The 57,473-nt window shown below is 70.6% G+C and carries 51 protein-coding genes (1 of these 51 running past the window's edge); 24 read left to right on the top strand and 27 right to left on the bottom strand.

The annotated features are described in order from the left end of the window. The 4 genes in view from OO71_RS09035 to OO71_RS09020 are tightly spaced (at most 2 nt apart) and all read right to left on the bottom strand, a layout consistent with a single transcriptional unit that may run on beyond the window. On the bottom strand, positions 1–593 hold the 5' end (the start) of the coding sequence (locus tag OO71_RS09035) for a Clp protease N-terminal domain-containing protein (protein ID WP_033289243.1). 1,354 nt of this gene lie to the left of the window's left edge; only the first 593 of its 1,947 coding nucleotides appear in the window; the start codon lies at positions 591–593; its stop codon lies off the left edge, out of view. Between the two features lie 2 nt (positions 594–595). After that, positions 596–3,535 (bottom strand): CHAT domain-containing protein, encoded by a 2,940-nt coding sequence (locus OO71_RS50865; protein ID WP_033289242.1) that lies wholly within the window; start codon positions 3,533–3,535, stop codon positions 596–598. After that, the gene (locus OO71_RS09025; RefSeq protein WP_033289241.1) at positions 3,519–4,451 is read right to left on the bottom strand and encodes a hypothetical protein; all 933 of its coding nucleotides are present in this window, start codon (positions 4,449–4,451) and stop codon (positions 3,519–3,521) included. Before OO71_RS09025 ends, OO71_RS50865 begins: the two co-directional genes overlap by 17 nt. After that, a complete protein-coding gene (locus OO71_RS09020) occupies positions 4,441–5,142 on the bottom strand; it encodes a DUF6338 family protein (protein WP_033289240.1) in 702 nt (233 codons plus the stop codon). Before OO71_RS09020 ends, OO71_RS09025 begins: the two co-directional genes overlap by 11 nt. 126 nt (positions 5,143–5,268) lie before the next feature. On the opposite strand from OO71_RS09020, the gene OO71_RS49985 reads away from it, so the two are divergent. Next, the gene (locus OO71_RS49985; RefSeq protein WP_156096231.1) at positions 5,269–5,409 is read left to right on the top strand and encodes a hypothetical protein; all 141 of its coding nucleotides are present in this window, start codon (positions 5,269–5,271) and stop codon (positions 5,407–5,409) included. A gap of 109 nt (positions 5,410–5,518) precedes the next feature. Here the strand turns inward: OO71_RS49985 and OO71_RS09015 are convergent, their stop codons facing one another. From OO71_RS09015 to OO71_RS08975, 9 genes are all read right to left on the bottom strand, one after another. Further along, entirely contained in the window at positions 5,519–6,178 is a 660-nt protein-coding gene (locus OO71_RS09015) for a TetR/AcrR family transcriptional regulator (RefSeq protein WP_033289239.1), read from the bottom strand. Between the two features lie 20 nt (positions 6,179–6,198). Further along, positions 6,199–8,187, bottom strand: coding sequence for a S9 family peptidase (locus OO71_RS09010; RefSeq protein ID WP_245633607.1), 1,989 nt, complete (start codon positions 8,185–8,187; stop codon positions 6,199–6,201). A 97-nt stretch (positions 8,188–8,284) separates the two neighbouring features. Then, positions 8,285–9,058: a nitrilase-related carbon-nitrogen hydrolase gene (locus tag OO71_RS09005; RefSeq protein WP_033289238.1), complete on the bottom strand. Its 774-nt coding sequence runs from the start codon at positions 9,056–9,058 to the stop codon at positions 8,285–8,287. After that, on the bottom strand, positions 9,055–9,975 hold the full coding sequence (locus OO71_RS09000; RefSeq protein WP_033289237.1) for a beta-keto acid cleavage family enzyme: 921 nt from the start codon (positions 9,973–9,975) through the stop codon (positions 9,055–9,057). Before OO71_RS09000 ends, OO71_RS09005 begins: the two co-directional genes overlap by 4 nt. 29 nt (positions 9,976–10,004) lie before the next feature. Next, positions 10,005–12,386 carry a CoA transferase gene (locus tag OO71_RS08995; RefSeq protein WP_033289236.1) on the bottom strand — a complete coding sequence of 794 codons (2,382 nt, stop codon included), beginning with the start codon at positions 12,384–12,386 and terminating at the stop codon, positions 10,005–10,007. Continuing rightward, positions 12,379–13,776, bottom strand: coding sequence for an amidase (locus OO71_RS08990; RefSeq protein WP_033289235.1), 1,398 nt, complete (start codon positions 13,774–13,776; stop codon positions 12,379–12,381). Before OO71_RS08990 ends, OO71_RS08995 begins: the two co-directional genes overlap by 8 nt. Continuing rightward, positions 13,773–14,192 carry a thioesterase family protein gene (locus tag OO71_RS08985; protein WP_156096230.1) on the bottom strand — a complete coding sequence of 140 codons (420 nt, stop codon included), beginning with the start codon at positions 14,190–14,192 and terminating at the stop codon, positions 13,773–13,775. Before OO71_RS08985 ends, OO71_RS08990 begins: the two co-directional genes overlap by 4 nt. Beyond that, positions 14,189–15,121 (bottom strand): 3-hydroxyacyl-CoA dehydrogenase NAD-binding domain-containing protein, encoded by a 933-nt coding sequence (locus tag OO71_RS08980; protein WP_033289383.1) that lies wholly within the window; start codon positions 15,119–15,121, stop codon positions 14,189–14,191. The genes OO71_RS08985 and OO71_RS08980 overlap by 4 nt, the downstream gene beginning before the upstream one ends. Continuing rightward, positions 15,121–16,545 (bottom strand): APC family permease, encoded by a 1,425-nt coding sequence (locus tag OO71_RS08975; protein ID WP_033289234.1) that lies wholly within the window; start codon positions 16,543–16,545, stop codon positions 15,121–15,123. Before OO71_RS08975 ends, OO71_RS08980 begins: the two co-directional genes overlap by 1 nt. 117 nt (positions 16,546–16,662) lie before the next feature. On the opposite strand from OO71_RS08975, the gene OO71_RS08970 reads away from it, so the two are divergent. Further along, on the top strand, positions 16,663–17,544 hold the full coding sequence (locus OO71_RS08970) for a LysR family transcriptional regulator (RefSeq protein WP_033289233.1): 882 nt from the start codon (positions 16,663–16,665) through the stop codon (positions 17,542–17,544). Between the two features lie 3 nt (positions 17,545–17,547). On the opposite strand, the gene OO71_RS08965 is transcribed toward OO71_RS08970, so the two are convergent. The 3 genes from OO71_RS08965 to OO71_RS08955 form a co-directional block, all read right to left on the bottom strand. Continuing rightward, on the bottom strand, positions 17,548–18,144 hold the full coding sequence (locus OO71_RS08965; RefSeq protein ID WP_033289232.1) for a class I SAM-dependent methyltransferase: 597 nt from the start codon (positions 18,142–18,144) through the stop codon (positions 17,548–17,550). 83 nt (positions 18,145–18,227) lie between these two features. Next, a complete protein-coding gene (locus OO71_RS08960) occupies positions 18,228–19,844 on the bottom strand; it encodes a helix-turn-helix transcriptional regulator (protein ID WP_033289231.1) in 1,617 nt (538 codons plus the stop codon). Between the two features lie 401 nt (positions 19,845–20,245). Then, entirely contained in the window at positions 20,246–21,154 is a 909-nt protein-coding gene (locus tag OO71_RS08955) for an SDR family oxidoreductase (protein WP_033289230.1), read from the bottom strand. A gap of 77 nt (positions 21,155–21,231) precedes the next feature. On the opposite strand from OO71_RS08955, the gene OO71_RS08950 reads away from it, so the two are divergent. Both OO71_RS08950 and OO71_RS08945 read left to right on the top strand, forming a co-directional pair. Beyond that, positions 21,232–21,978, top strand: coding sequence for an enoyl-CoA hydratase family protein (locus tag OO71_RS08950; protein WP_033289229.1), 747 nt, complete (start codon positions 21,232–21,234; stop codon positions 21,976–21,978). A gap of 13 nt (positions 21,979–21,991) precedes the next feature. After that, on the top strand, positions 21,992–23,044 hold the full coding sequence (locus OO71_RS08945; protein WP_033289228.1) for an NAD(P)H-dependent flavin oxidoreductase: 1,053 nt from the start codon (positions 21,992–21,994) through the stop codon (positions 23,042–23,044). Here the strand turns inward: OO71_RS08945 and OO71_RS08940 are convergent. From OO71_RS08940 to OO71_RS08930, 3 genes are read right to left on the bottom strand one after another with little or no spacing between them, the layout of a single operon-like run. Beyond that, positions 23,022–24,167, bottom strand: coding sequence for an acetyl-CoA C-acetyltransferase (locus tag OO71_RS08940; RefSeq protein ID WP_033289227.1), 1,146 nt, complete (start codon positions 24,165–24,167; stop codon positions 23,022–23,024). The two genes, OO71_RS08945 and OO71_RS08940, sit on opposite strands and share 23 nt — an antisense overlap. 16 nt (positions 24,168–24,183) lie before the next feature. Beyond that, positions 24,184–24,963 carry an SDR family oxidoreductase gene (locus OO71_RS08935; protein ID WP_033289226.1) on the bottom strand — a complete coding sequence of 260 codons (780 nt, stop codon included), beginning with the start codon at positions 24,961–24,963 and terminating at the stop codon, positions 24,184–24,186. Then, on the bottom strand, positions 24,960–26,120 hold the full coding sequence (locus tag OO71_RS08930; RefSeq protein WP_033289225.1) for an acyl-CoA dehydrogenase family protein: 1,161 nt from the start codon (positions 26,118–26,120) through the stop codon (positions 24,960–24,962). Before OO71_RS08930 ends, OO71_RS08935 begins: the two co-directional genes overlap by 4 nt. 47 nt (positions 26,121–26,167) lie before the next feature. Here OO71_RS08930 and OO71_RS08925 point away from each other — a divergent pair, with 47 nt between their 5' ends. From OO71_RS08925 to OO71_RS08900, 6 genes are read left to right on the top strand one after another with little or no spacing between them, the layout of a single operon-like run. After that, the gene (locus tag OO71_RS08925; RefSeq protein WP_425388660.1) at positions 26,168–27,022 is read left to right on the top strand and encodes an enoyl-CoA hydratase; all 855 of its coding nucleotides are present in this window, start codon (positions 26,168–26,170) and stop codon (positions 27,020–27,022) included. Next, positions 27,019–28,152, top strand: a complete 1,134-nt coding sequence (locus OO71_RS08920) for an acyl-CoA dehydrogenase family protein (RefSeq protein WP_033289223.1) — start codon at positions 27,019–27,021, stop codon at positions 28,150–28,152. The genes OO71_RS08925 and OO71_RS08920 overlap by 4 nt, the downstream gene beginning before the upstream one ends. Continuing rightward, a complete protein-coding gene (locus tag OO71_RS08915) occupies positions 28,149–29,042 on the top strand; it encodes an acyl-CoA dehydrogenase family protein (RefSeq protein WP_033289222.1) in 894 nt (297 codons plus the stop codon). Before OO71_RS08920 ends, OO71_RS08915 begins: the two co-directional genes overlap by 4 nt. Beyond that, the gene (locus OO71_RS08910; protein ID WP_084144816.1) at positions 29,042–30,097 is read left to right on the top strand and encodes an acyl-CoA dehydrogenase family protein; all 1,056 of its coding nucleotides are present in this window, start codon (positions 29,042–29,044) and stop codon (positions 30,095–30,097) included. The genes OO71_RS08915 and OO71_RS08910 overlap by 1 nt, the downstream gene beginning before the upstream one ends. Beyond that, on the top strand, positions 30,087–30,947 hold the full coding sequence (locus OO71_RS08905) for a CoA transferase subunit A (protein WP_033289221.1): 861 nt from the start codon (positions 30,087–30,089) through the stop codon (positions 30,945–30,947). Before OO71_RS08910 ends, OO71_RS08905 begins: the two co-directional genes overlap by 11 nt. Then, positions 30,944–31,687, top strand: coding sequence for a CoA-transferase (locus OO71_RS08900; RefSeq protein WP_033289220.1), 744 nt, complete (start codon positions 30,944–30,946; stop codon positions 31,685–31,687). The genes OO71_RS08905 and OO71_RS08900 overlap by 4 nt, the downstream gene beginning before the upstream one ends. A 5-nt stretch (positions 31,688–31,692) precedes the next feature. Here the strand turns inward: OO71_RS08900 and OO71_RS08895 are convergent, their stop codons facing one another. Continuing rightward, entirely contained in the window at positions 31,693–32,316 is a 624-nt protein-coding gene (locus tag OO71_RS08895; protein ID WP_051791396.1) for a TetR/AcrR family transcriptional regulator, read from the bottom strand. 88 nt (positions 32,317–32,404) lie between these two features. On the opposite strand from OO71_RS08895, the gene OO71_RS08890 reads away from it, so the two are divergent. Next, positions 32,405–33,913 carry an AMP-binding protein gene (locus tag OO71_RS08890; protein WP_342669919.1) on the top strand — a complete coding sequence of 503 codons (1,509 nt, stop codon included), beginning with the start codon at positions 32,405–32,407 and terminating at the stop codon, positions 33,911–33,913. Here the strand turns inward: OO71_RS08890 and OO71_RS08885 are convergent. The 3 genes from OO71_RS08885 to OO71_RS47205 form a co-directional block, all read right to left on the bottom strand. Continuing rightward, entirely contained in the window at positions 33,898–34,656 is a 759-nt protein-coding gene (locus OO71_RS08885) for an SDR family oxidoreductase (RefSeq protein ID WP_033289218.1), read from the bottom strand. The genes OO71_RS08890 and OO71_RS08885 overlap by 16 nt on opposite strands. 44 nt (positions 34,657–34,700) lie before the next feature. Beyond that, entirely contained in the window at positions 34,701–37,253 is a 2,553-nt protein-coding gene (rph, locus tag OO71_RS08880) for a rifamycin-inactivating phosphotransferase (protein ID WP_245633606.1), read from the bottom strand. A gap of 69 nt (positions 37,254–37,322) precedes the next feature. Beyond that, positions 37,323–38,129, bottom strand: a complete 807-nt coding sequence (locus OO71_RS47205) for a FadR/GntR family transcriptional regulator (RefSeq protein ID WP_051791353.1) — start codon at positions 38,127–38,129, stop codon at positions 37,323–37,325. A 57-nt stretch (positions 38,130–38,186) separates the two neighbouring features. Between OO71_RS47205 and OO71_RS08870 the strand changes: the two genes are divergently transcribed. Genes OO71_RS08870 through OO71_RS08855 form a run of 4 tightly spaced genes read left to right on the top strand, consistent with a single transcriptional unit; the run spans position 38,187 to position 42,779 of the window. Further along, positions 38,187–39,224: an LLM class flavin-dependent oxidoreductase gene (locus tag OO71_RS08870; RefSeq protein ID WP_033289216.1), complete on the top strand. Its 1,038-nt coding sequence runs from the start codon at positions 38,187–38,189 to the stop codon at positions 39,222–39,224. Beyond that, complete coding sequence (locus tag OO71_RS08865; protein WP_033289215.1) at positions 39,221–40,429, top strand: peptidase dimerization domain-containing protein; 1,209 nt, start codon at positions 39,221–39,223, stop codon at positions 40,427–40,429. Before OO71_RS08870 ends, OO71_RS08865 begins: the two co-directional genes overlap by 4 nt. Then, positions 40,426–41,742 carry an MFS transporter gene (locus OO71_RS08860; protein WP_033289214.1) on the top strand — a complete coding sequence of 439 codons (1,317 nt, stop codon included), beginning with the start codon at positions 40,426–40,428 and terminating at the stop codon, positions 41,740–41,742. Before OO71_RS08865 ends, OO71_RS08860 begins: the two co-directional genes overlap by 4 nt. Then, complete coding sequence (locus tag OO71_RS08855; protein ID WP_033289213.1) at positions 41,739–42,779, top strand: LLM class flavin-dependent oxidoreductase; 1,041 nt, start codon at positions 41,739–41,741, stop codon at positions 42,777–42,779. The genes OO71_RS08860 and OO71_RS08855 overlap by 4 nt, the downstream gene beginning before the upstream one ends. 3 nt (positions 42,780–42,782) lie before the next feature. Here the strand turns inward: OO71_RS08855 and OO71_RS08850 are convergent, their stop codons facing one another. Beyond that, the gene (locus tag OO71_RS08850) at positions 42,783–43,688 is read right to left on the bottom strand and encodes a LysR family transcriptional regulator (protein WP_033289212.1); all 906 of its coding nucleotides are present in this window, start codon (positions 43,686–43,688) and stop codon (positions 42,783–42,785) included. 1,202 nt (positions 43,689–44,890) lie between these two features. Here OO71_RS08850 and OO71_RS08840 point away from each other — a divergent pair. Together OO71_RS08840 and OO71_RS08835 are read left to right on the top strand one after the other, a co-directional pair. Continuing rightward, positions 44,891–45,274, top strand: coding sequence for a hypothetical protein (locus OO71_RS08840; RefSeq protein ID WP_033289210.1), 384 nt, complete (start codon positions 44,891–44,893; stop codon positions 45,272–45,274). A 134-nt stretch (positions 45,275–45,408) separates the two neighbouring features. Further along, complete coding sequence (locus tag OO71_RS08835) at positions 45,409–46,488, top strand: substrate-binding domain-containing protein (RefSeq protein ID WP_033289379.1); 1,080 nt, start codon at positions 45,409–45,411, stop codon at positions 46,486–46,488. A 236-nt stretch (positions 46,489–46,724) separates the two neighbouring features. Here the strand turns inward: OO71_RS08835 and OO71_RS08830 are convergent, their stop codons facing one another. Both OO71_RS08830 and OO71_RS08825 read right to left on the bottom strand, forming a co-directional pair. Beyond that, positions 46,725–47,588: a sortase gene (locus OO71_RS08830; RefSeq protein WP_033289378.1), complete on the bottom strand. Its 864-nt coding sequence runs from the start codon at positions 47,586–47,588 to the stop codon at positions 46,725–46,727. Then, a complete protein-coding gene (locus OO71_RS08825; RefSeq protein WP_033289209.1) occupies positions 47,585–49,843 on the bottom strand; it encodes a hypothetical protein in 2,259 nt (752 codons plus the stop codon). Before OO71_RS08825 ends, OO71_RS08830 begins: the two co-directional genes overlap by 4 nt. Before the next feature lie 134 nt (positions 49,844–49,977). On the opposite strand from OO71_RS08825, the gene pstC reads away from it, so the two are divergent. Genes pstC through OO71_RS08800 form a run of 5 tightly spaced genes read left to right on the top strand, consistent with a single transcriptional unit; the run spans position 49,978 to position 54,960 of the window. Further along, on the top strand, positions 49,978–50,937 hold the full coding sequence (gene pstC / locus OO71_RS08820) for a phosphate ABC transporter permease subunit PstC (protein ID WP_033289208.1): 960 nt from the start codon (positions 49,978–49,980) through the stop codon (positions 50,935–50,937). Further along, positions 50,934–52,043 (top strand): phosphate ABC transporter permease PstA, encoded by a 1,110-nt coding sequence (gene pstA / locus OO71_RS08815; RefSeq protein ID WP_033289207.1) that lies wholly within the window; start codon positions 50,934–50,936, stop codon positions 52,041–52,043. Before pstC ends, pstA begins: the two co-directional genes overlap by 4 nt. Then, entirely contained in the window at positions 52,040–52,867 is an 828-nt protein-coding gene (locus OO71_RS08810) for a phosphate ABC transporter ATP-binding protein (RefSeq protein ID WP_033289206.1), read from the top strand. Before pstA ends, OO71_RS08810 begins: the two co-directional genes overlap by 4 nt. A gap of 16 nt (positions 52,868–52,883) precedes the next feature. Continuing rightward, positions 52,884–54,425, top strand: a complete 1,542-nt coding sequence (locus OO71_RS08805) for a substrate-binding domain-containing protein (protein WP_033289205.1) — start codon at positions 52,884–52,886, stop codon at positions 54,423–54,425. A gap of 31 nt (positions 54,426–54,456) precedes the next feature. Then, positions 54,457–54,960, top strand: coding sequence for a VanZ family protein (locus OO71_RS08800; RefSeq protein ID WP_033289204.1), 504 nt, complete (start codon positions 54,457–54,459; stop codon positions 54,958–54,960). Here OO71_RS08800 and OO71_RS08795 read toward each other — a convergent pair. After that, positions 54,957–55,319 (bottom strand): DUF488 domain-containing protein, encoded by a 363-nt coding sequence (locus OO71_RS08795; RefSeq protein WP_033289203.1) that lies wholly within the window; start codon positions 55,317–55,319, stop codon positions 54,957–54,959. The two genes, OO71_RS08800 and OO71_RS08795, sit on opposite strands and share 4 nt — an antisense overlap. 62 nt (positions 55,320–55,381) lie before the next feature. Between OO71_RS08795 and OO71_RS52905 the strand changes: the two genes are divergently transcribed. Both OO71_RS52905 and OO71_RS08785 read left to right on the top strand, forming a co-directional pair. Next, positions 55,382–56,242, top strand: a complete 861-nt coding sequence (locus tag OO71_RS52905; protein ID WP_033289202.1) for a LysR family transcriptional regulator — start codon at positions 55,382–55,384, stop codon at positions 56,240–56,242. Positions 56,243–56,307: 65 nt separating this feature from the next. Then, positions 56,308–57,102, top strand: coding sequence for a DUF5829 family protein (locus OO71_RS08785; protein ID WP_245633605.1), 795 nt, complete (start codon positions 56,308–56,310; stop codon positions 57,100–57,102). Positions 57,103–57,473: the final 371 nt, after the last annotated feature.

Raw genomic sequence — 57,473 nt, 5'->3', positions numbered from 1 at the left:
TTCGGTACGCCGCGGCCCTGCAGCACCCGGCCCCAGTGGGTGAGCAGGTACGCCATCTCGTACGAGGTCAGCCGTTTCAGTTGCTGCGCAACGGTTTCACTGCTGATGACGTCCATCGCCATCTCCGAGTCCAGCGCGTCACGGGCCGGGGCGAAGACGAGCACCGCACTGATCCGCACGTACCGCTCGGTCGGCTGGTTCCGGTGCGGAATGCGTTGTGCCGCCCGCAGAAACCGGGCCGCGTCGTCGAGGAGGCCGAGCTCCGCCGCGGCCCGCGCACGCACCGCTCCGGCGCGCGCGGCGAGCGTGGCCCACCGGAGGATCGGACGTTCGTCGATCCCCTCGACGGCTTCGGCCGCGAGGTCGAGCGCCAACCGCGGCGCGTGCGCATCGAGGGCCGCTTCCGCAGTCCTGGCCAGCAAAACCCGGCCGCACAGCCCGTCAGCCGGATGGTCACGCAGCGCCTCGAGGTACGCCGTGAGCGCCTCTGCCGCGCGGCCCTCGCGCAGCAGCCGGTCGGCACCCTGGTAGGCGCCCTCATGCCGGCACCGGACCGGTGGCGCAAGCACGTGCTGGATCGATCCGCGCGCCACCGTCACTCCTGTCCGATGTAGACAAACGACTGCCACAACACCGGCAACCCGCGGCCAGTACGCCGCCACCGCTCCAGCAGCAACCGCTGCACACCCGCCACCGCCACCCCGGCATCCGGAGCCGTGACGAGCGCGTCCGCCAGTGTTTTGGTGATGGCCAGCAACGCTTTGCCCTCGAAGACGGTGTACGCCGTGCAGCACAAGCCGTCCGCACCGGCGAGCAGCAGCGCCGCGCCGAAGCCGAGCCATTCGTTCACCGGAGCGCCATCGCGCCGCGCCGAGGAGGAAACACCCATCGTGTCGCAGCCGACGCTCAGTACCCGCGCCGGAACGGGATACCGCGACGAGCCGTCGGCGTCGGTCGCCACGACGTCCCGCACAGTCAGCAGCCCGTCGAGCCGATCGCCGTCGAGTTCCAGGCCGTGCAGGCTCGCGTTCTCCGGATCACTCACCACGTGCCCGGCGAGATAAAGCAGCCACTCCCCGTCGGCGGACAGGGCGTCCAGCGCCAGCCGGACGTCCGGTTTCGCCATCGGCCGGGTCACCGCGACCTGCGCGACCGGCGGAGGTTCCCGCATCACCACGATGTCCTCGCTGGCGCCGGGGTTGATCAGGCCCAGCCGCATCGGCCAGTCCGCGCGCAGTGCCCGCGTGCCGCGCGGACGGGTCTTCGTCACGATCGCCCACGACGGAAGGTGCACCACCACGGCGGTTTCGAGGACCCGCAGGTCGTCGCCGGAGGACAGTGGCAGCCAGCCGACCGGCAGATGAGCGAGCGCAGCAGGCAACGACACGACCAGCTTCCGGCTGGGATCGCCACCCGCGCGCAACCCCTCGCGCAGCACGTCCGGCAGTACGGCCTCGCTCACCGCCAGCAGGAGTTCGTACTCCCGCGCGGGCCGTTCGGATCGACCCAGCGGTCCCGCGAGAACACGTTCCTGCGCCGCTTCGGCCGATTCCCCAGGGCGTGCGATCGGCAGCGCCGCAGCCAGGTCGGACAGGGCCGTCGCACCGGCGGTCCCGGGACTGAGGTCGGTCGCCCCGTGCGACCAGCGGCCAGCGGGATCCCGTACGGCCCAGTGATACCGCGCCGCGACGATCACCGCAGTCCAGTACCAGCACCGGCCCGCGGTGGCGACGAGTTCCCGTTCCAGGTCGAAGGTTCCCGCGCCGCCCTCCTCGATCCCGAGCGAATGCCGCGCCGACCGGATCCGCGCCACCGGCGGCCGGGCGACCGGGCTGAACCCGGCAAGCGCGAACGCGGCATCGGCGTCCTCCTGCGGCGCTTCCGCCAGGTCGGACGGCACCGGCTGCCGGGCGGACACATCGAGCAGCGACAGCAGACCCGAGTCACCGGCCGCGGCGGTGGGCAGCACCTCACCCCGGGCCAGCTCGATGGCCTCGGCCACGAAAGCGCTGTCCCCCAACGCATCGGCGAGCCGCAACGCGGTCGCGAAGACGTCCAGCTGCCGGACCGACCACTCGGCCCGCCACCGGCCCGACGGCAGCTTGTAGCGGGCGCGGTTCGCCACGGTGAGCGCGGCGGCGGCGTGCGCCATCGCCTCCGGCAGCTGCCCTTCGCGCTCCCGCAACTGCGCGAGCACCACTCGCGCCTGTACTGCCGCCAGCGGCCGGCGCCTGGCATCGACCAGCGCGAGCGCGGACTGCGCGTCGGCATCGACCTTCTGCCCGACAGCCGGATCGTCGACCTGCGCGGCAGCGCGCAGCAGGAGGCCCGCCGCGGTCTCCTCGCGCGTCCGGTCCACCTCGCCGCGGCCGTCCGGTGACCCGGCGATCCGGTTCACCGTCCAGCGGAAACCGGCCGAGCCGTGCGCGAGCATCAGCCGTGCGAGCCAGGTTTCCGTGCGGACCACCAGGTCGACCAGATGGCGGCGCGTCCCGATCAGCCGCAGGCGGTGGATCCGGGCGAGCAGGCCGGCCAGATCGGCGTCCGGACGGCGCACGTCCAGGTCGAGCAGCTGCAGTTCGGCCGCCGCACGCCAGCGGCGGGCCCGGCGACCGCGCAGCAGGTCCCCGGCCTCGACGAGCGCGGTGCGCGCGTCGGCGTCCCGGCCGCTGGTCAGCAGGACCGCGGCCAGCCGCAGCGCGCACCATCCGGCCACCCCCGGCGGCCCGGCCTGCGCGGCGGCCCGCGCCTGTCCGGCGGCCACCGCGGCGCCCACCAGGTCGCCCTGCTGCACCGCCACCCCGGCCCGGCAGATGTCCAGCACCGGTACCAGCGGGCCGGGTACTGCCCCGCAGGCGTCGAGGAACACCCCGGCCACGTCGGAGTTGTCGGCGCCGGACAGGTCGAGCGCCGTCGCGAACGCCGAGAGCTTCCCCCGCAGCGCGAGCTCGACGATCAGGCGGACCGGCAGGAAACCCAGGTATGGCCCCATTTCCGTCCACGTCCGGCGGAGCAGCGCCACCAGCGCGCGGGCGTGCGCGGCCGCGGTGAGCCCGATCAGCGCGATCAGGCAGTACCACCAGGTGCTCACCCCGAGCGCGACCGCCGCCCCGGCGAGCACCGTGGCGATCAGCGTCCGCCGCCCGAGGAACGGCACCATCAGGCACAGCACCGCGATCTGCCCGGGGTTCGCTCCGATCCCCAGGCCGGCCGCGACGATCACCACCGCGAGCGCCACCCGGAACCGCAACGGCCGCCACACCCGCGCGTGGTCCTCCAGCCGGGCGAGATCGGCGCTCAACGCCCCGATGGACCGCGCGGTGGTACGGGCCTTGCGCAGCGTCCCGGCATCTTGGAACACCGCGAAAAAGCGGTCGAGGAACAAGGCATCGGTCAACCCGTGGTCGCGGGCGACCAGGGACAGGTCGAGCACCGAAGCCCGGTCCGCCAGCGCCTGGTCCGCCGCGCCGCCGCGGGCCTGCAGCCAGCGGACCGCCGCGTCCTCCGTCGCCGGAAGGTCAGGCCCAGAAGCCATCCTGCCGCACCTCCGAGCTCATCCGCTGCGATTCCTTCCAGTACCGCCGCCACACTGCCGACCACGGGGTACGCGGTTCGCGTTGCTCGACGCGGTCGAACCAGACCAGCAGGTGCAGGTGCGCGAACACGGCCAGCAGGTTGACCAGCGCCAGCACACCGACGGCCACTGGCGCGAAGATCACCACCGGGACCCGCGCCAGCACGTGCCCCCACCGCCCCATTCCGACCGGGAGGTACTGGAACGGCACGATGAGCACGAGCGTCCACCACTGCCCGGTGGCCGAGGCGTGCATCAGCAACAGCGGGAAGGCGGCGTACGCGGTCAGCTGCTGCACTGCCCACACCACTACGAACTGCCTGATCCGGCGCCTGCCCAGCGGGCTGTTCCCGCGCCGCCCGCTCGGCAGGCCGATGGTGAGCAGCCGCGCGTTCGCCGCCGAGCGGCGGCTGGTGGTACGGCGGCTCAGGTCCTCCGGCTGCGGCGGGACCGGGGCGGCCGCGGTCAGGTCGAGGGGCTCCGGAATCGCTTCCCGGACCACGTCGTCGGCCGTTTCGATCCGGGCGCCCCTGGCCAGGACCAGGTCCGCGGTGAGGCCGAGTGCGGTGAGTTCCGGGAGGTGCCCGCGTTCGACCATCGCGGCGAGCAGATGGTGGGTCGCGGCTCCCGCTTCGCCGGTGGCGTGGGCCATTTCCGCTGCGGTGGCCAGGATTTCGGGCAATTCGGCCGGGTCCCGGCCAGGTGGCCCGGCGGGAAGTACCAGGCCGAGGTCGTCGAGGACCGCGCGCGCCCGGGTGCCTTCCCTTGCCAGCGATTCGAGCAGGAGCGCGGCCGTGGCTTCGCCGTCCCCGGCCGCGATCGCACCGGCGAGCACGGACGACGACAGCGGGGTCAGCCGGGGGATCTCACGGGGCATCGGGCACGGTCTCCTCGGGCGGTTCCGGAACGACATAGGTCACGGTGAGGACCTGGATGTGCTCGGCCTTCACCGAAACGGCGTTGACCTGGGGCAGCACCGCGGTGGCCCCGCCGGGTGGCCGGTACTCGACGTCGCCTTCGAGCGTCAGCTCCCGGTCGCCGGTCTCCGCGACGAGGGTGCTGTAGCTGTGCAGGTAACCGGCGAGGTACCCGCCGTCGGTGAGCAGGCAGCCCAGGTAGATGCGGCTGCCGGGGTTTTCGTGGAACAGCAGCCACCACGCGGACTGCTGCGGCTCGCCCCGCCGTCGCCGGGCCCGGGCTTCCGGCGCGACCTTGTCCCCCAGCCCCGGCCACCGCGGCGACCCCACGACGAACGCGAGCCCGATGGCCGCGACCAGGAACGCGGCCGACCAGAGGGTCAGCGCGAGTACGTTCTGGGCCACGTAAGCCGAAGGCGCCGCCACGATGCTGTCGAAGCGCGGCAGCGGTATCCCGAACCCGGCGGCGCCGAGGACGAACACGACTGTCACCACGACGTCGATGGCCGCGCCGGAGAAGACGATCGTGAGCAGTTCGTCCAGCGTCGAGCGGACTTGCTCGGGCCGGCGTCGGCGCAACCGGCGGTGCAGCACGTATCCGGGAAACGCCAGCACGATCAGGGCGGCGAGCGAAACAGCGGTGGTGGGCATCGAATCTCCGGGCAGGGCTGGCCAGGGGGCGGGGGTGTTACCGTGCTTACCGCGCGATGGCCCGGTTACCTGGGGACCCCGAAGAGGACACTGCTGAAGAGGACACTGCCGAAGGGGACACTGCCGATGACGACGCCGCTGGACGACCCGGATTTCGAGGACGAGGAAGTCGGTACCCACCTCGGCCAGACGGTGGCGAAACAGGCGCGGGACCTGAAAACGTCCACCGCGCCGCCGCCTCCGCCACCCCCGCCGCCGGGCCGCTGATCCCGTCCGGACTGCCGCCGGCGCACTTCGTCACACCCTGAGGTCGACCGGCGGGCACCGCCCGTTACGGCCGTCCTTCGATCGGGCGAAACCCGCTCCCCGTGGGGAATTAACCGGCAGCAGGGCGAGGTTTTTCGCCTTCCGGTGCCGCGCCCGGGGCGAGGTACCGCAGGAACATCGTCACCAGCTCCTCGCCGAACACGTCCACGTCCACCGGATCGGGATCGGCGATCACCTTGTGCACCACCAGCTCCACGGTGTTCACCACGAGGCGCGCCGCCATGTCCACATCGGACACCCGCACCTCCGGGTACCGCCCGAAGAGCAGGCGCAGCTCCGCGATCTGGGCGCGCTCCGCCTGCTCGACCTGGCGCAGCAGGTCCGGCGACCGCGGGGCTTCCTCGAACATCAAGCGCAGCAGCTGCGGGTCGTCGAGGTGGTTGCCGACGACCAGGCGCACCATCCGCCGGATCTCGCCCTCGAAGGTGTCCGGCTGCTCGTTGGTCTCCCGGTCGTGGCGCTGCGCCTCCTCGCCGCGCGCCAGGTGCCGCGAAACCAGCTCGGCGAGGAGGGCGTCCTTGTTCGGGTAGTACTGGTACAGCGACCCGATCGACACGCGGGCCCGCTCGGCGATGCGGTTCGTGGTGCCCGCGGCGTACCCGACCTCGGCGAACACCTCGGCGGCCGCCGTGAGAATCCGCTGCCGGGTCAGCTCACCGCGCACCTGCTTCGGCTGCTTCCGCGGCTGCAGCGGCGGCCTCGCGGGCATCGCGTCCCTCCTCCGCGGGGTTATCCGGGCTTTTGCTCAGAATAACCGCCCGCCAGGTACCGCTCGAACCACTCCAGGATCCGCGCGAGGAGATCGATCCGGGCCGGGTACGCGCGGACCCCGTGGCCCTCCTCCGGGTAGATCACCAGCGACGACGTGACCCCGTGCGCCCGCAGCGCGCGGTGGAACTCCTCCGCCTGCCCCGGTGGCGTGCACTTGTCGAGCGCACCCGTGATGTTCAGGCACGGCGTGCGGGCCTTGCTCGCGTGCAGCACCGGGCTGCGGGTGTGGGCGCGGGTGCCGGGCTGCTCGGGGTCGGCGTCGAGGAAGCGGTTGCCCCACGCCGCGATGTTGCTCGTGAAGCTCTGGCTGTACCAGTCGGTGACCGGCGACATCGGCACCGCCGCGGCGAACCGGGTGTCCTGCGTGACCAGCCACGACGACATGAACCCGCCGTAACTGCCGCCGATCAGGCCGACCCGGTTGCCGTCGGCCAGGCCGCGTTCGACGAGGGCGTCGATGCCGCTCAGGTAGTCGTGCGTGTCCGCGCCGCCCATGTCGCCGACCACCCGGGCGGCGAACTTCTGGCCGCGGCCGCTGCTGCCGCGCGGGTTCGGGTTGAGCACCGCGTATCCGCGCGAGACCAGCAGCGGTACCCACGCGTACCGCATCGACCAGCATTCCCGGTACGCCCAGATCGGCCCGCCGTGGATGTTCACCACCAGCGGGAACGGGCCTTCCCCGGCCGGGCGGCAGAGGATGCCTTCGATCTCCAGCCCGTCCGGCGCGGTCCAGGTCACCGCCTCGGCGGTGCCGGAAACCGAACGCAGGTAGTCGATTCCGGCGTGCTCGATCGCCGCGAGCGGACTGTCCACACCGGACAGCACCAGCTGCTGCGGGACCTCGTACGACTCCTCGATGGTGAGCACGCGGCCGTCCGAGGTGAAGACTCCGTCAGGGTGGAAACCGTTGCCGCCGCAGGCCATCGGCGTCGCGAACAGCTCGGCGACCGGCCCGCCCACGGTGACGATCCCGGCGACCGAGTCCAGGTGCCGCTGGCCGAGGTAGCCGAGGCGTTCGGCGTCGATCCACTGCAGCCGGGTGACGTCCGTGTCGTGCGTTTCGCGATGGGTCACCGCGCCGGTGCCCGGGTCGATCAGGAGCAGGTCGCCGGCCACGAGCCAGCGGTCACTGCACACCGCCTGCACCACGGAAACCCAGCGCCCGTCCGGTGATCCGGTGGGGAGGCCGAGCTGGACGTCGCTGGTCAGGAGGGTGCGGACGGTACCGGTGAGGTCGAGCAGGCTGAGCACCGCGGGGTACCACTCGTCCTCGCCGGGGGCGTCCGACGTGATCGCGACGATCCGGTCCGCGCCGCACCAGCCCGCTTCCCAGCAGTTCAGGCCTTCCGGCGACACGCGGTCCAGCTGCCCGGTCCCGACGGTGTATGCCCAGAGGGTGCGCCAGGCGGATTCGTCGACCTCGCTGTCCTCGACGCGCGGCGCCCACGACGGCGCGTCCTCCTTGCGCTTGGTGTTCCGGCCCGAACCCTGCCCGCCGGACAGCTCCGCGCCGACCCCGGCCACGCCGAGCAGCACCCGCTGCCCATCGGGTGACCAGTGCAGGTACTCGATCGTGCCCGGTACCGCAGGCGCCGGTGCGGCCTCGCCGAAGTGCCCGTCGGCGAGCAGGTGGAGCTGGAAGACGCCCTTCTCCGCCCGGTCCGCGAGGAACGCGAGCGTGGCCCCGTCCGGTGAGAACTTCCCCGACTTCGCCGAACAGCCCGCCGCCGAGACCGGCCTGAGCTGCCCGTCCTCGGCGGTACACAGGACAGTGCGCGGCGCGCCGACGAACTCGTCGAGCACCTCCGCGGTGACGACCGCGCGGGTGCCGTCCGGCGATACGTGCGGCTCCGCCATCCCGGACGGCTTGCCGAACGCCGGTTCGTGCGCGGCCCGCAGGTGCTCCAGCACTGCCTGGTATTCCGGCGTCTCGGTGTTGTCCACCACGATCGGTCCCCTTCCGTCGACCCCCGAGTCTGGCCCGATCGGCGCGCAGGCGCACCAGACCATCGTCGCGAGGTGGCGGATAACGGGGCGACATTTGTCAGCGGAGCCGGTACAGCGGGGGCCTTCGGCTGGCGAGGTAGCTGAAGTCACTCCGAGCCCGCGCGACCTCAGCGGTGTCGATGGTCGCGCGGAGCAGCTCCGCGCCGGTGCCCGCCTGCGCAAGATCCCGCCCATCCGGCCCCAGGACCCGGCTGCGGCCCACGTACCGGGTCGCGTCCTCGGCCCCGATCCGGTTGACATACGCGAGGAACACCTGGTTCTCCCACGCGCGCGTCCACACCAGGTGCTCGTTGACCCCGGCGTAAGGCTCCATGTTCGCCGTCGGCACCAGCACCACCTCGGCTCCCTCGAGCGCAGCGGTGCGGACGGTCTCCGGGAACTCGACGTCGAAGCAGATCATCACCGCGAACCGCACCCCGCGGTAGGTGACCTGCGCTGGGGGCTGATCGCCGGGGTGGAACCGGCGGTCCAGGTCGCCGTACAGGTGTGCCTTGGGGTACCGCGCGAGCAGCTGTCCGGTGTCGTCGACGAAGACGGCGTCGTTGCGGACCTTGCCATCCGGACCCGGGCTGGGCAGGCCCGCGACGATCGCGATGCCGTGCCGCGCGGCGATTTCCGACACCCGCGTGGTCAGGTCGAGCGCGGCCAGGCCGGTGAGATCGCCGACGTCGTACCCGGTCACGAACAGCTCGGGGGTCACCAGGACGTCGGCCGCGGCCTCGGCGGCGGCACGGTCCAGCTCGGCGAGGTTCGCCTCGACATCGCGGGGGGTTCCGGCGCTCTGCAGGGCCGCCAGGCAAAGGGTCGTCATGCGGCGACGCCCAGTTCTGCCCGCAGCTGCGCCGGGGTGGCGATCGGCCGTTCGAGCTGGTCGGCGATCGCGACCGCGGCGGCGACGAGTTCCGCGGAATCCACCGCCTGCCGACGACGCCGGATGCGCAGGTTGTCCTCGATCCCGACCCGCACGTCCATGCCCGCCGCCGCGGCGATCGCGCCGAGCCGCAGCTGGCCGGGGTACCCGACCCCGGCGACGCTCACCGCGGCCAGGTCGGTCCCGAGAATCCGGCCGGCTGCCTCGCGCAGCGCGAACAGGTCCTGCGGACTGCCTCCGGCGCCACCCAGCACGCCGAGCACGAACTGGATCCGCACCGGTCCGGTCAGCGTGCCCTCGTCGAGCAGGAACCGGGCCATCGACAGGTGGCTCAGGTCGTACACCTCCAGCTCCGGCGTCACGCCCAGCTCGCCGAACGCGGTCGCGAACCGCCGGATCGTGCCGAGCGTGTTCGTGAAGACGACCGAACCCGACCGCTCCAGTACCTCCTTCTCCCATTCGTGCCGCACGGACGGCCACCGCGCGGGGTTGGGGAAGCCCTCGAAGTTCATCGTGCCGAGGTTGAGCGTGGCAATGTCCGGACGGGACGCGACGACGCCCTCGATCCGCTGGTCTGCCGTCATGTCGACAGATCCGCCGGTGGTCACGTTCACCACGACGTCGCTCTGCTCCCGGATCCCGGACACGATCTCGGCGAACATCCGCGGCGAAGCGGTCGGACGCCCATCGGACTCCCGGGCATGCAGGTGGACCACGGTCGCCCCGGCGCGGGCGGCAGCGACGGACGCCTCGACGATGGCGTCCGGCCCGCACGGCACCGCGGGACTCTGGCTGGGCAGGACGTCTCCCCCGGTGACAGCGGCGGTGAGGACAATCGGGTCATACGGGGCACGCATGGTGGAACCTTTCTCTTGGGAGACCAGTGTCAGGCCGGGAGGTACGTTTCGCTCCAGTGATCGCTGACCACGCCGTCACGCAGCATCGCGGCAATGTCGCCGGGGCGGTAACCGAGTTCGGCGAGCACTTCCCGGGTGTGCCGGCCGTATTGCGGCGCGTCGGACGGCATCCGGACCTGCAGATGTTCACCCCGGATTGCTTGTGGCGCAACGAGATCGACCTCGTGTCCGCTCGGATGACGGTCATGCCGCACGAACACCCCGCTCGACCGCAGTGGCACCGGCCCGGCGCTTTCCCGCACCAGGCCGCGCTCACGCAGAGTCGCAATGTGCTCGATGCGCTGCACCGCGAACCCGCGCGGGGAAAGCAGCTTGACCCAGTGGTCGACGTCGTGGTCGGCGAAGGCGTAGTCGACGTTCTCGTCCGGACCGGCCAGGAAGAACCACCCATCGGCGGCCCGGTAGCACTGGTATCCCGGCGACGCGCCGAGGGTACCGGGACCGCTGGGCTCTGGCAGGTCGTCGCGACCGGGTCCGTCGTGCAGGAACGGGATCTGCAGCAGCTGCCCGGCCGCGGCCAGGGACGTCCGCATGACCCGGGGCTGGTCGCTCGGGCGCAGCAGCGCGGCGACGGTGGCGAACGCGGCGCAGAACCCGGCGAGGGCGTCGATCGTACCTAGGTGCGCGTGTTCCTCGGGCGTGTCGGGGCCGCCGCCGAAGCGGGTCATGATCCCGGCGCAGGCCTGCACGTTGTCGTCGTAGCCGACCGCACCGGACCGCGGGCCGGGGTTCGGGCCGCCGTACGCATCGATCCGCATGAGCACGATACCGGGTCGCAAAGCGTTGAGCCGCAACGGATCGAGGCCGAGCCGGAGCAGCTGGTCCTCGGTGCCGTTGAAGGTCACTGCGTCGGCGGACGCCACGAGCCGGTCGAGAATGTCGCGGCCTTCCGGCGTCTTGAGGTCGGCCAGGACACTGCGTTTGCCGCGCTGGGCATGCATACCGACGACGATCGCGTGGTACGGGTCGAAGCCGGGCGTCGGCGGGTCGACGCGGATCACGTCGGCGCCGAACCGTGCCAGCGTCGCCCCGACCATCGGGCCCGCGATCACGTTGGTCAGGTCGAGAATGCGCACGCCCGACAGCGGCAAGCCGTCGCCCTGGACCGGCGGCGATACCTGCCGGGGCATCGTGAATCCACCCTCCGCCGGACGGGCCGCGGTCCGCTGCGGCGGGTGGTTCTCGGCCCACACCACCGGTCCGGGCACGGTGAGTCCGCCCTCGATCGTGGCCACCAGTCCCGCCGCGCGCGGATGGCCGGAGCGGATCCACTCGAGAGTGCTGCGATGCGCCGCACCGGGGATTCCGGCGGCGTCGAACCGGCGTTCCCATTCCTCGGCGGTCCGGGTGCGGAACACCTCGCTGATCAGCTCCGTGAGCCGCGCGGTCCAGCGGGCCGACAGCGGGTACGCCAGCAGGGTGCAGTCGACGCCATCCGGCCACGTGTCGGTGGCGGTGTACGGGTCGACGAGCGGGATTCCTTCTGCCACCACAGTTTCCCACAGACCCAGCAGCTTCAGCGACCGCACCGCGTGCGTGCGGTGGGCGGGACAGCAGTGGTAGAACAACCGCCCGTCGCGGCAGACGTAGCTGCGGTAAAACGGGTCGAGCAGCGACTGGAGCTGGTCGTACGTGAGGTCCATCGGCTCACCGGCGCGGCGGCGGCGGGCGATTTCGTGCTCGCGCAAGGACAAATACCGCGGCGGCAGGTCGGACACCGCCAGCGAGTTGAACGCCAGCCCCTCCAGCACGGCCTCGGCCAGCGGGACTTCGAGCACGTCACCCCGGCCGGTCCGCTCCCGGGCCTTCAGCGCGACGGTCACGGCCAGCGCACCGAGCGCCGCCGCGTAAGCCGAGGCCAGCGGCAGTGGCGTGAACGACGGGTCGACGCCCATCAGGACCCGATTCAGCCCCATGTCCGTGTACCCGCCGGTCGCGGCCATCACGACGCCTTCCCAGCCCGGCGTGTCGCGCCGCGGATCACCCTCGCCGAACCCGGGCAGCGACAACTGCACCGCATGCGGGTTGAGCGCGGTGATGTCCGCGGGACCGAGCCCGAATCCCGTCATCACGCCGGGCCGGAAGTTCTCGATCACGACGTCAGCCTCGGCGATCAGGTCCTGCGCCGCGCGCAGCCCGGCGGGGGTGGTGAGGTCGAGCCGCCGGACGGCTTTGCCGCACCCGAGCGCGTCGGCCGCCGGGGACTGCCAGCGCGGCCCCTCCGGCGGGTCGACGTGGATGACCTCCGCACCGAGGTCGGCCAGCATCAGCGCGACGGCGGGTCCGGCCACGTACTGGCCGAAGTCGAGCACGCGGATCCCGGTCAGGGGTGCAGCGGATTCCTCAGGCACAAGCACTCCTCGGGGTCGGATCCGGCCAGGCCGGCGGTTGCTCGACGGCCGCGCCGATGCGGAACGGCGTCGCGTCGTCGAACGGCCGTCCGACGATCTGCACCCCGGTGGGCACGCCGTTGTCCGCGAACCCGGACGGCACGGCCAGCACCGGACACGCCGCCATGATGTTGAACGGCAAGGCAAGCAGTGCCTCGAAGTAGTGCCGGAGCGGATGGCCGTCGACCTCCGGGCCGTAGCCGACGTAATCCTCCCCGGCTACGAGCCCGCGGGTGCCCGCTGTCGGACAGACGAGGGCGTCGAACCGCTCGAACAGTTCCCCGACCGGCGCGGCCAGCTCCGCTTCGAGGGCGAGACCGGCAAGCACCGACCCACTGTTCTCGCGGGCCCACCGAACGAACTCGACGGCGTACGCGGTCTCGGCAACGCCGTCCACCGCCGCGCCGAAGCCGTGGTGGAAGTGGGTGGCCGCCGCCCGCAAGACCTTGTCCCGCGGCACGGTCAGCCCGACCGTCTCCACCCGCGCCCCGGCATCGCGCAGCCGCTCGGCGAACGTGCGGGTATTGCGGCGGATCTCGGGATCGATCGGCCAGTCTCCCAGATCCTCCGACAGCGCAATGCGAAGCCCGGCGAGACCGTCCACCGGCTCGGGCAGGAGGTACGGCGGCAGCGCACCGAGGTCGTACGCCGCAGGCCCGGCGACCACGTTCTGCAGCACCCTGACATCCGCCACCGAGCGGCCAAGAACTCCCGAGTGGACATAGGGATCGAGGTGGAACGGTGGATCCACCGGCACCCGCCCGCGCGGCGGCTTGAACCCCACGACCCCGCTGAACGCCGCGGGCACCCGGATCGAACCGGCAGTGTCGGACCCGGTGGCCAGCACCGTCGACCCGGCAGCGAGCGCCGCCGCCGAGCCGCCGGACGACCCGCCCGGCGAGAACTCCGGATTCCACGGGTTCCGCGTGACACCCCAGAGCGAGGAATGCGTGAACGCCGCGGTCGCGAACTCCGACGCGGTGCTGCGCGCGTGCACGATCGCCCCTGCGGCCTGCACCCGGCGGACGAACTCCGCGGTATGCCCGGCGATGGTGTGCTCGTGGACGCGCGACCCCTGCGTCCACGGCTGGCCCGCGATCGCCTCGTCCTCCTTGACCACGGTCGGCAGCCCTTCGAGCGGCCCCGGGGTCCCGTGTCCGGCGTACCGCCGCTCGGCCACCTTCGCCTGCCCCAGTGCACTCTCGAACAGCCGGTGCGCCAACGCATTCACGACCGGTTCCGTCTGTCCGGCCCTGGCGAGCACCGCCTCGGTCAGCTCCACCGGCGACAGCTCCCGGGCACGAAAAGCCCGTAACGCCTCGACCGCGGAGAGGTAGGCCAGCTCGCTCATCGTCCGGCCTTTTCCGGCGCCAGCAACCTTTCCGCCGCAATACGCACCTGGTCCGGCAGCGGTTTCGCCTTCACCGCACCGAGATCGACGTGCACCCCCACGATCTCCGCCGTCGCCCGCATGCGCCCGCCCGCGGACATTTCGTGCCAGAGCACCAGCCGCTTGCCGCCGACCTCGGTGACCTGCGTCGTCACGGTGACCTCCTCGCCGAGCACAACCTGGTCCAGGTAACGGAGATGCGCCTCCACGGTGAACAGCGAGCATTTCTCCCGCTCGCGATACTCCGGGGTCATCCCGACGTGCGCCATCGCGTGCTCGGTCGCCTCCCCGAACACGAGCACGTAGTACGCCTCGCTGAGGTGCTCGTTGGCGTCTATCCACTCTGGACGGACGCGGCGCCGCAACTGCGGAATCACGACTCCCCCCGCACCGCGCGCAGCACCGCAATCACCTTGCGATCGCGCTCGGCAACCAGGTCCGCCGTCGACCGGCGCCCGGTGCCTTCGACCAGACTGGCGCGTAAGCGATCCGTCAGCTCCGGGCTTGCCAGCCGCGTCCACGGGTAACTCACGCCGAAGTGGTCCAGCGCATGCGCCATCCCGCCTTCCCCGCCAGCGAGGTGGAAGGTGGTGCACGGCCCGTGGAACGGCCACCTCAAGCCAGGTCCGGCAATCACCGCGGTCTCGATCTGGTCCACAGTGGCCTCCCCGGCGTCGATCATGTGCAATGCCTCGCGCCACAACGCTTCCTGCAACCGGTTCGCGATGAACCCGGGTACCTCGCGGTCCATCACGATCACGGTTTTCCCGGCGTGCGTGTAGAACTCCTCGGCCCACCGCACCGCCTCGGCCGCCGTCCGCTCCCCGCCGACGACCTCCACCAGCGGCAGCAGATACGGCGGGTTGAACGGATGCCCCACCACGAGCCGTTCCGGCCGCGCGGCCGCCGCCTGCATGTCCGTCATCCGGTACCCGGAGGTCGACGAGCCCACGACGATCCCCGCCGGAGCAGCGGCATCGATCCGGGCCAGCAGGTCCGACTTCAGCTCGAGGTTCTCCGGCGCGCTTTCCTGCACGAACTGCGCGTCGGACACGGCTTCGGCGAGCGTTTCGGGCACGGTCAGCCGATCGCGCGAAGCACCGGGAGCGAGACCGAGCTCGACCAGCGTCGGCCAGGCGGTGCCGACCAGGCGGCGCAGCTTGGCTTCGGCGTCCGGCGCCGGGTCCCAGGCGGTCACCTCGAACCCGCGGGCCAGGAAGTGCGCGACCCAGCCCCCGCCGATCACCCCGGCCCCGACACACGCGACGCGCCGCACCGCAGCCGGTTCGACAGACGATTCCCACATCAGGCAGAACTCCTTGCGTTGGTCTCGCTGCGCCGGTCGGCGACCCGGCGCAGCCCGTAGAGCGCGATGGCGAGGGCGAGCACGCCGACGCCGATGAGCTCGTCGCGCCAGCTCCCGTACCCGGTCAGCTCGGGATGCAGTGCGGCAACGACGAGGAACACCAGGTTGACCGCCGCAAACGCCACCGCCAGCGGAATCCCGAGGCGGCCGACGCGGAACGCCCGGTCCGGCGCCGCGTTGTCGCGCCGCAGCAGCACGTACCCGGCGAGCGCGATGACGACCGCGATCAGGTACCCGAGGTTGGACGCGAAGACGATGCCGAGCACGTTGCCGATGAAGATCACCAGCGCGATGTTGAGCAGCAGCCCGGCGGTCATCGCGCGCGACGGCATGGCCTTGCGGTTCAAGCCGCCGAGCGATTTCACGGTGAGCCCGTCCACCGCCATCCCGTGCAGGGCGCGGCCGCTGTCGGCGGTCGACACCGACATCAGGTTCAGCATCGCCAGGCACAGCACCACGACCGCGAGCCAGCCCGCGCCGCCGAAGAGGTTTTCGAACATCACCACCACGAACCCGAGTGGCTCCGCGGTGATCACGCTCTCGTCCGTGGTCCCCGCCGCCAGCACCGGCAGCAGCACGAACACCGCGAGCGCGGCGGCCCCGGAGGAAATCAGCGCGCGGGGTGCGTCGGTGCGCGGATTGCGGTACTCCGGTGTGAAGGTCGCGGCGATTTCCGTGCCGTAGACCGTCCAGCCCATGAGGAACAGCCACACGCAGGCGACCACGAACCCGGACTGGCCACCCGAACCGAGACCCCAGGAAAGCCGGTCGAACTGCAGGTGCCCGCCCGCGATCGCGACGACCGCGGCGACCACCAGCACGATCAGGACCAGGCCGTTCGCCGCGGTGCTGAACCCGACGGCCAGCCGGATGCCGAGCGTGTTGAGCACCCACACGAACAGCAGCGAGAGCACCGCCACCACGTGCGCGACCCCGAGGTGCATCCAGCCGAGGTGCAGCGACGGCGCCCCGGAAAACCATTGCGCGGCAATGAGACCGCCGATCACCAGCGCATTGCCGGCCAGCCCGAACGACCACCCGATCCAGTAGCCGGCCGAGGCCACCGCACCTGTCGCGCGGCTGCGCGAACGCCACGCTTCCGAGGCGTACAGCGCAATTCCGCCGGCTTTGCTGGGAAACATCGACGCCATCTCGGCGTAGAGGAAATTCTGCCCGATCGCGAGCAGGCCCGAGACGGCGAGCAGCGCGATCGCCGCCCACGCGCCGAGCCCGCCGATCCAGTACCCGACCACGGCGAGTGCCCCGGCCGGCAGCGCGACGGCGAGCGAGAACGCGTCCCGCCAGCTCATCGTCCGGCGGAACTCCTGCCCGGCCGCCTCCGGACGAGCTTCTTCGACAGCCATTGTCGTCCGCTCCTTCATCCCGCCCCGGCGGCGGGTATGCCGGAAATGGTCGTCAGCGTGGGCTTATAAGTCAACGCTCCGCTTTTCTCGGGTATCCATAAGTGATAGCTTGGGTCAGTGACGCTGGAAGATCTTCGGGTGTTTCTCGACGTGTGCGAGCGCGGCAGTTTCACGGCAGTGGCGAAAACGTTGTCGTGCAGCCAATCGGCGGTGAGCCAGCACATCCGGCGGCTCGAACGGGAGCTCGGGCTGCAGCTGCTGGAACGGCTGCCGCGCGGCGTCCTGCCCACGGCGGCCGGGCGGCTGCTGCGCGACGCGGCGGCGGTGGGGGTCGGGCGGATCGATGCGGCAGCCGAGCGGTTGCGCACGATGGCCCGCAGCGGCGGGGTCGACGAGGTGCGGATCAGCACCGGGTCGGCCACCGTGCGGGCCTTCATGCGCGACGCGATCACCGCGCTGCAAACGCGGTACCCGGATGTGAAGCTCACTTTCCGCACCCAGCCGACCACGCGCGACTGCCTTGCCGACATCGAGGCCGACCGGTCCGACCTCGCGCTGGTGTCGATCGTCGGCCCGATCGCCGGGGTCGAAGTCCGGCCGATCGTCGAGCTGCACTGGACGCTCACCGTCCACCGCGACGACCCGATGGCCGGGCGGGAGTCCATCACGGTGGACGAGCTGGCAACGCTGCCGAACCTGGTGCTGCCGGTGTCGTCCAGCTCGCTGAGTGCCCTGCATCCGTTGCTGGGCACGGCGAACTTCCGCGACGCCGGGGTCGCGGAATGGGACACGGCCATGCTGCTCGCGGAAACCGGGGTGAACCGGGCGCTGGTCGCGACCGTCCCGCGGTATGCCCCCGCGGAACTGCCGCATCTGCGGTTCATCCCGATCGAGGACCTCAAGGCCCCTACCGCGGGCTGGGCCGCCCGCAGCTGGGCGGACCTGCCGAAACCGATCCTGGAATTCGCGGAGACGGTCGAGGCGGAAATGCGGAAGTGACCGTCAGCGGCGGAGCAGGTAGAACTGCGGGGCCGCGGCGCGGAGCGGCTTGGGCATGCCGTCGACCGGCGCTGACCCGGCGTCGACGACCTTCCAGCCTTCGAACGCTCTCACGATTGCGGTCTCGTCGGCACCGCGGGGCAACGGTTTGCGGTTGCCCGGACGGAACGCGAGCATGATCATCACCGCATCCGGAGCGGCGACGGCGGTGGCGGCACGGCCCATCCGCGCGCGCTGATCGTCGGTCAGCCCATGGAAGCAGCCGACGTCCAGCAGCAGCTGGTATCCGGTGCCGACCTGGTCCACTGTGGTCACGTCGCCCTGCACCACCGTGACCGGAACACCTGCCGCGGCAGCACGGGCACGGGCTTGGCGGACGGCTTTCCCGATGGCGTCCACGCCGGTCGCGTCCCAGCCGCGGCGGGCGAGCGCGACCAGGTGCATCCCGGACCCGCAGCCGAGGTCCAGCGCCCGGCCGGGACCGCCGAACTCGTCCTCGGCGCGGGCGAACAGCTTGTCGAGTGCGGCGGAACCGGCCTCCCCGGCACGTTCCCACGGGGTCAGGCCCAAGGCGTAGGCAATGGCGTATCCGGTACTCATGACTCGCTCCTTTTCTGGTCTGTGCTTGACCGTAGGAGCGCGGCGGGCGCGGGCGCGTCGGCAGAACTGTGTAGATCCCGGATTCAGGCCAAGTCGTGACGGTAGGCGAAGGCGGTGGCCGCGGACCGCGACGTGACGCCGAGCTTGCGGAAGATGTTGGCGACGTGCCGGGCGACGGTTTTCTCGGACAGGAACAAGGTCTGCGCGATCGAGCGGTTGGTCGCCCCGGTGGCGACTGCGCGTAAGACCTCCACCTCACGCAGGGTCAAGCCGCCGGGCCGGGGGTCCGCCGCGGGACGGGCGGCGAGGCGGTCGACGGCGGCGACGTCCGGGACTGCGCCGAGCTGGTCGAAAACCCAGCGAGCGGCGAGGAGTTCGAGTTCGGCAGTGTCGTCGTCGCCGAGGGATCGGCAGGCCAGCGCGATGAGAACGCGGCAGCGGGCGGCGTCGTACGGCGCGGGGATGTCCTGCCACGCGGCCCAAGCTTTGCGGAGGATGGTGAGGGCTTTGGCCGGATCGTCGGCGAGATCCACGGCCCCGCTTGCGTGTAATGCGGCGGCTTGGAGCAACGGAGCTGCCCGGTGATTGGCCGCCGCCTGGAGTTCTTCTGCGGCGGTCCGGGCCGCTTTCCCGTCCCCGCCCGCGAGCGCGATCTCGACGTAACTGGGCAGCAATCGCAGCCGGAGCGACGACCTGCTGACCTCGTCCAGCGCACGGCGGACAGCGGCCAGCGCCACGTCGACCCGGTTCTGCGCCACGCGAAGCAACCCCAGCCCCGGCTGCGGGTCGTGGCCGACCTGCAGCGCCGCCTCGTACGCCGCTTCGGATGCGGCGAAATCCCCGCGCAGCCGGTGCAATTCCCCTCGCTGGTACAGCGCCATCCCGGTCGCCGGGTCCTCGGCGCGGGTTTCGGCGTGGTCGATCTCGGTGGCCGCCTCCGTCCAGGATCCAGTGAGCCGCAGGATCTCGGCGCGGTGCACCGTGCACTGCCCGCGGTACGGCACGAGGTCCGGCTGGGCCGCGCACCACCGGCTCAGCGCAGCGGTCCACTCCCGCCCGCGGCGCACGTCGAACGCGTCGCGGCAGGTCTCGATCACCGCGCAGTAGACGAGCCCGGTGAGCTGGGGCGAGACGTCCTCGGCCGTAGTCACCAGCACCATGACCTCGTCGAGCTCGGCAAGCCCCAGCTCGACCTCGCCACTGCCGACGAGCGCCTGGCCACGCGCGTTGTGCGCGAGGACGGCGAGGTCCGGGTTGCGGTACCGCTCGCTGAAGGCGACCGCCTGGTCGGCGTGGTCGAGCGCCGTCGGAAGGTCCCCCTTGAAGAACGCCTCCATCCCGCGCGGGACCAGCAGGAACCCGTGCCAGACGGAGTCCCCGGGGTGCTCGTCGAGAACCGTCCGCACCCGGGCGAACCAGCCCGCCCCACGCGCATGCTCCCCGCGAAGCGTCAGCGCCAGCCCAAGCCAGAACGCGGCCCGGCACGCGTCCTCGACCCGCCCGGCCCGCCGGTACGCATGGTGCGCCCGCTCCCGCGCCGCGTCGGACTCGCCGTCCCGGCCTATCAGCAGCGCGGCGAGCCCCCAGCGCTCGAGGTCGTCGGCGCCGGCCGGGTCCGCTTGTGCGTACAGGTCACCGGCCGCCCGCCAGCGCCGCTCGATGAACGCCGCCCGCGCTGCCGCCAGTCCCTCGCCTGCCATCGGGGAAGCATATTCGCCCGGGTTATCGGGCCCGGGTTTCGCGGAGAATGCGGACAGCCTTGGGTCCGACGCCGGGCAAGGCCAGCAACTCGGCATCGGTCCGGGCAGCGACCTGGGCCAGCGTGGTGATCCTGTTGCCACTGCACAGCCTGACGAAACTGGGCGACAGTGGTCATCGGCCCAGTTTGGCACGCACTCCGGCCTGTCTCACGAGGTTCCGTAGACCGGTTCCGGCGCCAGAGCTTCACGCGGCAACTCACGCACCACCGGTCCAACCTCCCCTACCGTCCACCGCCGGGCGAACTCCCGGCCCGTGACCTCTCCCGCATCCTCGCTCGCCAGCCACGCCACCACCGGCGACACATTCCCCAGGTGCCGTTGGCACGCGCCCCTCCCACAACTCACGAAGCCCCGTACACCGGCTCCGGAGCAGGAGCCTCACGCAGCAACTCACGAACCACCGGCCCGACCTCCCCTACCGTCCACCGCCGGGCCAGCTCCCGGGCCGGACCGTGTGCCCAGCCGTTCTCCACACAGATCCGCCCACCCTCGACCTCCAACACCCGGCCCGTCACGTCCCCGGCATCCTCACTGGCCAGCCAAGCAACGACCGGCGACACGTTCCCCGGATGCATTGCGTCGAACCCACCGTCCGGCGCGGCCATCCGGGCCGCGAACGGGCCTTCGGTCATCCGGGTTCGCGCGGCCGGGGCGATTGCGTTCACCGTGACGCCGTACCGGCCCAGTTCCGCCGCGCCGACCAGCGTGAGTGCGGTGATCCCCGCCTTCGCCGCGCTGTACGCGCCCTGTCCGACGCTGCCCTGCAACCCCGCGCCGGAGCTCGTGTTGATGACCCGCGCGGCTCGGGTCCGGCCCGCTTTGGCCTCGGCTCGCCAGTAGGCCGCCGCGTGGTGCATCAGCGCGAAATGGCCTTTGAGGTGGACCGCGACCACCGCGTCCCACTCCTGCTCGCTCGCGGAGACGATCATCCGGTCCCGTACGAATCCGGCGTTGTTCACTACGATGTCCAGCCCGCCGAAGGTGTCGATTGCCTGCTGCACCAAGGCTTCCACCGCCGCGAAGTCCGCGACGTCGGCCCCGTTGGCCACCGCTTCGCCGCCGAGCGCGCGGATCGCGGACACCACCTCCCCGGCCGGACCGGCCGACGCCCCCTCCCCCGCGCCCGACGTGCCCAGGTCGTTCACCACCACCCGGGCTCCCTGCCGGGCCAGCTCCAGCGCGTGTTCCCGGCCGAGCCCGCGCCCGGCCCCGGTCACGATCGCGACCCGGCCGTCCACGATCCCGTTCACCCCGTCTCCGTCCTCCAGGTTCCCCGTCAACCAAGCAAGTGCTAGGGTACCAAGCAATCGCTAGGTTAGGAACGGACGTGGCAATTTCCGTACGGCACCACGACAACGGCACCTCCGTCGTCACCATGGATTACCCGCCGGTGAACGCGCTGCCGGTGGCCGGCTGGTTCCGGCTCGCCGAGGTGCTGCAGGCCGCGGGCACCGACCCGGCGGTGCGCGTCGTCGTGCTCCGCGCCGAGGGCCGCGGGTTCAACGCCGGGGTCGACCTCAAGGAAATGCAGCGCACCACCGGGTTCGACGCGCTCGTCGGCGCCAACCGCGGCTGCTACCTGGCGTTCAAGGCGATCTACGAATGCGCGGTACCGGTGATCGCCGCGGTACACGGCTTCTGCCTCGGCGGCGGGGTCGGCCTCGTCGGCAATTGCGACACGATCGTGGCGGCCGACGACGCGTACTTCGGCGTCCCCGAGGTCGACCGCGGCGCACTCGGCGCGGCTACCCATCTCGCCCGCCTGGTCCCGCAGCACCTCATGCGCACGCTGTACTTCACCAGCCGCACCATTGCCGCGAAAGACCTGGTACAGCACGGTTCGGTGCTGGAGACCGTGCCCGCGGCGGACCTCCTCGACGCCGCCCTTGCCGTGGCCGCCGAGGTCGCCGCGAAGGACCCGCGGGTGATCCGCGCGGCGAAAGCGGCGCTGAACGGCATCGACCCGATGGACGTCAACCGCAGCTACCGGTACGAGCAGGGCTACACCTTCGAGCTCAATCTCACCGGCGCCGCCGACGAGCAGCGCGACGCGTTCGTCGCCCGGCACGACTGACCCGAGGAGACCCGTGCGCACTCCCCTCACCGAGCTGACCGGCGTCGCCCACCCGATCGTGCAGACCGGCATGGGCTGGGTCGCCGGTCCGCGGCTGGTGTCCGCCACGGCGAACGCAGGCGCGCTCGGCATCCTCGCGTCAGCCACCATGAGCTACGACGAACTCGACCGCGCGATCCAGGAAGTCAAGCAGCGCACGGACAACCCCTTCGGCGTCAACCTCCGCGCAGACGCCGGTGACGCTGCCGACCGGGCCGACCTGCTGATCCGGCACGGCGTCAAAGTCGCGTCTTTCGCCTTGGCCCCCAAAAAAGAGCTGATCGCCCGGCTCAAGGACCACGGCGTGGTGGTGATGCCGACCGTCGGCGCCGCCCGGCACGCCGAGAAAGTCGCGTCGTGGGGCGCCGACCTGGTGATGGTGCAGGGCGGCGAAGGCGGCGGGCACACCGGGTCGATCGCCACGACGCTCCTGCTGCCGACGGTGCTCGACGCCGTCGACATCCCGGTCGTGGCCGCGGGCGGTTTCTTCGACGGCCGCGGTCTGGCCGCTGCGCTGGCTTACGGCGCGGCCGGAATCGGGATGGGCACAAGGTTTCTGCTCACCAGCGACAGCGCGGTGCCGGACGCGATCAAACGCCTGTACCTCGGCTTCGGCCTGGACGGCACCGTCGTCACCACCAAGGCCGACGGCATGCCGCACCGGTTGCTGCGCACGCCGTTCGTCGAAGGTCTCACCACCGAAAGCCGCCTGGCGAGGCTGACCCGAACCCTCCGGCGGACGAGAGATTTCCACCGCCACAGCGGCCGGTCCTGGGCGTCGCTGGTAGCCGACGGCTTCCGGATGAACCGCTCCTTGACCCAGACCATGCTGGCCGCGAACACCCCGATGCTGCTCAAGGCAGGCCTCGTCGACGGCGACCCCACCGCGGGCATGCTGGCGTCCGGCCAGGTCGTCGGCGTGATCGACGACCTGCCGAGCTGCGCCGACCTGGTGACCCGCATCGTCACGACCGCCGAAGCCCGCCTGCAAGCCATCACGGACGTCAGAGGCGCTCCAGAATCGTGACATTCGCCTGGCCGCCTCCCTCGCACATCACCTGCAGGCCGTAGCGGCCGCCGGTGCGGTCGAGTTCGTGCAGGAGCGTCGTCATCAGCCGGACGCCCGTCGCGCCGATCGAGTGGCCCAGCGCGATTCCGCCGCCGTTCACGTTCACTTTCCCGTGCGGTACCCCGGTTTCCCGCATCCACGCCAGCACCACCGGCGCGAAGGCTTCGTTGCACTCGAACAGGTCGATGTCGTCGACCGTCAGCCCGGTCTTCGCCAAAGCGCGCTGCGTGGCCGGAATGGGCGCGGTCAGCATCCACACCGGATCCGCGCCGCACACGCTGAGATGGTGCACCCGCGCCCGCGGCGTGAGCCCGTGCACCCGCACCGCCCGTTCCGACGCGATCAGCATCGCCCCCGCGCCATCACTGATCTGCGACGCCACCGCGGCCGTGATCGGGCTCCCCTCCTCCAGCGGCGGCAACCCGGCCATCCGGGCCAACGACGTATCCCGGCGCGGCCCCTCGTCGACCGAAAACGAGCCGACCGGCGCGATCTCCCTGGCAAAGACCTCGACCGCCGCCAGGGCCCGGCGATGGCTCTCCAGCGCGAACTCCTCCAGCGACCGCCGCGACAGGCCCCACTTCTCCGCGATCATCCGCGCCGACCGGAACTGCGACACCTCCTGGTCGCCGTACCGCGCCCGCCAGCCCGGCGACTCCGCGAACGGCGTGCTGAACCCGAACTGCTGCCCCACGGTCATCGCGGACGAGATCGGGATCGCGGACATGTTCTGCACCCCTCCCGCGACCACCAGGTCCACCGTCCCGGAAAGCACGCCCTGCGCGGCGAAATGCACGGCCTGCTGGCTCGACCCGCACTGCCGGTCGACCGTCACCCCCGGCACGTGCTCCGGCAGCCCAGCGACCAGCCACGCGGTGCGGGCGATGTCCCCCGCTTGCGAGCCGATGGTGTCGCAGCAACCGAAAATGACGTCGTCGACCGCGGCCGGGTCGATGCCGGTCCGCGAGACGAGCGCGGTGATCACATGCGCGCCGAGGTCCGCGGAATGCACTCCGGCGAGCGCGCCACCACGGCGGCCGACCGGCGTACGAACTGCGTCGACGACATAAGCCTCGGGCACGAAACCTCCTGCGGGATCAGGGATGCTGACTGCTCACTGACACGACTTCCCCGGTGAGATACGACGAATACGCACTCGCCAGGAACACCATCACGTTCGCGACCTCCCACGGCTCCGCCGCCCGGCCGAACGCTTCCCGGCCCTTCAGCTCGTCGAGCAGCTCCGCGCTGGTCACCTTCTCCAGGAACGGATGCATCGCCAGACTCGGCGACACGGCGTTCACCCGGATTCCGGACGGCGCCAGGTCCATCGCCGCGGACCGCGTCAGCGCCATCACCCCGGCCTTCGCCGCCGCGTAATGCGCCTGTCCTTCCTGCGCCCGCCAGCCGACCACCGACGCGTTGTTCACGATCACCCCCTGGGTCCCCCGCGCGATCATCCGCCGCGCCGCCGCGCGGATGCATCGGAACGTGCCGGTGAGCGTCACGTCGAGCACCAGCGACCACTGCTCCTCGGTCATCTCGGTGATCGACGCCGTACCGCCGAGCCCGGCGTTGTTCACCATGATCTCGACCCCGCCGAACGGCTCGGCCGCGTCGAGCAGCGCGGTGACCTGGTCCTCCTTGGTCACGTCACAGACCACCGACGCCACCCGCTCGCACCCGAACTCCGCCCCCAGCTTCGCCGTGGCTTCCGCGAGCCGCCGCGCATGGGTGTCCCCGATGACGACCGCCTTCGCCCCCTCCTCCAGGCACCGCCGCGTGACCGCCGCGCCGATCCCCGCGCCCGCCGCCGCGGTCACCACGACCACGCGGCCGGTCAGCAACCCGTGCCCGGGGACGTACTCGGCATTCACGGTCGCGGCTCCTTCGGCAGGCCGAGCACGCGCTCGGCGATGATCGTGCGCTGGATTTCGTCCGAACCACCGTAAATCGTGTCGGCCCGGCTGAAGAGGAACAACGTCTGCTGGGCATCCAGCCCGTAAGACGGACCGACCGTCAGCGCATCGGCGCCGCGGACGTCCATCGCCAGCTCACCCAGCTCCCGGTGCCACCGAGCCCACAACAGCTTCGACACCGGCCCGGCCTCCGGCGAACTGAGCGTGCGCAACGCGTGTACCCGCAACACCTCCAGCCCCACCTCGGCGCGCGCGAGCCGGTCCCGCAGCACCGGATCGTCGTACCGGCCGTTGTCCTTCGCGGTGGCGACGATCCCGGCCAGCTCCCGGGCGAACCCGACCTGCTGCCCGAGCGTGGACACCCCGCGCTCGAAGCCCAGCGTCGCCATCGCGATCCGCCAGCCGTCCCCGGGCGCGCCGACCACCAGCGACTCCCCGGTGCGCGCGCCGTCGAAGAAGACCTCGTTGAACTCGCTGGTGCCGGTGAGCTGCCGGATCGGCCGCACCTCCACACCCGGCTGGTCCATCGGCACCAGCAGATACGACAGCCCGGCATGCCGCTGCGACCCGGGTTCGGTGCGCACCAGCGCAAAGCACCACTGCGCGTACTGGGCCAGCGACGTCCAGATCTTCTGCCCGTCGATCACCCACTCTCCGCCCGCCAGCCGCGCACGCGTGCGCACCCCGGCGAGATCCGACCCCGCGCCGGGTTCCGAATAGCCCTGGCACCACAGCTCGGTGACGCCGATGATGCCGGGCAGGAACCGCCGCCGCTGCTCGTCGGTGCCGTGTGCGATGAGGGTGGGTCCGAGCAGTTCCTCGCCGAGGTGGTTGACCCGCGCCGGGGCGTCCGCCCGCGCGTACTCCTCGTGGAAGATCACCTGCTGCTGCAGGCTCAGCCCGCGGCCGCCGTACTCGACCGGCCAGCCGAGGCACGTCCAGCCGTGCGCGGCCAGATGCTGGTTCCACGCCTGCCGTTCCTGCGGTGCTTCGTGCTCGCGGCCGGACCCGCCGAGCCCCTTGAGCGCGGCGAACTCCCCGGTGAGGTGATCACCGAGCCAGGCGCGCACTTCGGCGCGGAACCGCTCGTCCCCGGACGTCTCGCGAAGCTCCACCCCGCTCACGCTACCAAACCAAGCACTTGTTTGGTAGCGTGAGCGGGGTGGACAGCGAGCAGGTCGTGACATACGAGGTCCGGGGTCCGATCGCGGTCGTCACCCTGAACCGGCCGGAGTATCGCAACGCCCAGAACTCGAAGATGACCTACGCGCTCGACGCGGCCTTCGGGCAGGCGGTGGACGATCCGGCGGTGAAGGTGCTCGTCCTGGCGGGCAACGGCAAGCATTTCTGCGCCGGGCACGACATCGGCACCCCGGGCCGCGACGCCGGCCAGACCTTCGAACGCAAGGCGGTCCTCTGGTGGGACCACACCGACCGCGCCGGGGTCGATGCCCGGTTCGCCCGCGAATCGGAGGTCTACCTCGGGATGTGCCGCCGGTGGCGGGACATCCCGAAGCCGGTGATCGCCATGGTGCAGGGCGCGTGCATCGCGGGTGGCCTGATGCTCGCGTGGTCATGCGATTTCATCGTCGCCGCGGACGACGCGTTCTTCTCCGATCCGGTGGTACGCATGGGAATTCCGGGCGTGGAGTACTTCGCGCACCCGTGGGTGATGAACCCGCGGGCGGCGAAGGAGTTCCTCTACACCGGCGACCGCTTCGGCGCCGAACGTGCGCAGGCGCTCGGCATGGTCAACCAGGTGGTACCGCGTGCCGAGCTCGAGGAAGCGACGTTCGCCATCGCCGAGCGGATCGCGCAGATGCCGCAGCTGGGTCTCGCGCTCACGAAGAAGGCGGTCAACCAGGCCGAAGACCTGATGGGCATGCGCGCCGGAATGGACTCGGTGTTCGGGCTGCACCACGCCGCCCACGCGCACAACGCCGAGGTCGGCCGCGATTCGCTGGCCGGCCTTGACGCGCGTGCGATGGCCAAGGCCAACAAGGATGCCGCGGGATGAGCCCGGAGTTCACCGCCGCGGAGGACGCGTTCCGCGAGGAGGCCCGCGCCTGGCTGCGGGAGCACAGCCCCGGCCCGCTGCCGTCGATGGACACCGCGGACGGCGCCCGTGCACACCGCGAGTGGGAAGCCGAACTCGCCGCCGACCGGTGGTCCGTGGTCACCTGGCCGGCGGAGTACGGCGGACGCGACGCGAGCCTGGTCGAATGGGTGCTTTTCGAGGAGGAGTACTACCTGAGCGGCGCGCCGACCCGGATCGCACAGAACGGCATCTCGCTGCTCGCCCCGATCCTCTTCGAGCACGGCACCGAAGACCAGCGCCGCCGCCACCTGCCGCCGATGGCCGACGGCCGCCGGATCTGGGCGCAGGCCTGGTCCGAGCCCGAGGCAGGCAGCGACCTGGCCGGAATCCGCAGCACCGCCACCCCCGCCGACGGTGGCTGGGTCCTCGACGGACAGAAGATCTGGAGTTCCCGCGCGCCGTTCGCGGACTGGGGTTTCGGCCTGTTCCGGACCGGCCCGCGCAGCCTCACGTACTTCCTCTTCCCGCTCGACGCACCCGGGGTCGAGGTCCGCCCGATCGCCCAGCTCGGCGGCGAGCCCGGGTTCGCGGAGATCTTCTTCGACGACGTCTTCGTGCCCGACGAGGACGTGCTCGGCGAGGTCGGCGACGGCTGGCGCGTGGCGATGAGCACGGCAGGCAACGAGCGCGGCCTGTCGCTCCGCTCGCCGGGCCGGTTCCTCGCCGCCGCGGACCGGCTGCTGGACCTCTGGGCACACCGCGGAGCCGACGCCCCGCACCTGCGCGACCGGGTCGCCGACGCGTGGATCAACGCCGAGGCGTATCGGCTGTACACCTGGAACACCGTCGACCATGTGCAGAACGGCAGCGAAATCGGGGCCGCGGGCAGCGTGAACAAGCTCTTCTGGACCGGACTCGACCTGGCCATCCACGAAACCGCACTCGATCTCCTCGGCGCCGGGCAGGAACTGCGCAGCCGCTGGATGGACGGCTACCTGTTCGCCCTCGGTGGCCCGATCTACGCCGGTACCAACGAAATCCAGCGCACCATCGTCGCGGAACGGCTGCTCGGCCTCCCCCGCGGCGACCGCCGGAAGGCGCAGGCATGAAGTTCGGGGTGTCCACCGAGCAGCGCGCGTTCGCCGACGCGCTCGACTCCCTGCTCAGCTCCACCGACGTCCCCCGGTGGCAGCAGCTGGCCGACCTGGGTGTCACCGCGCTGGGTGTACCCGGCGAAGGCGGAACCCCGGCAGACCTGGTCGTCGCCTTCGAACGGCTCGGCTACCACGGGGTATTCGGTCCGGTGATCGAGTCCATCGCCGCCGCTCCCGCGTTGCTGACCGACCCCGATCTGCTGGCCGCGCTGGCCACCGGCGAGGCGATCGTGACGTTCGCGTGTGCCCCGGACACGCCGTACGCCCTCGACGCCGACATCGCCACCGACGTCTTCGTGGTCACCGATTCCGTGCACCGGGCGGAAATCGGCCGCTCGCTGGCCTCGGTCGACCCGTCGCGGCACCTGTTCGAGGTCACCGCCGGTCCAACGGTGCAACCGCTCGCTGCAGACCAACGGGAACGAGCACTCGACCTCGCCAGCCTCGCCTGTGCCGCCATGCTCCTCGGCTGCGGCGAACGGATCCTCGCCGACACCATCATCTACCTCGGGCAGCGCCGCCAATTCGGCCGCGTGATCGGGGAATACCAAGCGCTCAAGCACGCCGCCGCGGACGTCCGGGTCGCGCTCGACTTCGCCCGCCCGCTCCTGCTCGGCGCAGCACACGACCTCAGCCCCCGCGCTGTCTCGGCCGCGAAAGTGTCCGCCTCGGACGCAGCCCAGCTCGCCGCGCGCACCGGACTGCAACTGCACGGCGCGATCGGGTACACGCTCGAATGCGACCTGAGCCGGTGGCTGCTGCGGGTCCGGGCGCTGGTCGGCTGCTGGGGCACCCCGGCCGGGCACCGCGCGCGCGTGCTGGCGAGCCTGATGAGGGGCCGCTGATGGACTTCGCGTTGTCCGCCGAGCAACAGGAACTCGCCGCCGCCGTGCGCGGGCTGGTCAAGCGCCGGGCCGCGACGGTCGATCTCCGGGCGGCCATCGAATCCGGGTACGACACCGGCCTGTGGACCGCATTGTGCGACCAGATCGGCGTGGCCGCGCTCGCCATCCCCGAGCGCTACGGCGGCGCCGGGTTCAGCCTGGCCGAAACCCATGTCGTACTGGAAGAACTGGGCTCAAGCCTGACCCCGGCACCGCTCCTGGGCTCCGGAGTGCTGGCCGCACAAGCATTACTCGCCGCCGACGCACCCGCGTTGCTCCCCCGGATCGCGGCCGGTGAAGTCGTCGCACTCGCCTGGGCCGACCGTGCCGGACGACACCGCACCGACGGGTCCGACATCGTGGCGTCCGCCGCCAACGGCTGGACCCTCGACGGCACCGCCACCCTGGTCCTCGACGGCGCGCAGGCGTCCCCGCTCCTGGCGATCGCGATGGCCGACGACGGACCCGCGCTGTTCCAGGTCGACGCATTCACCGCCGAACCCACCCCGGCCCTCGACCCGACCTTGCGCTTCGCCCGCGTCACCTTCGACCACACCCCGGCCGCGTTGCTCGCCGCCGACTTCGGAGCTGCCCTGCCCCGGTTGCACGCCATCGCCGCGATTGCTTGCACCGCACTGCAAGTCGGCGGCGCACAGTCCTGTTTGGACCGTACCGTCACCCATCTGAAGGAACGCGATCAGTTCGGCCGTCCACTGGGTTCGTTCCAGGCGTTGAAACACCGGGTCGCGGACATGCTGGTGCACGTCGAAAGCGCCCGCTCGATCTCGTGGGCCGCAGCAGGCGACGTCAGGCAAGCGGCTTATGCGAAATCCTGGTGCACTGATGCGTTCAACGCCGTCGCCGCGGAAATGATCCAGCTGCACGGCGGAATCGCGATCACCTGGGAACACGACGCGCACCTCTACTTCAAACGGGCCCACGCGCTCACCCACCTTTTCGGCGACGCACGGGAGCACCGGGCCATGATCAGCGCGGGAGGAACCCTTGGGCAGTAAAGAGATGACGCTCGCGAGTGTCACCGAGCACGTCCGGTCAGGCATGACCGTCGGCGTCGGCGGCTGGGGCTCGCGGCGCAAACCGATGGCGATGGTGCGTGAACTGCTGCGCAGTGACGTCGACGACCTGACCCTGGTCACGTTCGGCGGGCCCGAGGTCGGCCTGCTGTGCGCGGCAGGCAAGGTCCGCCGGGTGATCTACGGGTTCGTCTCGCTCGACTCGATCCCCCTCGACCCGCATTTCCGCGCCGCCCGCGAAGCCGGGCGCATCGAGGCGACCGAGTACGACGAGGGCATGTTCGTGGCCGCGCTGCGGGCAGGCGCCAACCGGCTGTCGTTCCTGCCGACGCGCGCCGGCCTGGAAAGCGACGTCATGACGATGAACCCGCACTTGCGCACGGTCGCGTCGCCGTATGACGACGAGGTGTACGTCGCGGTCCCCGCCGTGCGCCCGGACATCTCGCTGATCCACCTCAACCGCAGCGACCCGCTCGGCAACGGCCAGTTTCTCGGCCCTGACCCGTATTTCGACGACCTCTTCGCCATGGCGTCGGACAAAACGTTGCTGAGTGTGGAGAAAATCGTCTCCACGGCGGAGCTCACCGCCACCGAACGGTCGACGTCGCTACTGGTCAGCCGGATGTTCGTGAACGGCGTGATCGAGACTCCGCGCGGGGCGCATTTCACGTCGTGCGATCCGGATTACGGCCGCGACGAGGAATTCCAGCGGCATTACGCGGCATCCGCGCAGGACGAGGAATCGTGGCAGCGGTTCCGCGAGACCTTCCTCGCCGGTGACGAGGCGAGTTACCACGAAGCGGTCCGCGAATTCCACGGGGTGTACGCATGAAGGCGACCCGTGCGGAGGTCTGTATTGCGGCCTGCTCCGACGCGTGGCGCGGCTCGGGCGAGGTGCTGGCGCACGCCGTCGGCACCATTCCGGCGATCAGCGCCCGGCTCGCCCGGCTGACCCACTCCCCCGAGCTCGTGCTGTCGGACGGCGAATGCCATTTCCTCGCCGACGCCCTGCCGCTGGGTGCGACCGGCACCGTGGAGGGCTGGGCGCCGTTCGGCCGGATCTTCGACATCCTCGCGACCGGACGACGGCATTCGATGATGGGCGCAAGCCAGCTCGACCGCTTCGGCAACCAGAACATTTCGCTGATCGGCGACTGGCGGCGGCCGAAACGCCAGCTCATCGGCATGCGCGGCGCACCGGGCAACACCGTGAACCACCGCACCGACTACTGGGTCAGCAGGCATTCGCCTCGCGTGTTCGTGGACCGGGTGGACGTGGTGTCCGGCGTCGGCAACGACCGCGCCCGCGCGCATCCGTCCCCGGCGCTGCGGTTCCACGACCTCGGCGTGGTGGTGACCGACCTCGCGGTGCTGGACTACGCCGCGGACGGGCGGCTGAAGGTCCGCTCACTGCACCCCGGCGTGACCGCCGACGACGTGCGCGCCGGCACCGGGTTCGACCTGGAGTTCGCCGGCGCGGCCGAGACCCGGCTGCCCGACGAGCGGGAACTGGAGCTGATCCGCACGGTGCTCGATCCGGCGGGCGCCCGGGACCGGGAGGTGCGCTCCTGAACCGGTCAGCCGGCGAGCAGGCCGCCGTAGAGCATCGTGAGATATTGCTGCGCCACGACGTCGTGGCGGAGTTTGCCACGCGGGTGATACCAGCGGACCGACGTCCAGACCGTGTCGCGGATGAACCGGTACGCGAGGCTGATCTCGAGGTCGTCGCGGAAGTCGCCGGAGTCGCGGCCGGACTGCAGCACGCCGAGCCAGAGCTTCTCGATCTTCGCCGACGTCTTCCCGACGAACTCGAAATCGGCAAGACTGCCGACGACGGCCGATTCGTTCTGGTACAGCGCCACCGCGAACGGCCGCTCGTGGATGGTGGCGAACGCGGTGTGCACGAGAGCGTCGAACTGCTCGCGCGGCGTGCCCTCCTGCGCGGCGATCCCGGTGAACGCGGCCAGCAGGTCGTCCATGAACTCGCGGAGGATCTCGCGGAGCATGTCCTCTTTGGACGCGAAATGGTGGTACAGGCTACCGGACAGAATGCCCGCTTCGTCGGCGATGTCGCGGACGGTGGTCTGCGAGTACCCTCTGGTCGCGAACAGCTGCGCGGCGATGCCGAGCAGCTCGCTGCGGCGGGTGCCCCCGTTGGCCGCCTTGCCGGCTCCGGCAGCCCGGCCCGTTCGCGGAGTCATCGCATGAATCCCTTCCTGCCCGGCCCGCCCGCGGACCTCGGTACCGCCCAGTATACCGAACAAGCACTTGCTCAGTGAGGAGACCCGCGTGCCCGGACCTCGCACGATGCCCGCCCTGCTCGACGACGCAGCGCGCCGGTTCGGCACCGCCCCGGCCGTGGCCACCGAGCTGACTTGGGCCGAGCTGAGGGAGCAGGTCCGCACGGTTTCCCGGGCCTTCGCGGCGATCGGCATCCGCGCCGGGGACCGGGTCGCCGTGTGGTCGCCGAACCGGGTCGAGTTCATCCTCGCACTGCTGGGCGCGGAATGTCTCGGCGCCGCGCTGGTCCCGATCAACACCCGTTACCGCGGCGAGGAGGCCCGGGTGATCCTCGAACGTTCCGGCGCCTCGGCTCTGGTGCTGTGCAACGGATTCCTCGGCAACGACTACCTGGGCATGCTCGATGGCTGCGAACTCCCCCGGTTGCACACCGTGATCGACCTCAGCGGCTCGGCCCTGCCGTGGCCGGAATTCCTCGACCGGGGCGCGTCGGTGCCCCTCTCCACGATCACCGCCGCCGAACAGGCCGTGACGCCCGAAACGGTGGCCGACATCCTGTACACCTCGGGCACCACCGGCGTCCCCAAGGGCGTGATGAGCACGCACCGGCAGACGATCGGGGTCGCGGAGGTGTGGGCGCGCGGTGCTTCGCTGACTCCCGAGGACGAGTACGCGATCGTCAACCCGTTCTTCCACTCCTTCGGGTACAAAGCCGGGGTGATCGCCGCCCTCACCGCGGGCACCACCATCCACCCGGTCGAGACCTTCGACCCGGTCGCGCTCATGGGCCTGATCGAACGCGCCCGGATCACCGTGCTCCCCGGCGCGCCGACGCTCTTCACCACCCTGATCAACCACCCGCGGCGGACCGAGTTCGACCTGTCGTCGCTGCGGTTCGCGATCGCCGGCGCGGCCACCGTGCCGGAGAACCTGTTCGCGGACATGCTGGAAATCCTCGGCTTCGACCAGGTCGCGCAGGCGTATGGGCTCACCGAATGCGTGGTCGCCACGCAGTCGCGGCCGCACGAGGACCCGCAGCACGTCGCGCACACCACCGGCCCCGCGGTGCCGGGGCTGGAGATCCGGATCGCCGCCGACGGCGAAATCCTGATCCGGGGCGAGTACGTGATGCTCGGCTACTTCGACGACCCGGACGCGACCGCGGCCGCCATCGACGACGGCGGCTGGCTGCACACCGGCGACGCCGGATGTCTCGACGAGCACGGCTGCGTGAAGATCACCGGGCGCCTGAAGGACATGTTCACCGTGGGCGGCTTCAACGTGTACCCGGCGGAGGTGGAGAACGTGCTGAGCGCCCACCCGGACGTGGTGGAGGCGGCCGTGATCGGCGTCGCCGATGCCCGGCTGGGCTCCGTGGGCCAGGCTTACGTGACCCTCCGCCCCGGCGCCACCACCGCCGGGCTCCCGGACTACTGCCGCGAACGCCTGGCGAACTTCAAGGTGCCGCGAAGCTTCGTGGTGCTCGACGAATTCCCGCGCAACGCCAGCGGCAAAATCCTCAAACGGGACCTGGCCCCGGGTCAGCCCTCGCGCTGAAGGAAGGCAGGCCATTCGCCGCCGCCGTCGACGTTCAGCACGGCTCCGGTGACGTGGCTCGCCAACGGCGACGTCAGCAGCAAGCAAGCCTGGCCGACCTCGGCGGGGGTCGCGAACTGCCCGCGTGGGATCGTGCGCGCGATCGCGTGCCGGCGCGCTGGGTCGCCGTAATGGTCCGTCGCGCCCGGCGTTTCCACCAGCCCGCAGCTGACCGCGTTCACCCGCACCTGCGGGGCCCACTCGACCCCGAGGCTCGCGGTGAGGCTTTCCAGCGCCGCCTTCGCCGCGCCGTACACCGCCGTGCCGGGGCTCGGCCGACGCGCCGAAATCGACGTGACATTGACCGCCGAAGACCCGGAAGTGGCGCGTAGCAACGGGTACGCCGCATGGAGGACGTAAGCCGCGGCAAGGAAGTTGAGGTCGCTGATCTTCCGGTGAAACCGCGGCGACGCCTCGGCGAACTGCGCGAACGGCGCCCCGCCCGCGTTGTTCACCACCACGTCGAGCCGCCCGTGTCGCTCCCCGATCCCTTCCAGCCACGTCTGCACCTGGTCCGGCTCACGGACGTCCACCCGCTCGAAATGCGGCCCATCAGCCGAGTGCAGCCGCTCCGGCGCGGTCCGGCCGCAGATCTCGACGTCGGCGCCCGCTTCGAGGAAGGTCGCCGCGATGCCGTCGCCGACCCCGCGCGCGCCACCGGTGACGGCGACGACGCGGCCGCTGAGGTCGAAGCTGACGGGCATCCTGCTCCTCCGGTACGGGGAACACCCAGGCTACCAAACAAGTGCTAGGTTGAGAGCAGTTCGACGTACCCCGCCGTCCCGTGCACCCGGATCCGCTGCCCGTCCCGGATCAGCCGGGTCGCCTGCGCCACGCCGACGACCGCGGGCAGGCCGTACTCGCGGGCGATCACCGCACCGTGGGTCATCTGGCCGCCGACCTCGGTCACCAGTCCCGCGATCCCGACGAACAACGGCGACCAGCTCGGGTCCGTGAAGGCGGTGACCAGGATGTCGCCCGCTTCGAGGTCGGCGTCGGCCAGGTCCAGCACGACCCGCGCCCGCCCCTCGACGGTCCCGGCCGACACCGCGACGCCGGTCAAGGCCCCGTCCGGCACGTCGGTCCGCCGGTACTCCCCGCTGACGCCCTCGCCGTCCGACGTGAGCACCCGCGGCGGGGTAAGCGCCTGGTACGCCCGGAAGTCCTCTTTGCGCTGGCGGATCAGCTCGCGGTCCACGCGGTTCTCCCCCACCGCGGCACGGAATTCCTCGAACGTCAGGTAAAAGACGTCCTCGGGCTCGCCCGGCACGAGCCGTGCGGCCTCGCGCAGCAACGCCTGCTTGTAGACGAAATAGCGGCTGATGATGCCGTACTTCGGGTACTCGCGGTACCCGATGAAGGTGCGGACCCGGTCGATCATCCGCTTGGTCTCGGCGGCTTTCTCCTCGCCGTCCGGCAGATTTCGCAAGCGCGACAGGATTTCCTCTTCTTTGCGCAGCGCCTTCTGCCGTCCCTCCTCGAAACGGCGCGCAGCTGCACCGGGTGCGAAGTTGCGGACGTTGTCCAGGATCACCGGCACGAGGGTGCTTGGCCGCTCCCGCCACCGCGGCCGGGTGATGTCGATCTCGCCGACGCAGCGCATGCCGTAGCGGTCGAGGTACGCCTCGATGGCATCACGCACCTCGGTGCCGCCGTCGAGTTTCGGCAGCTCGTCCAGGAAGCCGTCATCCGAGACGCCCTCCAGGTACGCCGCCACTTCCGGCCGCGCACGGACCACGTCCGCGACGTCGAGCAGCGCCAGCCCCATTTCCGACGTGACATTGCCGGGCGCGGACAACGTGAGCGTGTCGGCTGCATTGGTCTCGCCGAGCCACTCTTCGAGCCGGTCGTTGAGCCACCAGGTGGAGTCCATCCCGGCCATGATGGCCTGCATGCTGACCGGGTCGCCGAGCATTCGCTTGTGCTCCGCGAAGGCGTCCACGAGGAAGTCGAACAGTGCCGGTCCGTGGTGCGCGCGGATGTCTTTCTCCAGCGCCGCAATGGATTCCCGGCTGCGCTCGATCAGCCCGGCGACGATGGCCGGGTCGGTCTCGATCGGCGGCGGCGCGGCAGGCGCCGGGGCGGGCGCGGGATCCGGCCGCGAGGGTACGAAATCGGCTCGCTCCAGCACGGTCTCCAGCGCGTCCCGCATGAGCGGATCACCGCGGCCCATCACGTCCAGCAGCGCAGCGCGGCTGGTGGGCGCGGCGAGCCGCGGAGTGACGTCGACGAACAGCCGCCCGCCTGCCTCGTGCATCGGCACCATCGCGGTGTGCCGCCAGACCGACAGCCCCAGCGGCTTCATCGCATCGGTCATCATCTGCCCGTGGCCCACCGAGGCGTAGACGTGGTTCTCCTCGTCGGCAGCCTCGGGAATGGGGAACAACGTCGTGATCGGACGGGCCTGCACGATCTGGAATCCGTCGCCGTCCAGGCACCACTCGATGTCCTGCGGACGGCCGAAGTGCGCCTCGATCCGCCGCCCGAGCCGCACCAGCTCCACGACCTGCGCCTCGGTCAGCGCCGGTTCCGCCTGCTGCACCGGGTCGATCGGCACCTCCCGCGTGCCACCGGCGGCGACCGCTTCCACGGCACGCTCCTTGGCCGCGATCGTCTTGGCGACGATCACGCCGTTGCGCACCTTGAACACGTCCGGATTCACCAGGCCGGACACCAGCGCCTCGCCGAGCCCGAACCCCGCGTCCACCGTGGCGACCGTGCGGTTGCCGGTGACCGGGTCCGCCGTGAACAGAATCCCCGACGCGCGCGGAAACACCATCCGCTGCACGACGACAGCCATCTGGACGGCGCGATGGTCGATCCCGTTCCGCTGCCGGTAGATCACCGCGCGCTCGGTGAACAGCGACGCCCAGCACCGGCTGATGTCCCGCAGGATCGCCGCCGCGCCCACGACGTTCAGATACGTGTCCTGCTGACCGGCGAACGACGCCGTCGGCAGGTCCTCGGCCGTCGCACTGGACCGGACCGCGAACGGGACCTCGGCACCGGCCAGTGCACCGGTGATCGCGTCGGCGACCTCGCCGGGAAGGGCAATCCCTTCGACCGTCCGGCGAATCTCCGCACTGAGCGCGCGGATCGCGGCGCGGTCGTCGGGGTCCACGCGTGACAACTCGTCGAGCGGCACGGCCACCACCCGCCGGAATGCCTCGGTGGTAACGCAAAACCCGTCCGGCACGCGGATCCCGTCGATCCGCGCCAGCGCACCCAGCTGCGCACCCTTCCCCCCGACAGCCGCGACCTGTCCCTCGTCGATGTCACGCAGATCCACCACGTACTGCACGGCGCCCCCCATTTCCGCAGAGGCCGCCGATTCTGCCTCGCGCCCCGGCACCCGCGGCAGGCACCCCGGTCACGGATCGGTCGTGAAGCTGGCCAGCAGCACCGGGAAGTCCAGCATCGACCCGGGTTCCGCGCCGGATTCCTCCACCGCCGTCCGGAGTTCCCGGTACAGCCCGGCAATGTGCCGGGCCGCCGCGTTGCTGCTGACCCGGGGCTCGCGCGCGGTGATCCCGCTGATGATGTCGCGGTGGCCCGGCACGAAACGCTGGCTCGAACGCTCCACTTTGAGCGTTTCCAGCCGGAAGCCCGCCATCTGCGGCACGATCATCTGGTACATCGAGTACAGCTGCGTGTTGTGCGCGGCCCGGACGATCGAATCGTGGAACTCCTCGTCGGTGCGGGCGCGGTCGTGGACGTCGCCCTCCTTCACCGCCGTCTCGTGGTCGGCCGCCCGCGCCCGCATCTCGTCGAGATCCTCGGCGGTCGCCCGGACACAGGCCAGCGCGACCGCCGCGGTTTCGAGCCCGATGCGCAGCTCGAGGATCTCCGCGAGCGCCGGGCCGCTCACCGAGCTGAGCCCCACGAACTGGGCGGAATGCGGCTGGCTCATCGGCTCCGACACGAACGTGCCGCGTCCGCGCACGACCTGCAGCACCCCGAGGGTGTGCAGGGTCCGGATGGCCTCGCGCAGCGAGCCCCGGCCGACCTGCAGCTGGCGGGCGAGTTCGGGTTCGGCAGGCAGCTTGTCCCCCGGTTTCAGCGCCCCGGACCGGATCCGTTCGGTGATCACGTCGGTGATCACCTCCGTGACGGGACGCCGGGACAACGGCGCGTAGTCGGCGGCGCCCAGCGTGGCGGGCGGCTCGGTGCGGCTCATGGCGAATACTCTACCACCCCTTGTTAGATGTCGGACATCTTACTAAGCTCCCCCGGCATGACTTCCTCCGCAGTGCACGTGGGCGTCCGGTTTCCCCCGGCCGGGAACGTCGCCGAGGTGGCCGGCGAGGTCGCGAGAGCCGAGCGGTTCGGGTTCGACACCGCCTGGATCGCGGACTCGCAGCTGCTCTGGCGCGACGTCTGGGTCGCGATGGGCCTCGCCGCCGCCCGGACCGAGCGGATCACGCTGGCCTCGGCCGTGACGAACCTGGTCACCCGGCTGCCCAGCGTGGTCGCCTCGGCGGTCAACACCGTCGCCGAGCTCGCGCCGGGCCGGGTGTGGCTGGGGCTGGGCACCGGCGACAGCTCGGTGAAACCGATCGGGCTCTCCCCCAGCACCCGGGCGCAGCTGCGGACCGGGCTGACCGAGATCCGCCGCCTGCTCGACGGCGACCCGGTGCCCGCCGGAAACCGCGAGGTGTACCTGCAGGGCGCGGGCGGCCGCGTGCCCGTGCACATTGCTGCCTCGGGTCCGCGGATGGTCCGGATGGCGGGTGAGGTCGCCGACGGCGTGCTCACCCTGGCCGGGATTTCCCCGGAGACCGTGGCGAAAACGGTGGCCGCGGTGCGGGAAGGAGCGTCCGGCCGGGCCATGCCCGTGGTGACCGCAGGCGCGTTCTGCGCACTCACCGACGACGTCGAGCGCGACGCCCGGGTCCTCAAGCCGATCTGCTTGCACATGGCCACGATCGGGGCGCAGGACTTCCTGCGGCTGGCCGGAATCGAGCTCCCGCCACCGCCTCCGGTACCCGACGTGTACCCGGACATGGTGCACGCGGTCGACTGGGAGGACGCGATCACGCTTGCCTCGCGGTATGTCAGCGACGAGGCAGCGGTCCGCTTCGCGCAGACGTTCTGCTTGTTCGGCACCGCGGACGAGATCGTGGAGCAGGCCCAGCACGCGGTCGACGCCGGGGCGACCGGGTTTTACCTGCGCCACGTCGGCAACTACACGCTGCCGTCGGAGTTGATCACCGATTTCGGCGAGCAGGTGCTACCCCGGCTGCAGCGCCTCGTCCCCCGGGTGGCGGCATGACCGACGCTCTGGTGGAAGACCTGCGGGCGCTGGCCCGGGTGCCGTCGGCGGTGCCGCCGGGAGCCGACACGCTCCTCGCACCCGACCATCCGATCATCGCGAACTACCTGCAAGCCGTGCGTCCTCGCTTCGCCGAACTGGCCGCGCGGGTCCCGGGCGCCACTCCGGTCGACCTGCCGCTCGGGCAGTTCGGGATACGGATCTGCGGCCGCCGGCCGGGTCCGGTCCTGATGCTGATGGCGTACCTGCCGACCCAGCACCACAACGAAATGCGCGACCCGTGGTCGGGCGACCTGCGCGTACCACCCGGCGGGAGCGAGCCCGCGGTGTACGGGCAGGGCGTCACGCAGAACAAGGCACACCAGGCGGTGCTGCTGGAACTCCTTCGGCGACTCGGCGCCGAGGGCGGGATCGAAACCGGGACGCTGTGGCTGTGCCTCAACAGCGAGGGCCGCAGCAGCCACGGCTGTACCAACGCGATCCTCGACGCGCTGCCCACGCCGCCGGACTTGGTGGTCCAGCTGTTCTGCACCGACCTCGTCCTCACCACCGGCAATCGGGGCCGGGTCGACATCCACGTCGAGCTGGCCGGTGAGGCCACGCATTCGTCCTCGCCGCCAACGGCCGGGCGAGTGATCGACGCAGCCGCCGACGTGGTCGTCGCACTCCGCGAACTCGACCGCGAGGCGGCCCGGCACACTCATCCCGAACTGGGCGCCGAGCGGGTCGTGCCGTATCTGGTCCAGTACGAACCCCTTGCCCCGCACACCCTGCCGCACCACGCGCGCATCACCGTCGACCGCAGGCTCCTGCCAGGGACCACGCCAGAGGCCGCGACCACGGAGCTGGCCACCGGATTGTCGCGGCTGCTCGGCGAAAACCCCGGCGGCTGCGCGATGAACGTCCGCCAGGGGGTCGCGATGCTGCCGTACGAACTCGACGCCGCCGACCGGCCCGTGCTCGCCCCGCTGGAAGCCGTGATCCGCGAGCGTTTCGGCGAGGTCCGGCATGGCGTGTATCCGGGGACCTTCGACGCGGGCGGGCCCGCTGCCCGCGGAATTCCGGCCGTGATGTTCGGGGTGCCCGACTCCGGCGGGCTGCTCGGCGACGACTACCTCGCCCTCCCGGCACTGCGGGACGAGGCCGACATCGTGCACGACGCGGTCGTGCGCTACCTGGGTACGAAGGAGAGGCAACCACGATGACCACCACCCCTGTCCCCGAGCGGCATCCGGTCCGCGTCGTCTCGGCGAGCCTGCTGGGCACCGCGATCGAGTGGTACGAGTTCTTCACCTTCGGCACGGCCGCCGCGCTCGTGTTCCCCAAGGTGTTCTTCCCCGAGAACGACTCCCGGATCGGCACCCTGCTGTCCCTGTCCACCTTCGCCGTCGCGTTCCTCGCCCGCCCGATCGGCGGCGCGATCTTCGGGATGCTCGGCGACCGCTTCGGCCGCAAGCCGATCCTCATCGCGACGCTGGCGCTCATGGGGTGCTCGACGCTGGCGATCGGGCTGCTGCCGTCGCACGCCTCCATCGGGATGGCCGCGCCACTGCTGCTGGTGGTATTGCGCATCTTGCAAGGGCTGTCGCTCGGCGGCGAGTACGGCGGTGCCGTGCTGATGAGCGTGGAACACGCCCGGCCCGAGCGCCGCGGGCTGTTCGGCGCGCTGGTCAACACCGGCGCCGGATGGGGACTGCTGCTCGCGAACCTGGCGTTCCTCCCGGTGTCCGCAATGGACGAAAAGGCGTTTCTCGGGTGGGGCTGGCGGATTCCGTTCTGGCTGAGCGTCGTGCTGCTGATCGCGTGTCTCGTGGTCCGGCTGCGGATCACCGAAAGCCCCGAATTCGCCGCCGCGGCCGCCCGCGGACAGACGCGCCGCGCACCGCTGCGCGAGGTCGTCACCCGGCATTGGGCGCTGGTGGTGCTGATGATGCTGTCGTACGCGGGCGCCGGAGTCGTCTTCTACGTCGGTACCGTCTACGTGCTCAGCTACGGCACCAGCGCGTTGGGTATGTCGCGCAGCACGATGCTCACGCTGGTCCTGCTGATCAACGTGCTCACGATCATCGCCATCCCGGTGTTCGGCGCGCTGTCGGACAAGGTGAACCGCAAGAAGATCTTCATCGCCGGAGCCATCGGCATGGCGGTGCTGTCGCCGGTGTGGTTCCTGCTGCTGGACACGCGTTCGTTCGGCTGGATCATGCTCGGGTTCGTCCTGCTGTTCATCCCCTACTCCGCCAACTACGGCGTGATGCCGACGTACTTCGCCCAGATCTTCCCGCCGGCCATCCGGTACAGCGGACTGTCGCTCGGCTACACCCTCGGCACCGTCATCAGCAGCGCGATCGCCCCGCTGATCGCGACCGGCCTGATGTCCGCGACCGGCACCTGGGCGTGGATCGCGGTGTACATGAGCGTGGCCGCCGTGGTCTCGGCCGTGGCCGCCGTCCGGATGCACGAACAACCGGCCACCGTGGAAAACCCCCGCCGTCTCCGCGAAGGGACCGAAATCGGATGAACCCGCTGACGTTCGGCGCCCCGGTTTCCGTGCACCCGCAGGTCGATCCGCTCGACGATCTGCAGTGGGCCGACCGGCAGCCCGGGATCGAGGGCGCCTGGCTGATCGACCACCTGCAGGGCTGGTTCCCGCGGGGTACCGACGGCGGGGTCCTCGAAGATCCCCACCAGCTGCTCGACCCGCTGTCGCTGCTCGCCGCGGGTGCGGTGCGCACCGAGCGGGTGGCGCTCGGAGTCGCGGTGACCGACCCGCTCCGGCGCAGCAGTGTCGCGCTCGCGCAGGGGGCGAGCACGATCAGCTGGCTGGGACAGCGGCCGATGCGGCTCGGGGTCGGCGCCGGAGATCCCGGCCAGCTCCGGCCGTTCGGCCTGCATTCCGGCCGCGAACGCACCGGCCGCCTCGATTACGTGCGTCCCGCGCTGCGGCAGCTCGACGAACTCCGCACGGCCGACCCCTCGGCCACGGGGCTCGGGATCGCCGAGGTTTCCGGCTACGAGCTGTACGTCGCAGCGCACGGGCCGCGGATGCTGGAACTCGCCGCGACGCACGCCGACGGCTGGCTGCCGACCACGGTGTCCCCCAAGGTGTATCGCGAAAAGCTCGATCACCTACGCGCACACGCGGAGAGCATCGGCCGCGACCCGGGGACGATCCGGCCGACGCTCTTCACCTGGTCCGCGCTCGCCCCGACCGCTCGGGAAAGCCGGGCGCTGCTGGCACATCCTTCGGTCCGCGCGGTCGCGCTCTACCGCGGCCCGGCCGGGTTCGCCGCGCACGGCGCGAGCTACCCGCTCGAGCACAGCTACGTCCCGGACGAGGTCCCGCCGGACCAGGCGACCGGCTTGCTGGCCGCCATCCCGGACGCCGTGGTCGCGGACGCGGTGCTGCACGGGTCGCCCGAGGAAGTCCGCGAACAACTGCAGGAGTACCACGACGCGGGGTGCGAACACGTGATCTTCAACGACATCGGCCGGTTCACCGATCCCGAAGGCACGGAACGCTTCCGTACCGCGCTGATGGACCTGACCCGGTGGTGAGCCTCAGGTCATCGAAGCCGCTTCCACCTCCAGCGCCCGGACCATCGCGGCCGCCGCGGGGCCCGAACCCTCCCCCGTGACAGCCCACAGCGCATGTCTCGAGCCGCCGTTTTCGTCTCGCACCGGGATCCAGCGGACGCCACTCGGGAGGGCGCCTGCGGCGAAGCCCGGGACCATCGAGATGCCCAGCCCCGCCGCGACCAGGCCCAGCCGGGTCGGCCAGGTGCGGACCGCGAAGGCGATCTTCGCGTCCGCCAGGCCCGGCCAGGTCCCGAATTCCGGATGATCGCCGACCCGGACCCCGACGATCCACGGCTGCTCGGCCAGCTCCGCCGGCTCGACCCACGTGCGGCCCGCGAACGGATGCGCCTCCGCCACCGCCACGCCCAAGCCCCGGCCACTGCGGAGTTCCGTGCGGCGCAGGGCCGAGAAATCGTAGTCCGGGAGGCCGTCACCGGTGACCGCGACCGCGACCTCCAACCGGCCGCGGCGCAGGGCCTGCAGCTGGGCGGGGGTCGCGGATTCGGTGAGCTGGATCTGCAGGCCGGGGTGCGCCCGCAGCAACCGCGCGGACGCCCGCGGCAGCAGCACCGCCGACGCCGCGGGGAATCCGCCGACGGTCAGCCGTCCGGCGAGCCGGTCCCGCAGCCCGGCCAGCTCCTGCCCGGCGGCGCTGACACTCTCCAGCACCCGTCCGGCATGCCGGATCAGCACCTCCCCCGCCGTAGTCGGACGGATTCCGCGCGCATGCCGCTCGAAAAGTGCGGTTCCGGTGGCCCGTTCGCTCGCGGCAATCTGCCGCGAAACCGCCGACTGCGTGTACCCGAGCTGATGGGCCGCCGCACTGAACGATCCGGTACGGGCCACCTCGACGACGACCCGCAGGCCGGTGAGCGTCAGATCAGCCATTCCGGCCGCCCGAGCCGAGGCAGGCAGGGGTCACCGGAGCACCCCAGGAAAAGAACGACACATTCTTCGACACCGAGAACTTCACCTTCCACGGCCCGGACGGTTTCGAAACCGATTACGCCGGGCTCTCCGAATACTTCCGATCACTGCGGGCTGTATTCCCGGCTTCCGCATCCGCCGCGCGATCGGTGGCGGCCGACTGGCGCCGCGGGCACGCATCCCGGACGCCCGCATCGTGGACCTGATCAACCATCTTCCGGTCCGGCGACGGGCGGATCGCGGCAGACAGTCCGCACCGGCTACCGCAGCTTCGCGCGGCACCTTCCCGCCGAGGGCACCGCAACCCGGTCAGCGCGGGCGCGCCCGTCCACTGTGGACACTGTGGACACTGCGGACCCGGTGCACCACGCAGCCACCGTGGACCCTATGAACCACACAGCCACGGTCAGCGTTGCGTCCGCGATCGACGCTGCGGCCACAGTCGACGCTGCAGCCACGATGGACCCCGCGGCCACGGTCGATGCTTCGGCCACAGCCGACACCGCAGCCGCAGGCGACGCAGCAGCCACTGCGAACCACGCGGCCGTAGTCGGCCCCGCAGCCACAGTGGACACTGCGAACCCCGTGAACCACACAGCCACCGCGGACTCCGCGGCCGCAGCCGACGCTGCAGGCACCCCCGCCGCCGCGCACGCCCGAACCGCGGGAAACCGATCGCCGGGCAGCCGGATCGCGTGCGCCGGGATGTCCCCGCACCTCCCGGCTGCAACCGCTGCCCGCTCCGGAAAAACTGCCCGCACCGGCGGAAACCCTCCCCTGTATCACGGGAGTGAAGGTACCGCCCGCATCCCCGGCACCGGCGCTTTCCCGCCCCGAAGGACAGCGAGCGTGCCCCAATTCGCCGTGGCAGCACCGGAGACGGCGGAATCCGCCGTCGCTGCCCCGGTTCCGGCACGTGTTCCGCCGAATGGCCGAACAGTCGGTCCACGCAACTCGTCGCTCGTCGTGGCCGTCCGGATCGCCGCAGTGACGAACGCCCGTGTCCACTGTGGATTTTCGCCGGAACGCTGCCTGTTCACCCGGTGGCCGTCGCGGCTTAACCGCAGACGGTAACTTTCCGGCGGGGTGCGCACGATGTTTCGTCTGACCACGACGGCGTCCCGACCGGACCGCCGTCCGATCCGGACCCGAGGACGCCACCCATGACCAGCGCACGCAGCCGGACACCCCGGTTCCAGCTCATCGGCGGACCGGGGGACGCGACCAGGTGGCGGCTCCTCGGCACCAACAACGCCTCGCTCGGGCTGGGCACCGTCGACTACCGCAACGGCCGGGAGTGCGTCGCGGCAATCCAGTGGCTGTGCGCGAATCTCGCGCAGACGCGGATGGAACTCGTGCACGACCACGGCGTCGACTGGCGCTGGGTGCTGCGGGCCGGGGCCGGTCCGATCGCGGCGGCGAGCCACGCCTACGGCAGGCGGATCGAGGCGAAACGCGGGTACGAGCGGTTCGTGGTGGCCACCGGAAAAGCCGCGGAGCTCGCCGCGGACGGCCGGATCACCGACTGGCGCGCGAAATACCGCTGACGCGTTCGTCGGGCATTAACGTACGCGCCGTCGGGTGGGAACGCGGCCAACCGCCCCGCGTTTGCCGGGCCCCGCGAGGTTGGTCGAGACCACGGAACCCCGTGGTCTCGACCAGACAGAAAGAGTACAAACCGATGCGTGCTCGTACTGCCCGGTTCGCAGGCGTCACCGCCGTGGCCGCCGGCGTCTGCCTCTTCCTCCCCGGTGTCGCCAGCGCGGTGCCCGGCCCCAACGGCCTCGCCGAGGTCGTGACGGCCGTCGGGTCCGACACGATCGCGGACGTCACCACCGCGATCTTCGCCGCCGCCAACGGGTCCGCGGCGAACAGCGACCCCGACAACTACGTGAACGTCCCGCCGCTGCTGGCCGCCGGCCAGTCCTTCCCCGTCCCCGGCGACGCGCTCGACCCCGGTACCACCTACAACGGCACCAACCCGCCGCCGAACGGCTCGACCGCGGGCAAGACCGCGCTGGCCAACGCCGCCGCGGCGGGCAGCGCCTCGGTCGACCTGTCGCGCTCGTCGTCGGGCCGCTCCGCCTCCGACCCGGCGTCGTTCCAGTACTACGGCTTCGCCAAGGACGGCGTGTCGTGGGCCGCGTCGGCGACCGGCAAGGGCGCGGGCGTCACGCTGACGCTGGACCAGCTCCGCCGCATCTACAGCGGCGCCATCACCAACTGGAACGAGGTCGGCGGCGCCGACTCGCCGATCGCGGTGTACCTGCCGCAGGCCGGCTCGGGCACGCTCGCCTTCTTCACCGGCACCGTCCTCGGCTTCGACCCGACCACGAAGCCGGTCACCATCAAGCGGTTCCAGGAGAACGAGGCCAGCACGATCGCCGAGGGTGACCAGGCGTCGGCGATCGCGCCGTACTCGGTGGCCCAGTGGGTCGCGCAGGCGAACGGCGTGGTGACGGACAAGCGCGCCGGATTCTTCGAGGGCACCCTGACCGGAGCCGGCTCGGACGCCTCCCCGGTGTCCGGCAGCGCCCCGAACTACGCCCCGGCGTTCGCCGACGGCTTCCTCGGCGCCCGCACGGTCTACTACGTCCTGGACACCCGCTCGCCGTCCTACGAGGCAGCCCTCAACGCGGTCGGCTTCGACGCATCGGGCCCGAGCCCGCTCTGCAACGGCAGCCTCGCCGGCACACTGAGCAAGTACGGCTTCAAGCCGCTGGCCGCCAACGCCAACGGCGTCACCTGCACCCTCTCCTGACCCTTCCATGACGAAACGGCCCGGCCGGTGGCCGGGCCGTTTCCGTGTCAGCCGCTCAAGCCCAAGAGGCAGCAACCGCGAATCCACCCAGCCCCAGCCGGATCACCGGTACAGCCACCCTGCTCCTCAGCGCGACCATTCAGCAGCGTCGGCCGAAACGACCAACCCCCAACAACCGCTGCCACGCACGAAAACGGCCCGACCACTGCGGCCGGGCCGTTTCCGTATTCAGCCACTCAAGCCCAAGCAGGCAACAACCGCCACACCGCCGACGCTGCCAGCACGGCCAACGCCAGCAACGCCGGAGTCGTCAGCACATACGTCGACACCGAACGCCACCGCCGGTACAGCACCGTCGCCCCCGCCGCCACCACCGCGAACCCACCCAGCGCCAACGCCAACCGCGCCCAACCCGCCGGATCACCGCTACGGCCATCCTGCGCATCAGCCCGGCCATTCTGCGGCGTAGGCCGGAACGGCTTGCCGTCAAGCACCGCCGTCACCACCGTCGCATGAGACGCCGCACCTGGCCACCACGAAGCCGACGTCACGAGCGTCAGCCGGTCGTTCTCCGTACGCCCGTAGTCCCGGTCCTCGTCCAAGTCGCGGGTTGCCGTGTCGGTCACCGTGTACACCGACTTCCCCTGCGTAGTCGCGACCACCAGCTTGTCCCCCCGCGCCAGCTCGCCCAGCCGCGCGAACGGGGCGCCGTACCCGGAGTACCGCCCGGCCACCGCCGAGTTACCCGGCTGACCAGGTCCCGACGTACCCGGCACGTGCCCCGGCCCGGACACCGTCTCGCCCGGCGCAACGCCCTCCAGCACGACCTGCTGCGCATGCAGCTTGGGGATTTCCAGGACCGCCACCGGCGAACCGAGCTCCGGCGGCTTCGTCACCGGCGCGGCCCCGAGCAACGTCCGGGCCGCGCCCTGTGCCTGCGCCATCCGGTCCTCCAGCACGTCCAGCGCGGCCCGCTGGTCGTTGTTCGCCAGCATCGGCCCGAGCGCGTACGCGACGATCCCGAAGCACACCACCGTCGTCACCAGCCAGCCGCCTACCGCCCAGGCTGTCCACTTGGGAGCGACACGCACCGTAGTCATGCCCGACGCCACCACACGAGCCGGTTCACCCACGACGGCACCGGTTTCCCCGCGGTGAGATAGCCGGTCGCCGGCGGCAGGAACACCAGCAATACCAACGCCAGCAACGGGATCAGCGCCCCGAGCACCCCCGCCCCCGGGAAGAGCGGAATCTGTACCCCCGCCGCCACCGTCCGCGCTTCCTGGACACTCGCGGAAGTCGGAGTCTTCAACGCCAGCGCCGCCGTCTCCGGCGCACCCAAAGCGGGCGCCCCCGACCCCGGTGCCGGACCGCCGAATCCACCGCTCAACGGCCCACCGTCGACGCCACCACCGGGTCCACCCGTTGCCGCGCCGGGGTTTTGCGCCTCCTTCTGCTGCTGACAAGACGCCGCCGCCGTGCCGGTCCCCACCTTCGCCGCGGCAGCCTGCGCGGCCGACAGCAGATCCGGCGGCAACGGGACCAGACCGGGTCCCATCCCGCCCTGCCCGCCGTTGGTCGCTGCTTTGAGGAACGTCGTCAGCTGCGCCTGTTTCGCCGTTTCCGGTGCACACGAAGCGTTGACCAGCGGGTTCACCGGCGCCGCAATCGATTCGACATACGTCAGCGGGTACGCCTCCGGATCGTCGCCCCCGGCGATCTGCAGCGAACCGTCCGCACCCGGCCGCGCGTGCGCAGCCGCGGCCTGCAGCGACTTCGGCGTCGGCGCGACGTACCCGCCCTTGCCGTTCGGCAGCGCGATCGGGGTCCAGTTGTTCTCCGCGGCCGTGGCCAGATCGGTGACCACCCAGTTCAGGCAGCCGTGCACACATTCCGTGCCGGTACCGAGCGTGATGTTGCTGACCTGCTTGCGCACGTTCACCCGGCCGGTCTTCGCATCGACGTTGTGCACGCCGCCGTCGCCCAGGTTGAGCGCGTTGAGGTCGGTCACCAAGCCGACCGGACCGCCGCTGCCCTGCACCGGCTTCCCCTTGCCGTCCCGGAAATTCCCGTACGTCCACGCGGGCAGCCCCTTCAACCGGCTGCTCAGGACCAGCGGCACGGTGCTCGCGCCGGTTTCCCCGGTGACGCCGTAGAACAGGTTGTCGCCGGACCGTCCGGCCCGCGTGTCGGGCGCCAGCACCGGGCTGTCCGGCCCGTCGATCGCGGCGAGCGCGGGGTTGCGTTTCACCAGCGGCGACCCGGTCACGAAGATGCCGCCGCGGCCGGTGCTGCCCGGCTGCTCGCCGCCCTTGCTCAGCATGCCCGCCACGTCGTCCCAGCTGAACTGCAGGTGGTCGGACAGCCGCGACACGAGCGCGGCGCCCGCGTCGGTGCGGTCGATCGGGGTCCAGCCCACCGCGGCGATCACCGTCGCGTTGAGTGCCACCGGAACGTAGCTGCGGTCCCGGACCCGCTGGGCGGCCAGCGCTCCCCCGAACCCGGTGATCACGACATCGGACTGCCCCTTGTCGAACGACGTCAGCCCGACGTCCTCGGTCTCGGCCACCAGGTTCGCCGGTTGCACAGCCTTCGTCGGCGCGCACAGCATCTGGTTCCACGCCACCGAAGTCCGGCCGAACCGCTCGGGCATGCTCGCGGTGAGCGTGCTCGCCCCGATCCCACCGCAGCCCTGGATCTTGAGCCCGGGCGCGGAAGCCTGGAAGGTCACCGAACTGTCGAACACGACCGTCCGAGGAGTGGTCGCGCCGGTGATCCGCACCATCATCGTGCACGGATGGTTTTCGTCGCAGCTGAACGAGTACTTCTTCTTGTCCGGGTTGGCCGGCCACGGGAACGTCGCGGACGGCTGGAGCTGGGTGTACTCCGGGTCGAAGGCAATCAGTTTCGGGGTGCTGGCCCCGCGCGGCACGTAGGTGTCGAACACGACGTCCTGGGTGGTCGCGCTGCGCCCCCGGTCCGCGCTCGGGGTCACGAACGGCGAGCCGGACAGCTCGTCGTTGAAACTGCCGCAGTACGCGGTGACCCGGTTGTCCATCGAATGGTTCGGCAGCCACGCGCGTTTGCCGGTGGCCGGGTCGAGCTGGTTGGACAGCAGTGCGTCGCGCAGTTGCGCGGGGCACACGAAGATGTTCGCGGTGGACCCGGCGGGCAGGCCGGAGATCGTGATGCGCAGCGGGTCGCCGTCCTGGGCATGTGCGAGGTCGGTGCCGGTCGCCTGCACGGTGTAGCTGAGGGTGCCGGTCTGCGCGGACGCCGACGGCACCACGGCAAGGCCGAGCACCGCGAGCACCCCGGCCGCGAACACGAGTACCACGCGTCTCAAGCGGTTCATGGTCTCAACCTCTCCACCCTCGCCTGTCCCGTCAACAAAAGGGAACAGAACGCGGGTGGCGATTCACGTACGCGCCGTCGGGCCTTCGCTGTCAGGTCAACTTTCCCGGCGCCCGGCTCGGAATACTCGCTGCCGTGACTGCTGCTCCGCCAGGCCCGCTGACCATCGCCGACCTCCCGTCCCGCGCCGACCGCCTGTTCTCCCGCGTGACGAGCGGAGCCGGGCTCTCGGTGCTCGCCCTGCTGATCGTGATCGGGTTCTTCCTGATCTACCGCTCGGTGCCGGCCTTCGAAGCGAGTGGCTTCGGGTTCTTCAGCACCATCGGGTTCGACGCGGCGTCCGGGCAGCTCGGCGTGCTCGGCCTGCTTTACGGCACGGTGGTCGTCGCGCTGATCGCCGTGGCGTTCGCGGTTCCGCTTTCGGTGCTGGCCGCGCTCTTCATCAGCGACTACGCGAGCCCGCGCACCCGCGGTTTCCTCACCGGACTGGTCGACCTGCTCGCCGCCATTCCCAGCCTGCTGTACGGCCTGTGGGGCTTCAGCTTCCTGCGCCCGTTCATCACGCCGCTGTCGGAATGGATGACGACCAACCTCGGCTGGTTCCCGCTGTTCGCCACGAAACCGGGCGCGGTGCTGTTCAACTCGATGTTCGTCGCGGGGCTCGTCGTGTCGCTGATGGTCATCCCGATCACGACGTCGGTGATCCGCGAGGTTTTCACGCAAACTCCGCCGGGCGAAAAGGAAGCCGCGCTCGCCCTCGGCAGCACGCGGTGGGGCATGGTCCGCACCGTCGTGCTGCCGTTCGGCCGCGGCGGGATCATCGGCGGCTCGATGCTCGGCCTCGGCCGCGCCCTCGGCGAGACCATCGCGGTTTCGCTTCTGCTGCCCCAGGTTCCGCAGCTGACCACGCATCTGCTCGAGTTCGGCGGCGCGACGATCTCCGGGTTCATCGCCAACAACGCCGGGATGTCCGGGCTCGGGCTGAACGGGCTGATGGCCGCCGGGCTGGTGCTCTTCGCCTTCACCCTCGCGACGAACTTCACCGCGTCGGTGATCATCTCCCGCAGCCGCTCCGGAGCGGGGGTCGACGCGTGACCGCCACCGTCGAAGAGCCAGCCGTCGAGGAAGCCCGGCCGATCCCGGTCCGCCGCCGCACCTCCGCGACCACCCCGCAGGACCGCCTGGTCGCCCTCGGCTGCGCCGCGTCGGCCACCTTGCTGACCTGGTTCGTGATGCACCAGCTGCTGACGTCACCGGGCTGGCTCGCCGACCTCGTCGTCGCCTACCTGCTGTATCTCGGCATGCTCTACCTCGTCACCCGCGACCGCGTCGGCAAGCTCGCCGCAACCGACCGGCTGGTGTCCGCGATCGTGGTCAGCGGCGCGGCCGGGCTGCTGGTCCCGCTGCTGTTCCTGCTCGGCTACATCGTCACCAAAGGGGTCCCGAGCCTGCGCCTGGCGTTCTTCGGCCACGACATGTCCGCGGTCGCGCCCACCGATCCGGCGACCGCGACCGGTGGCCTCCACGCGATCGTCGGCACGCTGGAACAGACCGCACTCGCGCTCGTCTTCGTGGTCCCGCTCGGCGTGCTCACCGCGGTGTTCCTCAACGAAACCAGGTCACGCTTCCGCCGTCCGGTGCGGATTTTCGTCGACGCGATGAGCGGCCTGCCCTCAGTGGTCGCCGGTCTGTTCGTGTACGCGGCGCTGATCCTGCCGCCGGTACAGTCCGGCTTCTCGGGTTTCATGGCGACGCTCGCGCTCACGATGATCATGCTCCCCACGGTCACCCGCACCGTCGACGTCGTGCTCCGCCTGGTCCCCGACGGTCTCCGTGAGGCGTCGCTGGCCCTCGGCGCCAGCCGCGCCCGCACGGTGTGGTCGGTGGTGCTGCCGACCGCCCGGACCGGCGTGAGTACCGCGATCATCCTCGGCATCGCGCGGGTGGTCGGCGAAACCGCGCCACTGCTGTTCACGTCTTTCGGCTCGCTGTCGATGAACTACAACCCGTTCGGCGATCCGCAGGAAAGCCTGCCCCGCTTCGTCTACCGCTACATCAAGGAACCGCTCGCCTCGGCGCAGGAACGCGGGTACATCGGCGCGCTGGTGCTGATCCTGCTCATCTTCGCGCTCTTCGCCCTGACCCGGCTGATCGGCCGCAAACGCTGGTCGCGCCGCCCGAAACCCAGGAGTACCCGGTGACCGAAACACTCGAAGCACGCGAACCCGTCCGGGTGCTCGGCGGCCCGCCGCCGGGTGCGGCCGCGCTGGAGGCCCGCGGGGTGCATGCTTGGTTCGGCGACCGGCTGGTACTGGAAGACGTCACCCTCGCGATGCCCGCCAACGAGGTCACCGCGCTGATCGGCCCGTCCGGCTGCGGCAAGTCGACCTTCCTGCGCATCCTCAACCGGATGCACGAGCTGGTCGCGTCCGCGAGCCTCGCCGGTGAGGTGCTGCTGGACGGGGACGACATCTACGCCGAGGGCACCCGCGCGCAGCAGGCCCGGCTGCGGATCGGGATGGTGTTCCAGAAACCCAACCCGTTCCCGGCGATGTCCATCCGCGACAACGTGCTCGCCGGGCTCAAGCTCGCCGGGGTCCGCTGCGCCGACAAGGACGCGCTGGTCGAGCAAAGCCTCGAACGCGCCGGTTTGTGGCGGGAAGTGCGCGACCGGCTGCACTCGCCCGGCGGCGCGCTGTCCGGCGGCCAGCAGCAGCGGCTCTGCATCGCACGATCCCTTGCGGTGCAACCGAATGTACTCCTCATGGACGAGCCGTGCTCGGCACTGGACCCGACGTCCACGCGCCGGATCGAGCAGACGATCGTGGAGATCTCCGACGAGGTCACCGTCGTGATCGTCACGCACAACATGCAGCAGGCACAACGGGTTTCGCACCACTGCGCGTTCTTCCTCGCCGGGGAGAACGAACCGGGCCGGATCGTCGAGCACGGGACGACCGAGCAGATCTTCGGCGATCCCGTCGACAGCCGCACCCACGACTACGTCCACGGCCGTTTCGGCTGACCGGGGGAACTTCCTGATGTACCGCACGCTGACCTGCGTGGTCCTGCTCCTGGCCGCCCAGGCCCTGTTCGCCGCGCCGGCGGACGCATTCACCCAGGTGAACGGGTCCGGGTCCACCTACGTCGGGCTCGCGATGAGCGACTGGCAGAACGGCGCGAACTCGCGCGGAATCCCGGTCAACTACAGCGCTCTCGGTTCGCCGGCCGGGGTGAACCAGTACGGCGACCGGACGGTCGACTTCGCCGGTACCGAGGCCGAGGTCAGCTCGCTGCAGGCCGCGGGCGGCGGCGGGCTCAGCGCGAACCAGCGCGGGTACCAGTACGTGCCGGACGTCGCGGGTGCGGTCGCGGTGATGTACAACGTCACCGACGCCGCCGGCCGCCGCGTCGATTCCCTGCACCTCAAGCGGGACACCATCGCGCGCATCTTCGCGCGTGAGATCACCCGCTGGAACGATCCGGCGATCACCGCCACCAACGGCGGGTTCGCCTTGCCGGACCAGCCGATCACGCTCATCGGGCGCAGCGGCCAGTCCGGTACCACGGCGTTGTTCTACGACTTCGTGGCGCACGTCGCGCCCGGCCCGTACGGCGCGTTCGTGGGCCGCAACGCCGACAAGGGGGTCGGCCCGCTGCCGTCGGGGGTACGGCCGATCCAGCTGCCGACCACCGGTCCGGACGCCGATTTCTACCGCCTGTTCGCCGATTCCGACCAGATCGCGCAAACGCTCGCCAACGGCAGCGTCCCGTTTTCCATCGGGTACGACGAATTCGGGTATGCCAAGAAGTACAACGCACCCACGGCATGGGTGGAAAACCAAGCAGGTAAATACACTCTGCCGTATGCGGCCAACATCGCGGCCGCGCTCACGAAAGCGAATCTGCGGCCGGACCTGAGCCAGGAACTGTCCGGCGTGTACTCCAATCCGGACCCGCTCACGTACCCGGTCTCGGCGTACTCGTACCTGATGACCCCCTGCGCGTCCGGCCGCGACACCTGTAAAGGCGGCTATCCTGACGGCGCCAAAACGGAGACGATGGCCGCGTTCATCGAACACGTCGCGTGCGATGGCCAGATCAACATGGCACGCGTCGGTTATTCCCCGCTGCCGCCGAACCTTTCCCAGGAAATGATGAACGCGAACGCGCGGCTCACCGGGAAACCGGCCAAGCAGCTGAATGCCGGGAACTGCGGCAACCCGACGTTCAGCGGCAGCCTCGGCGCGGGTGCGGCGGCGCCGCAGGACCCGTTCGTCGCGATGGGCGGGGTCGACGCGCTGACCCACGGCGGCACCGGTGGTGGTCCGAAGGCAGGCACGGACGGGCCGAAAACGTCGAACAGCGCGCAGGCTTCGACGGGTCCCGATGCGTCGTCGACCTCGGCGGATGCTTCGGAGGCCAACGGCGGGTCGCGCGATTGGCGCAATGCCGAACCTGCGGCGTACGAAGGCAGTGGCTTCGGTGGTTTCGGCGCCTGGGCGGCTTTGGTGCTGTTCGCGGCGATCTGCGTGCCGCTGCTGGTCCGCGGCATCGTCCGGCGGTTGCGGCGAACCGGATAAACTCGGGCGCACCAACCGCCGAGGAGCACAGATGCGGGTGTTCGGCGCGCACGTCCCGATGTCCGGGTGGACCCTCTTCGCTCTCGGCGCCGGTGTCCTCGTGAGCCTGCTCGTGGCCCGCCCGCTCGCCCGCCGCACCGGACGCCCGGCCGGGCTCGTGCTCACCACGCTCTTGCTGGCGTGCGCGACCCTGTCGCTCACCCTCACCCCGGACGGCCCCGAAGCCCCCGGCGGGCTGCGCGCCTGCCTGCCGGACACGTTCTCCGACCTGCTGCACACGGCATTCCACACCGGCGGCGGCCTCGCGGGCAACGCGCTCAACCTGCTCCTGCTGTTCCCGCTCACCACCGCCATCACCGTGACGACCCGGCGAATCGTCGCGTCGGCAGTGGTCGCGCTCGTGCTGGCGCCGGTGATCGAGGCCGTGCAGTCACAGCTGCCGGGGCGGATGTGCAGCGTGTCGGACCTGATCACCAACACGCTCGGCGCACTCGCCGGAGTGCTGGTGGGATACCTGGTCCTCCGGCGGCGTTAGCTGCCGCGCAGCAGGTCGGCCAGCACGGCCGCCTCGCTGATGTCACTGCGTTTCGTCGCCGTGAGCAGGCAGAGCGGACCTTCCGCGGCGAACGCCCGCAACCCGGCGAGGGCTTCCGCGCGGTCGGTGTCCTCGAGTTCCTTCCGGTAACGGCGAGCGAACTCCTCGTAGCGGTCCGGGTCGTGCGCGTACCACTTGCGCAGTTCGGTGGACGGCGAGACCTGCTTGTACCAGTCGTCGAGGTGCGCGCGGTCTTTGCTGAGCCCACGCGGCCACAGCCGGTCCACCAGCACGCGCCTCCCGTCGTCCGGCTCCGGTGGGTCGTAGACCCGGCGTACTTGGACCCGCGGTGCACTCATGTCTCCACCCTGCGCGGTCCGGTGCGCCGGTGCAAACGCGGCCTGAGGTATAACTCGAAGGTATGGAGCTGCGTCAGTTGCGGTACTTCACGGCCGTGTTCAGCGAGGGGTCGATCAGCCGGGCCGCGGGGTCGCTGCTGATCTCTCAGCCTGCGCTGACCAGGCAGATCCACGTGCTGGAACGGGAGGTCGGGACGGCGCTGTTCGAGCGGGTACCCAGCGGTGTCCAGGCGACCGCGGCGGGCCGGGCGTTGTATGAGCATGCCCGGCAGTTATTACGGCTCGCCGACGCGACCCGGGAGGCGGCGCGGTCGGCTGCTCCGGTGAAGGAGCAGGTGGAGATCGCGTTGCCGCCGGGGATTCCGCAGGACTGGCTGCTGGGGGTGGTGCGTTCGATTCGGCGGCGGGTTCCGGATGCGGCGTTGTCGCTGCTGGACGCCAACAGTACGGAGCAGCTGCGGATGCTCGGGGAAGGCAGCATCGACATCGGGCTGATCCATCAGGATCCGCCGTCGACGGTGCATGGGCGGTTGTTGTTCGAGCACCCGTTCGGGGTTGCGGTCCGGCCTGGGCATTCGTTGTCCGGTCGTGCTCGGTGCCCGCTGCGCGATCTCGACGACGTGCGGGTGCTGGCCCATGCGCGCGATCAGGTTCCGGCCGGGCATGATCGGATGATCACTGCCGCGCATGACCTCGGGGTCGCGCCGCAGTGGCGGTTTGCGCGGTTCAGTGAGAATGCGGTGGCTTGTGCGGAGGCCGTGGATGCTGATGCGGTGCTGTTGAGCCGGGCCAGTGCGGAGCGGTTGCTGCCGGGGTGGGAGTGGAGTGAGCTGGTGGAGCCGAGTGTGCCGTTGCGGACGTGGGCGGTGCGGCAGATGCAGACCCGCCGGATCGTCGCCACTGTGATGGCGGCACTGGTCTAGTCCGTTGCGGTTCACTTCGGCGAAAACGCCACCGCCGTCGTCGGGTGGCTTTACTGTCTCGCGACATGTCGATATTACGAAGAACGATCTTGGTGCTGGCGCTGGTTTTCCTGACTGCCGGGACCGGGTCGGCGCAGGCCAGTCCGTCGGTGTTGCTGCATTACAACCATTCCTACGGGGTTCTCGACCGGGAAACTGCTGACGCGATCGAGCATTCGGGGTATCTCCGGGAGTTTGCCAACTTTCAGGTCCGGACCACTACGGGTGCCGGCGGGGAGAAGTGGACCGGGCGGTATCTGATGGGGCGGGAGACCTATCTGGAGCTGTTCGGGGTCGGTGATGTGCCGGGGAAGGACGGGAATCTCGGTTCGGCGGGCCTGGGAGTCTCGCCTGAACAGGCCGGGCAGTTGCGTACGGTGATCGGGCGGTTGACTGATCCGGTGGAGTTCCAGCAGACGCGGGATTTCGGTGATGGAGTGCCGGTGCCGTGGTTCGATGCCGTTTTCACCACTGATCAGTACGATACGTTCGGGGCTTGGGGGATGGAGTATCGGGCGGAATACTTTGCCGATCCGCGGAGTAATACCGGTCCGGCTCGTTATCCCGGGGATGTGAGCCGGGATCGGTATCTGCCTGATGGTTATCGGGATCATCTGATGCGTGACGTCAGTGGGATTCGCTTGGGGGTCACCGCGCGGGACTTGGCCAATACGGTTCCGTTGTTGAAGGCCGGGGGGATGGTGGTGCGGGAGTTTCCCGGTGGTGCGGTGGCCGGTGATGGGATGACTTCGATCCGGTTCGACGTTGTGCCGGTGGATCGGGTGGGATTGCGTAGGGGCACCCCGAAGCCGGAATTGTGACTACGGTCTGAGGGGCTTGTCAAGGCGGGAAAGATGCCTTGACAAGCCCCTCAGACCGTGTTTTGGCTTCGTATCGGGGTGCAGGGCCGGGTCTGGCTGCCCGGGTCCGGGTGGGTGCCTCGGCTGCGGTGGGGGTGAAGTCCGTGAAGGGAACCATGAGGGAATTGGATTCCGTGAAGGTTCCCTTCACGGACTTGGGTCTTCGGGGGGTGAGTGCAGGGCGGCCAGTTCCGTGCGCGAGCGGATGCCCAGCTTCGAGTAGATTCGGGTTAAGAGGTCCTAACAGATTGAGTATTTCTTGAGTCTGCGCCAACAGATGATGCTGCAGGCGATGCTGAGGAAGGCTTCATGGATGTCATCGCGGATCTCCC

Origin of the sequence: Amycolatopsis jejuensis (assembly GCF_000717335.1) — a bacterium.
GTDB lineage: Bacteria > Actinomycetota > Actinomycetes > Mycobacteriales > Pseudonocardiaceae > Amycolatopsis > Amycolatopsis jejuensis.
Note: the sequence above shows the minus strand (reverse complement) of the source record. Positions and strands in the feature narration are given on the sequence as shown.

Excerpts from the sequence above, each read along its gene's own strand:
- OO71_RS08785 (WP_245633605.1), top strand. The coding sequence starts at position 56,308 with ATGTCGATATTACGAAGAACGATCTTGGTGCTGGCGCTGGTTTTCCTG.
- OO71_RS08805 (WP_033289205.1), top strand. The coding sequence starts at position 52,884 with ATGTACCGCACGCTGACCTGCGTGGTCCTGCTCCTGGCCGCCCAGGCC.
- OO71_RS08885 (WP_033289218.1), bottom strand. The coding sequence starts at position 34,656 with ATGCCCGTCAGCTTCGACCTCAGCGGCCGCGTCGTCGCCGTCACCGGT.
- OO71_RS52905 (WP_033289202.1), top strand. The coding sequence starts at position 55,382 with ATGGAGCTGCGTCAGTTGCGGTACTTCACGGCCGTGTTCAGCGAGGGG.
- OO71_RS08835 (WP_033289379.1), top strand. The coding sequence starts at position 45,409 with ATGCGTGCTCGTACTGCCCGGTTCGCAGGCGTCACCGCCGTGGCCGCC.
- OO71_RS08855 (WP_033289213.1), top strand. The coding sequence starts at position 41,739 with ATGAACCCGCTGACGTTCGGCGCCCCGGTTTCCGTGCACCCGCAGGTC.
- OO71_RS09015 (WP_033289239.1), bottom strand. The coding sequence starts at position 6,178 with ATGCCCGCGAGGCCGCCGCTGCAGCCGCGGAAGCAGCCGAAGCAGGTG.
- OO71_RS08825 (WP_033289209.1), bottom strand. The coding sequence starts at position 49,843 with ATGAACCGCTTGAGACGCGTGGTACTCGTGTTCGCGGCCGGGGTGCTC.
- OO71_RS09000 (WP_033289237.1), bottom strand. The coding sequence starts at position 9,975 with ATGCGTGCCCCGTATGACCCGATTGTCCTCACCGCCGCTGTCACCGGG.
- OO71_RS08990 (WP_033289235.1), bottom strand. The coding sequence starts at position 13,776 with ATGAGCGAGCTGGCCTACCTCTCCGCGGTCGAGGCGTTACGGGCTTTT.
- OO71_RS49985 (WP_156096231.1), top strand. The coding sequence starts at position 5,269 with ATGACGACGCCGCTGGACGACCCGGATTTCGAGGACGAGGAAGTCGGT.
- OO71_RS08850 (WP_033289212.1), bottom strand. The coding sequence starts at position 43,688 with ATGGCTGATCTGACGCTCACCGGCCTGCGGGTCGTCGTCGAGGTGGCC.
- OO71_RS50865 (WP_033289242.1), bottom strand. The coding sequence starts at position 3,535 with ATGGCTTCTGGGCCTGACCTTCCGGCGACGGAGGACGCGGCGGTCCGC.
- OO71_RS08860 (WP_033289214.1), top strand. The coding sequence starts at position 40,426 with ATGACCACCACCCCTGTCCCCGAGCGGCATCCGGTCCGCGTCGTCTCG.
- OO71_RS09025 (WP_033289241.1), bottom strand. The coding sequence starts at position 4,451 with ATGCCCCGTGAGATCCCCCGGCTGACCCCGCTGTCGTCGTCCGTGCTC.
- OO71_RS08800 (WP_033289204.1), top strand. The coding sequence starts at position 54,457 with ATGCGGGTGTTCGGCGCGCACGTCCCGATGTCCGGGTGGACCCTCTTC.
- OO71_RS08900 (WP_033289220.1), top strand. The coding sequence starts at position 30,944 with ATGAAGGCGACCCGTGCGGAGGTCTGTATTGCGGCCTGCTCCGACGCG.
- OO71_RS08960 (WP_033289231.1), bottom strand. The coding sequence starts at position 19,844 with ATGGCAGGCGAGGGACTGGCGGCAGCGCGGGCGGCGTTCATCGAGCGG.
- OO71_RS47205 (WP_051791353.1), bottom strand. The coding sequence starts at position 38,129 with ATGAGCCGCACCGAGCCGCCCGCCACGCTGGGCGCCGCCGACTACGCG.
- OO71_RS08965 (WP_033289232.1), bottom strand. The coding sequence starts at position 18,144 with ATGAGTACCGGATACGCCATTGCCTACGCCTTGGGCCTGACCCCGTGG.
- OO71_RS08870 (WP_033289216.1), top strand. The coding sequence starts at position 38,187 with ATGACTTCCTCCGCAGTGCACGTGGGCGTCCGGTTTCCCCCGGCCGGG.
- OO71_RS08920 (WP_033289223.1), top strand. The coding sequence starts at position 27,019 with ATGAGCCCGGAGTTCACCGCCGCGGAGGACGCGTTCCGCGAGGAGGCC.
- OO71_RS08895 (WP_051791396.1), bottom strand. The coding sequence starts at position 32,316 with ATGACTCCGCGAACGGGCCGGGCTGCCGGAGCCGGCAAGGCGGCCAAC.
- OO71_RS08840 (WP_033289210.1), top strand. The coding sequence starts at position 44,891 with ATGACCAGCGCACGCAGCCGGACACCCCGGTTCCAGCTCATCGGCGGA.
- OO71_RS08980 (WP_033289383.1), bottom strand. The coding sequence starts at position 15,121 with ATGTGGGAATCGTCTGTCGAACCGGCTGCGGTGCGGCGCGTCGCGTGT.
- OO71_RS08975 (WP_033289234.1), bottom strand. The coding sequence starts at position 16,545 with ATGGCTGTCGAAGAAGCTCGTCCGGAGGCGGCCGGGCAGGAGTTCCGC.
- OO71_RS08865 (WP_033289215.1), top strand. The coding sequence starts at position 39,221 with ATGACCGACGCTCTGGTGGAAGACCTGCGGGCGCTGGCCCGGGTGCCG.
- OO71_RS09005 (WP_033289238.1), bottom strand. The coding sequence starts at position 9,058 with ATGACGACCCTTTGCCTGGCGGCCCTGCAGAGCGCCGGAACCCCCCGC.
- OO71_RS09020 (WP_033289240.1), bottom strand. The coding sequence starts at position 5,142 with ATGCCCACCACCGCTGTTTCGCTCGCCGCCCTGATCGTGCTGGCGTTT.
- OO71_RS08795 (WP_033289203.1), bottom strand. The coding sequence starts at position 55,319 with ATGAGTGCACCGCGGGTCCAAGTACGCCGGGTCTACGACCCACCGGAG.
- OO71_RS08915 (WP_033289222.1), top strand. The coding sequence starts at position 28,149 with ATGAAGTTCGGGGTGTCCACCGAGCAGCGCGCGTTCGCCGACGCGCTC.
- OO71_RS08910 (WP_084144816.1), top strand. The coding sequence starts at position 29,042 with ATGGACTTCGCGTTGTCCGCCGAGCAACAGGAACTCGCCGCCGCCGTG.
- OO71_RS08830 (WP_033289378.1), bottom strand. The coding sequence starts at position 47,588 with ATGACTACGGTGCGTGTCGCTCCCAAGTGGACAGCCTGGGCGGTAGGC.